Annotated in this window: 54 protein-coding genes and 1 pseudogene (2 of these 55 only partly in view); 22 read left to right on the top strand and 33 right to left on the bottom strand. The window is 63.6% G+C overall.

Annotated features, from left to right (window positions below; all coding sequences use genetic code 11):
• Positions 1-210, top strand: the 3' end of a protein-coding gene (locus tag AAC645_RS00840) for an acetyl-CoA C-acetyltransferase (RefSeq protein ID WP_340313130.1). Its footprint begins 963 nt before the window's first position; only the last 210 of its 1,173 coding nucleotides appear in the window; its start codon lies off the left edge, out of view; the stop codon is at positions 208-210.
• 110 nt (positions 211-320) lie between these two features.
• Positions 321-710, top strand: a complete 390-nt coding sequence (locus AAC645_RS00835; protein WP_340313129.1) for a PilZ domain-containing protein — start codon at positions 321-323, stop codon at positions 708-710.
• Between the two features lie 25 nt (positions 711-735).
• Here AAC645_RS00835 and AAC645_RS00830 read toward each other — a convergent pair whose 3' ends face one another.
• Entirely contained in the window at positions 736-891 is a 156-nt protein-coding gene (locus AAC645_RS00830; RefSeq protein WP_340313327.1) for a YdcH family protein, read from the bottom strand.
• A 220-nt stretch (positions 892-1,111) separates the two neighbouring features.
• Here AAC645_RS00830 and AAC645_RS00825 point away from each other — a divergent pair, with 220 nt between their 5' ends.
• Positions 1,112-1,309, top strand: coding sequence for a YdcH family protein (locus AAC645_RS00825; RefSeq protein WP_340313128.1), 198 nt, complete (start codon positions 1,112-1,114; stop codon positions 1,307-1,309).
• A 182-nt stretch (positions 1,310-1,491) separates the two neighbouring features.
• On the opposite strand, the gene dksA is transcribed toward AAC645_RS00825, so the two are convergent.
• Entirely contained in the window at positions 1,492-1,953 is a 462-nt protein-coding gene (gene dksA / locus AAC645_RS00820; RefSeq protein WP_340313127.1) for an RNA polymerase-binding protein DksA, read from the bottom strand.
• Between the two features lie 143 nt (positions 1,954-2,096).
• Entirely contained in the window at positions 2,097-2,642 is a 546-nt protein-coding gene (locus AAC645_RS00815) for a hypothetical protein (protein WP_340313126.1), read from the bottom strand.
• A 218-nt stretch (positions 2,643-2,860) separates the two neighbouring features.
• On the opposite strand from AAC645_RS00815, the gene serS reads away from it, so the two are divergent.
• Both serS and AAC645_RS00805 read left to right on the top strand, forming a co-directional pair.
• Positions 2,861-4,138, top strand: coding sequence for a serine--tRNA ligase (serS, locus tag AAC645_RS00810; protein ID WP_340313125.1), 1,278 nt, complete (start codon positions 2,861-2,863; stop codon positions 4,136-4,138).
• A 158-nt stretch (positions 4,139-4,296) separates the two neighbouring features.
• A complete protein-coding gene (locus AAC645_RS00805; RefSeq protein WP_340313123.1) occupies positions 4,297-5,430 on the top strand; it encodes a M23 family metallopeptidase in 1,134 nt (377 codons plus the stop codon).
• An 8-nt stretch (positions 5,431-5,438) separates the two neighbouring features.
• Here AAC645_RS00805 and AAC645_RS00800 read toward each other — a convergent pair whose 3' ends face one another.
• On the bottom strand, positions 5,439-7,193 hold the full coding sequence (locus tag AAC645_RS00800) for a SulP family inorganic anion transporter (protein ID WP_340313122.1): 1,755 nt from the start codon (positions 7,191-7,193) through the stop codon (positions 5,439-5,441).
• 10 nt (positions 7,194-7,203) lie between these two features.
• On the bottom strand, positions 7,204-7,476 hold the full coding sequence (locus AAC645_RS00795; protein ID WP_340313120.1) for a helix-turn-helix domain-containing protein: 273 nt from the start codon (positions 7,474-7,476) through the stop codon (positions 7,204-7,206).
• A gap of 176 nt (positions 7,477-7,652) precedes the next feature.
• Here AAC645_RS00795 and rimO point away from each other — a divergent pair, with 176 nt between their 5' ends.
• Positions 7,653-8,987: a 30S ribosomal protein S12 methylthiotransferase RimO gene (rimO, locus tag AAC645_RS00790; RefSeq protein ID WP_340313118.1), complete on the top strand. Its 1,335-nt coding sequence runs from the start codon at positions 7,653-7,655 to the stop codon at positions 8,985-8,987.
• Between the two features lie 15 nt (positions 8,988-9,002).
• Here rimO and paoC read toward each other — a convergent pair whose 3' ends face one another.
• The 6 genes from paoC to AAC645_RS00760 form a co-directional block, all read right to left on the bottom strand.
• The gene (gene paoC, locus AAC645_RS00785) at positions 9,003-11,213 is read right to left on the bottom strand and encodes an aldehyde oxidoreductase molybdenum-binding subunit PaoC (RefSeq protein ID WP_340313325.1); all 2,211 of its coding nucleotides are present in this window, start codon (positions 11,211-11,213) and stop codon (positions 9,003-9,005) included.
• A gap of 2 nt (positions 11,214-11,215) precedes the next feature.
• The gene (locus AAC645_RS00780) at positions 11,216-12,157 is read right to left on the bottom strand and encodes an FAD binding domain-containing protein (protein ID WP_340313116.1); all 942 of its coding nucleotides are present in this window, start codon (positions 12,155-12,157) and stop codon (positions 11,216-11,218) included.
• Positions 12,154-12,768 carry an aldehyde dehydrogenase iron-sulfur subunit PaoA gene (gene paoA, locus AAC645_RS00775; protein WP_340313114.1) on the bottom strand — a complete coding sequence of 205 codons (615 nt, stop codon included), beginning with the start codon at positions 12,766-12,768 and terminating at the stop codon, positions 12,154-12,156. Before paoA ends, AAC645_RS00780 begins: the two co-directional genes overlap by 4 nt.
• A gap of 146 nt (positions 12,769-12,914) precedes the next feature.
• On the bottom strand, positions 12,915-13,898 hold the full coding sequence (gene dgcA / locus AAC645_RS00770; protein ID WP_422785771.1) for an N-acetyl-D-Glu racemase DgcA: 984 nt from the start codon (positions 13,896-13,898) through the stop codon (positions 12,915-12,917).
• Positions 13,898-15,421 carry a hypothetical protein gene (locus AAC645_RS00765; protein ID WP_340313112.1) on the bottom strand — a complete coding sequence of 508 codons (1,524 nt, stop codon included), beginning with the start codon at positions 15,419-15,421 and terminating at the stop codon, positions 13,898-13,900. Before AAC645_RS00765 ends, dgcA begins: the two co-directional genes overlap by 1 nt.
• Positions 15,411-16,631 carry a polyhydroxyalkanoate depolymerase gene (locus AAC645_RS00760; RefSeq protein WP_340313111.1) on the bottom strand — a complete coding sequence of 407 codons (1,221 nt, stop codon included), beginning with the start codon at positions 16,629-16,631 and terminating at the stop codon, positions 15,411-15,413. Before AAC645_RS00760 ends, AAC645_RS00765 begins: the two co-directional genes overlap by 11 nt.
• A 153-nt stretch (positions 16,632-16,784) precedes the next feature.
• Between AAC645_RS00760 and AAC645_RS00755 the strand changes: the two genes are divergently transcribed.
• Entirely contained in the window at positions 16,785-18,563 is a 1,779-nt protein-coding gene (locus tag AAC645_RS00755) for an ABC transporter transmembrane domain-containing protein (protein ID WP_340313109.1), read from the top strand.
• 14 nt (positions 18,564-18,577) lie between these two features.
• Here AAC645_RS00755 and mmsB read toward each other — a convergent pair whose 3' ends face one another.
• From mmsB to AAC645_RS00730, 5 genes are read right to left on the bottom strand one after another with little or no spacing between them, the layout of a single operon-like run.
• Positions 18,578-19,468, bottom strand: coding sequence for a 3-hydroxyisobutyrate dehydrogenase (gene mmsB, locus AAC645_RS00750; protein ID WP_340313108.1), 891 nt, complete (start codon positions 19,466-19,468; stop codon positions 18,578-18,580).
• Between the two features lies 1 nt (position 19,469).
• The gene (locus tag AAC645_RS00745) at positions 19,470-20,243 is read right to left on the bottom strand and encodes an enoyl-CoA hydratase-related protein (RefSeq protein WP_340313107.1); all 774 of its coding nucleotides are present in this window, start codon (positions 20,241-20,243) and stop codon (positions 19,470-19,472) included.
• Positions 20,244-20,254: 11 nt separating this feature from the next.
• Positions 20,255-21,307: an enoyl-CoA hydratase/isomerase family protein gene (locus tag AAC645_RS00740; protein WP_340313105.1), complete on the bottom strand. Its 1,053-nt coding sequence runs from the start codon at positions 21,305-21,307 to the stop codon at positions 20,255-20,257.
• Positions 21,307-22,446, bottom strand: a complete 1,140-nt coding sequence (locus AAC645_RS00735) for an acyl-CoA dehydrogenase family protein (protein ID WP_340313103.1) — start codon at positions 22,444-22,446, stop codon at positions 21,307-21,309. The genes AAC645_RS00740 and AAC645_RS00735 overlap by 1 nt, the downstream gene beginning before the upstream one ends.
• A gap of 60 nt (positions 22,447-22,506) precedes the next feature.
• A complete protein-coding gene (locus AAC645_RS00730) occupies positions 22,507-23,931 on the bottom strand; it encodes an aldehyde dehydrogenase family protein (RefSeq protein WP_340313102.1) in 1,425 nt (474 codons plus the stop codon).
• 144 nt (positions 23,932-24,075) lie between these two features.
• On the opposite strand from AAC645_RS00730, the gene AAC645_RS00725 reads away from it, so the two are divergent.
• From AAC645_RS00725 to AAC645_RS00695, 7 genes are all read left to right on the top strand, one after another.
• A complete protein-coding gene (locus AAC645_RS00725; RefSeq protein ID WP_340313101.1) occupies positions 24,076-24,951 on the top strand; it encodes a LysR family transcriptional regulator in 876 nt (291 codons plus the stop codon).
• 286 nt (positions 24,952-25,237) lie between these two features.
• Positions 25,238-25,981, top strand: a complete 744-nt coding sequence (locus tag AAC645_RS00720; protein WP_340313100.1) for a Crp/Fnr family transcriptional regulator — start codon at positions 25,238-25,240, stop codon at positions 25,979-25,981.
• A 77-nt stretch (positions 25,982-26,058) separates the two neighbouring features.
• Positions 26,059-26,406, top strand: coding sequence for a hypothetical protein (locus AAC645_RS00715; RefSeq protein ID WP_340313099.1), 348 nt, complete (start codon positions 26,059-26,061; stop codon positions 26,404-26,406).
• 83 nt (positions 26,407-26,489) lie between these two features.
• Positions 26,490-27,239 (top strand): response regulator, encoded by a 750-nt coding sequence (locus AAC645_RS00710; protein WP_340313098.1) that lies wholly within the window; start codon positions 26,490-26,492, stop codon positions 27,237-27,239.
• 102 nt (positions 27,240-27,341) lie between these two features.
• Complete coding sequence (locus AAC645_RS00705) at positions 27,342-27,521, top strand: CsbD family protein (protein ID WP_340313096.1); 180 nt, start codon at positions 27,342-27,344, stop codon at positions 27,519-27,521.
• A 194-nt stretch (positions 27,522-27,715) separates the two neighbouring features.
• Positions 27,716-28,195 carry a pyridoxamine 5'-phosphate oxidase family protein gene (locus AAC645_RS00700; protein ID WP_340313095.1) on the top strand — a complete coding sequence of 160 codons (480 nt, stop codon included), beginning with the start codon at positions 27,716-27,718 and terminating at the stop codon, positions 28,193-28,195.
• A gap of 213 nt (positions 28,196-28,408) precedes the next feature.
• Positions 28,409-28,678, top strand: a complete 270-nt coding sequence (locus tag AAC645_RS00695; protein ID WP_340313094.1) for a GlsB/YeaQ/YmgE family stress response membrane protein — start codon at positions 28,409-28,411, stop codon at positions 28,676-28,678.
• Positions 28,679-29,215: 537 nt separating this feature from the next.
• Here AAC645_RS00695 and AAC645_RS00690 read toward each other — a convergent pair.
• The 11 genes and pseudogenes from AAC645_RS00690 to AAC645_RS00640 all read right to left on the bottom strand — a co-directional run bounded on the left by AAC645_RS00690 (position 29,216) and on the right by AAC645_RS00640 (position 39,475).
• Entirely contained in the window at positions 29,216-29,416 is a 201-nt protein-coding gene (locus AAC645_RS00690) for a hypothetical protein (protein ID WP_340313093.1), read from the bottom strand.
• Positions 29,417-29,747: 331 nt separating this feature from the next.
• The gene (locus AAC645_RS00685) at positions 29,748-32,054 is read right to left on the bottom strand and encodes a GumC family protein (RefSeq protein WP_340313092.1); all 2,307 of its coding nucleotides are present in this window, start codon (positions 32,052-32,054) and stop codon (positions 29,748-29,750) included.
• A gap of 59 nt (positions 32,055-32,113) precedes the next feature.
• Positions 32,114-32,782 carry a response regulator transcription factor gene (locus tag AAC645_RS00680; RefSeq protein ID WP_340313091.1) on the bottom strand — a complete coding sequence of 223 codons (669 nt, stop codon included), beginning with the start codon at positions 32,780-32,782 and terminating at the stop codon, positions 32,114-32,116.
• 440 nt (positions 32,783-33,222) lie between these two features.
• On the bottom strand, positions 33,223-33,864 hold the full coding sequence (locus AAC645_RS00675) for an HAD family hydrolase (protein WP_340313090.1): 642 nt from the start codon (positions 33,862-33,864) through the stop codon (positions 33,223-33,225).
• A gap of 38 nt (positions 33,865-33,902) precedes the next feature.
• Positions 33,903-34,529, bottom strand: coding sequence for an ATP-grasp domain-containing protein (locus tag AAC645_RS00670; RefSeq protein ID WP_340313321.1), 627 nt, complete (start codon positions 34,527-34,529; stop codon positions 33,903-33,905).
• A 39-nt stretch (positions 34,530-34,568) separates the two neighbouring features.
• Positions 34,569-34,856: pseudogene (locus AAC645_RS00665) on the bottom strand (ATP-grasp domain-containing protein); the annotation flags it as partial.
• A gap of 91 nt (positions 34,857-34,947) precedes the next feature.
• Positions 34,948-35,631 carry a PIG-L deacetylase family protein gene (locus AAC645_RS00660; RefSeq protein WP_340313089.1) on the bottom strand — a complete coding sequence of 228 codons (684 nt, stop codon included), beginning with the start codon at positions 35,629-35,631 and terminating at the stop codon, positions 34,948-34,950.
• Positions 35,622-36,554, bottom strand: coding sequence for a methionyl-tRNA formyltransferase (locus AAC645_RS00655; RefSeq protein WP_340313087.1), 933 nt, complete (start codon positions 36,552-36,554; stop codon positions 35,622-35,624). Before AAC645_RS00655 ends, AAC645_RS00660 begins: the two co-directional genes overlap by 10 nt.
• The gene (locus AAC645_RS00650; RefSeq protein ID WP_340313086.1) at positions 36,526-37,128 is read right to left on the bottom strand and encodes a sugar transferase; all 603 of its coding nucleotides are present in this window, start codon (positions 37,126-37,128) and stop codon (positions 36,526-36,528) included. The genes AAC645_RS00655 and AAC645_RS00650 overlap by 29 nt, the downstream gene beginning before the upstream one ends.
• Positions 37,125-38,300: a glycosyltransferase family 4 protein gene (locus AAC645_RS00645; RefSeq protein WP_340313085.1), complete on the bottom strand. Its 1,176-nt coding sequence runs from the start codon at positions 38,298-38,300 to the stop codon at positions 37,125-37,127. Before AAC645_RS00645 ends, AAC645_RS00650 begins: the two co-directional genes overlap by 4 nt.
• Positions 38,297-39,475, bottom strand: coding sequence for a glycosyltransferase (locus tag AAC645_RS00640; RefSeq protein WP_340313083.1), 1,179 nt, complete (start codon positions 39,473-39,475; stop codon positions 38,297-38,299). Before AAC645_RS00640 ends, AAC645_RS00645 begins: the two co-directional genes overlap by 4 nt.
• 357 nt (positions 39,476-39,832) lie before the next feature.
• On the opposite strand from AAC645_RS00640, the gene AAC645_RS00635 reads away from it, so the two are divergent.
• From AAC645_RS00635 to AAC645_RS00610, 6 genes are read left to right on the top strand one after another with little or no spacing between them, the layout of a single operon-like run.
• Complete coding sequence (locus AAC645_RS00635; RefSeq protein WP_340313081.1) at positions 39,833-41,842, top strand: polysaccharide biosynthesis protein; 2,010 nt, start codon at positions 39,833-39,835, stop codon at positions 41,840-41,842.
• Between the two features lie 8 nt (positions 41,843-41,850).
• Positions 41,851-43,083 (top strand): DegT/DnrJ/EryC1/StrS family aminotransferase, encoded by a 1,233-nt coding sequence (locus AAC645_RS00630; protein ID WP_340313079.1) that lies wholly within the window; start codon positions 41,851-41,853, stop codon positions 43,081-43,083.
• Positions 43,084-43,085: 2 nt separating this feature from the next.
• Positions 43,086-43,940, top strand: coding sequence for a sulfotransferase family protein (locus AAC645_RS00625; RefSeq protein WP_340313319.1), 855 nt, complete (start codon positions 43,086-43,088; stop codon positions 43,938-43,940).
• A gap of 37 nt (positions 43,941-43,977) precedes the next feature.
• Complete coding sequence (locus tag AAC645_RS00620) at positions 43,978-44,532, top strand: polysaccharide biosynthesis/export family protein (protein ID WP_340313078.1); 555 nt, start codon at positions 43,978-43,980, stop codon at positions 44,530-44,532.
• 48 nt (positions 44,533-44,580) lie between these two features.
• The gene (locus AAC645_RS00615) at positions 44,581-45,795 is read left to right on the top strand and encodes an outer membrane beta-barrel protein (RefSeq protein ID WP_340313077.1); all 1,215 of its coding nucleotides are present in this window, start codon (positions 44,581-44,583) and stop codon (positions 45,793-45,795) included.
• A gap of 7 nt (positions 45,796-45,802) precedes the next feature.
• The gene (locus tag AAC645_RS00610; protein WP_340313075.1) at positions 45,803-47,149 is read left to right on the top strand and encodes a pectate lyase family protein; all 1,347 of its coding nucleotides are present in this window, start codon (positions 45,803-45,805) and stop codon (positions 47,147-47,149) included.
• 17 nt (positions 47,150-47,166) lie between these two features.
• Here the strand turns inward: AAC645_RS00610 and AAC645_RS00605 are convergent, their stop codons facing one another.
• The 4 genes from AAC645_RS00605 to AAC645_RS00590 form a co-directional block, all read right to left on the bottom strand.
• Positions 47,167-48,318, bottom strand: coding sequence for a glycosyltransferase family 4 protein (locus AAC645_RS00605; protein ID WP_340313074.1), 1,152 nt, complete (start codon positions 48,316-48,318; stop codon positions 47,167-47,169).
• Complete coding sequence (locus tag AAC645_RS00600) at positions 48,305-49,618, bottom strand: O-antigen ligase family protein (protein ID WP_340313072.1); 1,314 nt, start codon at positions 49,616-49,618, stop codon at positions 48,305-48,307. Before AAC645_RS00600 ends, AAC645_RS00605 begins: the two co-directional genes overlap by 14 nt.
• Positions 49,618-50,763 carry an acyltransferase family protein gene (locus tag AAC645_RS00595; protein ID WP_340313070.1) on the bottom strand — a complete coding sequence of 382 codons (1,146 nt, stop codon included), beginning with the start codon at positions 50,761-50,763 and terminating at the stop codon, positions 49,618-49,620. The genes AAC645_RS00600 and AAC645_RS00595 overlap by 1 nt, the downstream gene beginning before the upstream one ends.
• A gap of 173 nt (positions 50,764-50,936) precedes the next feature.
• Positions 50,937-52,130 carry a calcium-binding protein gene (locus AAC645_RS00590; RefSeq protein WP_340313068.1) on the bottom strand — a complete coding sequence of 398 codons (1,194 nt, stop codon included), beginning with the start codon at positions 52,128-52,130 and terminating at the stop codon, positions 50,937-50,939.
• Positions 52,131-52,544: 414 nt separating this feature from the next.
• Between AAC645_RS00590 and AAC645_RS00585 the strand changes: the two genes are divergently transcribed.
• Positions 52,545-53,540: an SDR family NAD(P)-dependent oxidoreductase gene (locus tag AAC645_RS00585; protein ID WP_340313066.1), complete on the top strand. Its 996-nt coding sequence runs from the start codon at positions 52,545-52,547 to the stop codon at positions 53,538-53,540.
• Positions 53,541-53,568: 28 nt separating this feature from the next.
• Positions 53,569-54,936, top strand: coding sequence for a UDP-glucose dehydrogenase family protein (locus AAC645_RS00580; protein ID WP_340313065.1), 1,368 nt, complete (start codon positions 53,569-53,571; stop codon positions 54,934-54,936).
• On the opposite strand, the gene AAC645_RS00575 is transcribed toward AAC645_RS00580, so the two are convergent.
• Both AAC645_RS00575 and AAC645_RS00570 read right to left on the bottom strand, forming a co-directional pair.
• Positions 54,933-55,571 carry a response regulator transcription factor gene (locus AAC645_RS00575; protein ID WP_340313064.1) on the bottom strand — a complete coding sequence of 213 codons (639 nt, stop codon included), beginning with the start codon at positions 55,569-55,571 and terminating at the stop codon, positions 54,933-54,935. The genes AAC645_RS00580 and AAC645_RS00575 overlap by 4 nt on opposite strands.
• 1,261 nt (positions 55,572-56,832) lie before the next feature.
• A protein-coding gene (locus tag AAC645_RS00570; RefSeq protein WP_340313063.1) for a hypothetical protein crosses the window boundary here: on the bottom strand, positions 56,833-56,849 show its 3' end. The gene runs 817 nt beyond the window's last position; 17 of the gene's 834 nt are visible here — the last part of the coding sequence; its start codon lies beyond the right edge, outside the window — the gene reads right to left on this strand; its stop codon occupies positions 56,833-56,835.

Raw genomic sequence — 56,849 nt, 5'->3', positions numbered from 1 at the left:
GCGCTCGCCGTCGGCAAGGAACTCGGCTGGGACAGCGACATCGTCAACGTCAATGGCGGAGCGATCGCGATCGGCCATCCGATCGGCGCTTCGGGCGCACGCGTGCTGACGACCCTGCTCTACGAGATGGCGCGGCGGGACGCGAAGAAGGGGCTCGTCACCTTGTGCATCGGCGGCGGCATGGGGATCGCCATGTGCATCGAGCGGTAGGCTGCCCAGCAGCACCAAAGGCGCCATCAAGGAAATCCACGGCCCTTTTTAACCCGGCGTCAACCAATCCGGTGTCTAATCCCGCGGTCTGGTACAACCGAGGGAAATTCATGTCCGACGCCATCGAACAGGACGGCGCACTGCCCGGCAAGCGGACGCGGCAACGCGATTCGCTGTTGCTGATGGGAACGATCAAGGCGGCCGGCGACTATGCGCGCCAGACGCAACCGATTCGCGTGCGTAACCTGTCGTCGACCGGCCTGATGGCGGACGCACAGTTGAGCTACGACCTCGGCGCCAGCGTCGAAGTCGGCCTGCGTGGTATCGGCATCGTCTCGGGAGAGATCGTCTGGGTGCGCGGCGGGCGAATCGGGATTACCTTCGCCGAAGCCATCGACCCGAAAAAAGCGCGCCGGCCGGTCGTCGGCGCCCCGGACGAGCATCTCCGCAAGATCGTCGATATCGGGAAGATCCGCCGGCCTGGATTGAGGATCGACTGACCCTCAATCCCCGAGCTGGCGTTGTTCAGAGGCGGGCCAGCGCCTCTTTAATTCGAAGTTTCTGCTTCTTTAGCTCGCTGATGAGCACGGTATCGGGCGCGGGCCGTTGCGACTCCGCCGCGATACGGGCTTCAATGCCGGCGTGCTTGGCGAGCATTGCGGAAGAATGGGTAGTCAACATCAAGACTGTCTCCTTTCATCTCCGACTGGGCCGTTCAATAAATCACGATTCGAAGCGCCTGTCTCTCCCAAAAAAAAGCCTGATCCGAACTTGAACACGACTGGCCGCGACGCGTCGGAAACATGATTCGCAGCGGCGCTCCTGGCTGTCGACGGGGTTGAGCGCGGCCCTGATATACCGCTAGAATCATTTCGCCTGGTGCCGGTTTGGAGCGAGTCGATTGGACAGTGAAGTCATTGCGCGACGAATCGAAATCCTCAAGCAGGAGCATGGCGACCTCGATGCTGCGATCGAGGCGCTGCTCACCGCCCCCGCCATCGATCAGCTCCAGATCGCTCGCATCAAGAAGCGTAAGCTGCGGCTGAAAGACGAGATTGCTCTGCTCGAAGACATGCTAATTCCGGACATCATCGCATAGCCAGCTGCACGCGCGGGTGTTTTGGGAATCGCCATTGCGCAGCGGCTTCCCGCGCCGGATGTGGTGGGCTCCCGCAAGATCCAGCGGTCGAAAGATTATCGGAAGAGCGATCGGCAGACGGCTGATCGGCTCGCAAATGAGCGGAGGGCATCAGACGTTCGAGGACAAAAAACGCGAGGAGCTTACTCCTCGCGGCTAACCTTCTCGTTGCGCTCGTGGCGTTCCTGGGCCTCGACGGTCATGGTCGCAATAGGGCGGGCTTCGAGACGGCCGAGCGAAATAGGTTCGCCGGTCACTTCGCAATAGCCATATTCGCCCTCTTCGATGCGCCGTAGCGCGGCGTCGATCTTGGAGATGAGCTTGCGCTGGCGATCGCGGGTGCGAAGCTCGATCGACCAATCGGTTTCACTCGATGCGCGATCGGTGAGATCGGGCTCGCGGAGCGAGTCGACCTGGAGCTGCTGGAGCGTGCCTGCCGATTCCTTGAGAATCGACTCCTTCCAGTCGAGCAGCTTCGCCTTGAAATACGCCAATTGGCGATCATTCATGAAACGTTCGTCGGGGGAAGGCCTGTAACCGTCGAAATCTGCAGCCACGTTCACCGGTTCCCGACCATTAAACACGTCACTCAGCGACGATGCCATACGACTCTCCGCCATACCCTTCGGCAACAACCGGACTTGTTAGCCATCGCCATTGCCGCCCGCGGGCCTATAGACAGCGCTACGCCCGCACACAAGCGCGGAGCTGTGCGCGGGCGTCGAATTTCCAGGCCTGTAAGCCGTGGTCAACCCGCCGGAGGCGTCGCTCCCTTTGCCGCAGCTTCGAGCTGCGCCTGGGTCATGCCGATCACCGCGCCGTTCGGGCCGGCGGCGATCGCGCTCTTGGGAAGCTTCGCCTTGGCGTTGGGCGTGGCAACGGTCACCAGATCGCCCTCGACAGCCTCGATCGTGCCGACCGCACCGCCATTCTGATCGGTTACGATTGTGCCGGGCTTCAGCGAAGCCAGGAATTGCTGCTGCTGGCTTGCCGCCGCGCCCTTGGCGGCCGTCTCGAGTTCGGCTTTGGTCATGCCGAGCAGCAAGCCCTTGTCACCCTTGGCAAAGGACGAGGTAGGGACGCTCGCCTTCACTGTGCCGGTGTCGATTACCGCGATATCGCCGTTCACCGATGCGATCGTACCGACCGCACCGCCATTGGCATCCGTTACCGCTGCTCCGGTCGTTACGGTAGCCGCAGCGGCGGGCGCCGAACCCGTTGCCTGCGCCAGGACCGGCGCAGATGCGCTTGCCGCAAGCAATGCCGTAGCCAGAAAAGCAGTTCGCAAAGTCACATCCATACTCCTCATGTGTGGTCGTTCGAGAGACACATATGCAAAGTGACGCAACACGCGACGATAGGTTCCCTGCCGTTTCGATTAAATGCGCCGCGAGCAAGGCGGAGTGCGAGGGCGTTCCTCATAGACGGCGCAACATCGGCCTGCCTTGTCGGTTTGCTCCCCCCAATCCCCTGGTGGTTGCGCCGATATTGCTTCGAGGCCATAGGGCGGCGATGCATGATATCCGCCTGATCCGCGACGCCCCCACCGCATTCGACGCAGCTCTCGCCCGGCGTGGCGCGGCGCCTGCGTCCAGCGCGCTGCTTGCGCTCGACGAGCGACGCCGTGCCATCGCTACTGAATTGCAGGCGGCCCAGGGCCGCCGCAACGAAGCCTCCAAGGCGATCGGCCAGGCCAAGGCACAAAAGGACGAGGCGACCGCGTCGGCGCTGATGGCCGAGGTCGCCCTCCTCAAGGAGAAGATGCCCGTGCTGGAGGCAGAGGGCAGTGAGGTCGATCAGGCGCTCAGCGCTGCGCTGGCGGCCATCCCCAACCTGCCCGCGGATGGCGTTCCGCAAGGCAGCGACGAGGACGGCAATGTCGAGCAGCACCGTTGGGGAACACCGTCCAGCTTCGACTTTCCTGCGCGCGAGCATCCCGACTTCGCCGGGCCGCTTGGACTCGACTTCGAAGCCGCGGCGCTTATCTCTGGCGCGCGCTTCGCCGTCCTGAAGGGTGGCATGGCGAGGCTGCAGCGCGCGCTTGGCGCGTTCATGCTCGATCGTCAGACCGCCCGCGGCTTCACCGAGGTCATCCCCCCGCTATTGGTGCGGGATGAGGCGATGTTTGGCACCGGGCAGCTTCCCAAATTCGCCGAGGACCTGTTCCAGACGACTGACGGCCGCTGGCTAATTCCCACTGCCGAAGTGAGCCTCACCAACATGGTGCGCGACCAGATCCTGGCCGAAGCAGAGCTCCCGTTCAGGTTCACCGCGCTGACGCAGTGCTTCAGGTCCGAAGCCGGCGCGGCCGGACGCGACACGCGCGGACTGATCCGCCAGCACCAGTTCGAGAAGGTCGAACTGGTGGCGATCGCCGCGCCCGAGCAGTCCGAGGCAATCCATGAGGAAATGACCAAGGCAGCCGAGGCCATCCTGGAGGCGCTGGAGCTTCCCTACCGCCGAATGCTGCTCTGCACCGGTGACATGGGCTTTACCGCGCGCAAGACCTTCGATCTGGAGGTCTGGCTGCCCGGGCAGGCGCGTTACCGCGAGATCAGCAGCATCTCGAACTGCGGCGACTTCCAGGCGCGACGAATGAACGCCCGCTATCGGCCCTCGGGTGAAGCGAAGGGGACCCGCTTCGTGCATACGCTCAACGGCTCCGGGCTGGCAGTGGGCCGGACGCTGGTCGCGGTGCTGGAAAACTACCAGCAGGCGGATGGATCGGTGCGGATACCCGAGGCGCTGCTGCCCTATATGGGCGGAGTTACCGAGCTGCGGCCGGTATGAGCCGGATGCTCGTGGCCCAGAGTGATTTCAAGTCAGATGGCATCATCTGACGAACCGGGAATCGCGCAACAAAAACTCGATCCTGATCCCTGGTGTTTTTGTGACGGCAGCAGCGCGGCCGGGGTGGCAAGCCGGGCCAAGACTGCTAACAGATTGGGATGGCGTTGCTGAACCATTGCTCGACCACGTCTGCGCTGATGGCGCTGATGCTCACATCGGCCTGCATTCCAGCTCCTGATCGCCCTGCACCGCGCGCGCCCGCGCCGCCTCCACCGCGCGTCCAGCGCACCGTGCCGCCACCCAGCCCGCCGCCCGCGGCCGCACCGGTCGAGGAGCAACCGGCCCCTGGCCCGCCTCCCCCCGCAGTCTCGGAGAATGCCCCAGTACCGCCGCCGCCCGCCTGGCAGGTCAGAACGGTGACGCCTTCGGCCGTCGAAGTAGCGGCATCGACTTATGTGGTAAAACGGGGAGACACGCTGCGCGCCGTTTCAGATCGGACCGGCGCCGGATCCGAAGCGATCGCGCGGGCCAACGGCATCGCACCGCCGTTCAAGATCATCGTCGGGCAGAAGCTGAAGATCCCCGGCGGCCGCTATCATCGGGTCGGCAAGGGCGAGACCGGAATTGCCATTTCGCGCGGCTATGGCGTGGAATGGACGCGCATCGCCCAGCTCAATCAGCTCGAGGAGCCCTATATCCTCCGCGAGGGCCAGCGGCTGCTGCTGCCAAGCCGAAAAGAAGTCGCGCGCATGACCGCAGACGAGCGGGCGGCCGCGTTCAGGCTCGACATCGAGGACCTGATCACCGGTTCGGAACCGGCGCTCGCCACCCGCGAGACGCCCAAGCCGCCGGTGACGACGCCCAAGGCGGTAGCCCCGACCATCGCCGTCGCCGAGCCGCCGCGCTTCACCGGCCGGTTCGACTGGCCGGTGCGCGGACCGATCCTGCGCAATTTCGGCAGATATTCGGGCGGCCAGCAGAATGACGGCATCAATATCGGCGTCGAGCGCGGCAGCGCGATCACCGCCGCCGCCGATGGCGTGGTTGCCTATGTGGGGCAGGACATCCCGGCCTATGGCACGTTGATCCTGCTGCGCCACGGCGACGGCTGGCTCAGCGCCTATGGCTATGCCGACAGCATCACCGTCAGCCGCGGACAGAAGGTGGTGCGCGGCCAGACCATCGCAAAGAGCGGGGCGAGCCCATATAGCGGCGAGCCCCAGCTTCACTTCGAGATCCGCAACGGCCGCAAGCCGGTCAATCCGATGATTTATCTGCCCTCACGGAGCTGATCCCGCGTTCAGCCGAACGTGCCGGCATCCGGCTCCGGAGTGGCCCCACTGCGCTCCTCGTTCCGGGCGGCCGCCAGAGCATTGGCGATCGTCCCCTTGAAGCGGGCCTGTGGTGGGCGGACGCCATGGGCGAACAATACGCGCCTGATCGGCGCGCGCGTGCCGGTCAGATAGAGAGCGGCGCCTTGGCGATGAGCCTTTGCGGCCAGCGCCTTGATCGTGGCGGCGGCTGTCGAATCGAGAATCGACACGTTCGCAAAGTCGATGACATAGACCTTCGGATGCTCGCCGATCCGATCGAGCGCCGCTCCGACCGCCGCCGCGGCGCCAAAGAAGAAGGCGCCGGAAATCCGATAGACGAGGATGTCGGGATCGGTTGCGAACTCGGAATCATAGCGATTCCGATCACCGCCCGCATCATCGGCCATGTCCTGTTGAACCAATGGCCGCGGATCTTCGACCTCCACCGCCTGCGCCATGCGATGGAGGAACAGCAGCGTCCCGACACCGAAGCCAACCAATATCCCCTCGGTCAGATCGCGGAACACGACCAGCAGGAAGGTCAGCAGCAGCACGATCGCATCGCCGCGCGAGGTGCGCAGCAGTAGAACGAACTCATGCTTCTCGGCCATGTTCCAGCACACCATCGCCAGCACCGCCGCGAGAGCGGCCAGCGGTACATAGCTCGCGAGCGGCGCCGCCAGCAGTATGAACAGCAGCAGAAATACCGAATGCAGAATGCCCGCGACTGGGCCATGCGCGCCCGCCCGCACATTGGTTGCGGTACGGGCGATAGTCCCGGTGACACAGATGCCGCCGAACAGCGCGGACCCTATATTCGCCGCGCCTTGGGCGACCAGCTCGGCGTTGGACCGGTGGCGGCGGCCCGTCATCCCGTCTGCGACTACCGCCGAAAGCAGGCTTTCGATGCTCCCAAGCAGCGCGAAGGACAAGGCCGCCGGCAGCACCAACTGGATCCGGTCCAGCGACAGCACGGGCAGATGCGGCACCGGAAGCGATTGGGGAATGCCGCCAAAGCGGGTTCCGATCGTCTCCACCGGAAGGCTGCACAGTCGGCTCAACAGCGCAGCGAGCACGATGGCGATGACGAAGGCGGGCCAGTGTGGACGGAAATGCCGGACCGCGATGATCACCCCGATCGAGATCAAGGCGACCGCGACGGCGGCGGCATTGACCGTTGGCAGGGCGCTACCCAGTGCCTCAAGCTTGGAAATGATCGCGCCTGGCTCGCGCCCCGCGAGCGTCAGACCAAGCAGATCCTTGACCTGGCTCGCGAAAATCACGACCGCGATGCCGGAGGTGAACCCGACCGTGACGGGATAGGGGATATATTTTATGAAGGTGCCCAGCCTCAAAAAGCCGATGGTAAGCAGCATCAGCCCGGAGAGCATGGTCGCAAGGATCAGTCCGTCGAGACCGTAGCGCCCGACCGTCGCCGCAACGAGTATGATGAACGCCCCGGCCGGGCCGCCGATCTGGAACCGGCTTCCACCAAGTGCCGATACGATGAACCCGCCGACGATCGCCGTATACAGCCCGCGATCCGGCGTGACACCTGACGCGATCGCGATGGCCATCGAAAGTGGCAGGGCGACGATCGCGACGGTAAAGCCCGCGACCGCATCGGCCTTGATATCGGGAAGCCCGTAGCGATCTCGCAAAATGGTGACGAGCTTGGGCGTGAACATCTCGCGAAAGCTGGGCTCCGCCTTGCCGGTTGCGACAGCATGTTTTCCGTTCATGGCCATTGCGTCAGCTCGGCCTGCCGTTCGGATTGTCGGCGCGCTTGAGCCGCACGCCGCGTCCCAGGCCGACGCTTGCCGCGCTGCTGCCGATCAGCTCGACCCCGGCCCTGTCGAACGCTTCGATGATCTTGGTGAGGGTGTCGATGACGCCGCGCACGGTTCCTTCACTCGCCTCCATCCGCTGGATGGTTGGCAACGACACGCCCGACAGTTCGGCGAGCTGCCGTTGGTCGATTCCCAGCAGGGCTCTGGCAGCCCGCATTTGCGCGGCGGTGATCATAAATGAACTCTCAAATTTGGCGTTCAGCATAGCATCATTGATGTTTAAAACATCTCTTTTGATTTAAATCCGATCTTGGCCGTTCACCCGGGCAGCAGCCGGACCGTCGGCCAAGGGACCAGGTTCAGCGCCCCCCCTCGCAATTTGCCGCGAAAGCGCTTATGTGCGCGCGCTCCATGGCAATCAAACTCCCCTCCCCGCCGAAAGTCGGCATGGTGTCGCTCGGCTGTCCGAAGAACCTGGTCGACAGCGAACGCATCCTCACCAAGCTCCGTGCGGACGGCTACGGGCTGTCGCCCGATTATGCCGGTGCCGATGTCGTGCTGGTCAACACCTGCGGCTTCCTGGACAGCGCCAAGGAGGAGAGCCTCGACGCGATCGGCGAAGCCATCGCCGAAAATGGGCGAGTGATCGTCACCGGCTGCATGGGCGACGAAGCAGAGCGCATCCGCGCCCGTTTTCCCAACGTCCTCGCCGTCACCGGCGCGCACCAATATGAAGCGGTGGTCGGCGCGGTGCATGAAGCGGCTCCGGTGACGGCGTCGCCCTATATGGATCTGGTGCCCGACGCCGGCCTCAAGCTGACGCCGCGCCACTACAGCTATCTGAAGATTTCGGAGGGCTGCAATCATCGCTGCAGCTTCTGCATCATCCCGTCGATCCGCGGCGACCTGGTGAGCCGGCGGCCCGACGCGATCCTGCGGGAGGCGGAGAAGCTGGTTGCGGCCGGCACGCGCGAGCTGCTGGTGATCAGCCAGGACACGTCGGCCTATGGGCTCGACCTGAAGCACGCAGATTACCCGCTCAAGGGCGGAAGCGAGGTGCGCGCCCATATGACCGACCTCGCCCGAGAACTCGGCAAGCTCGGCGCATGGGTACGGCTCCACTATGTCTATCCCTATCCGCACGTCGACCATGTCATCCCACTGATGGCCGATGGGCTGGTGCTGCCCTATCTCGATATTCCGTTCCAGCACGCGTCACCCAGGGTGCTGAAGGCGATGAAACGCCCGGCCAACGACGCGAAGGTACTCGAACGGCTCGCCGCGTGGCGCGCGATCTGCCCCGACATCGCGGTGCGCTCGTCCTTCGTGGTCGGCTTTCCCGGTGAGACCGAGGAGGATTTCCAGTATCTGCTCGACTGGCTCGATGAGGCACAGCTCGACCGTGTCGGCGCGTTCCGCTTCGAGCCCGTCGCGGGTGCTGCCGCCAATGCGCTGCCGAACGCCGTGCCCGATGAGATCAAGGAAGAGCGTTACGCGCGGATCATGGAGCGGACCGCCGCAATCTCCGCCGCGAAGCTCGAGGCGAAGATCGGCCGGACTCTGGATGTGATCATCGATCTGGTGGATGGCGAAGGCGGCGCGACCGGCCGCTCGAAGGCCGACGCGCCCGAGATCGATGGCGAAGTTCACCTCCGCGACGCCGGCACTCTGGCGTCGGGCGATATCGTCAGAGTCGAGATCGAGGATGCCGACGAGCACGACCTGTTCGGGGTGCAGGTCGGCTGACCTGCCCTCCGTTGGTCACGCCATCGGCGGCAATTTGTCGATCAGCTTGTCGAGCGTCAGCGGGTACTCTCTGAGCCGGATGCCGGTGGCATTGTAGATCGCGTTGGCGACCGCCGCGCCGGCACCGCAGATGCCGAGCTCGCCCACGCCCTTCGCCTTCATCGGCGAACTCTTGTCATCGAGTTCATCGACAAAGAACACGTCCTGCTCGGGTATGTCGGCATGGACCGGCACATGATATTCGGCGAGATCATGGTTGACGAAGAAGCCGAAACGCTTGTCGACCAGCAATTCCTCCATGAGCGCCGCTCCGACCCCCATCGTCATGGCGCCGATTACCTGGCTGCGCGCCGACTTTGGGTTGAGGATACGGCCGGCTGCGAACGCACCACCCTGCCGGCGGACGCGCACCTCGCCGGTTGCCGCATCGACGCCGGCTTCGCAGAAGTGTGCGCCGAACGTCGCCTGAGCATAGCGTTTCGAAAGATCGCCGAACTCAATCTTGTCCTCGACACTCACGCCCTCGGCTCCCGCCGCGTCGCCAAGGCGCACGCGCCGGTTGCCGCCGACGATATAGCCATCGGCGAAATCAACATCGGCAGCGTTGAAGCCGGCCTTCTGCGCTACCGTCGTGCGCAGCAGCATGCAGGCCGCATAGACGCCTGCGGTCGAGCTGTTTCCGCCCCACTGCCCACCCGAGCCCGACGACGCCGGAAAGCGGCTGTCACCGAGCCGCACAACGACCTTATCGAGCGGCACGCCCATCACTTCGGCGGCAGTCTGGGCGATGATCGTATAGCTGCCCGTGCCGATATCGGTCATATCTGTTTCGATGGTGACGACGCCCCTGCCATCAAGAACGGCGCGCGCACCCGAGGTGGTGGCGAGATTGGCGCGGAACGCCGATGCCATGCCCATGCCCACCAGCCAGCGCCCGTCGCGCACCTGCCCGGGCTTGGGATTCCGCCGCTGCCAGTGGAAACGCTCCGCACCGATCCGCAGGCATTCGACGAGCTTCCGGCTTGAAAAGGGACGAGCCGGGCCCTTTTCCGGATCATATTGGACATCGTTACGAATCCGCAGCTCGACGGGATCGAGGCCCACCTTCTCCGCCAGTTCGTCCATCGCTACTTCGAGCGCCAACATCCCGGCTGCTTCGCCAGGCGCACGCATCGAGTTACCCTCCGGCAAGTCGAGTTCCGCGAGATAATGCGCGGTCATCCTGTTTTTGCCGCCATAAAGGAAGCGGGTCTGTACCGCCGCCGTCTCCGCACCGCCGCCGGGCAGGTCGCCCGACCAGCTTTCGTGAGCGATCGCTTCGATGACACCGTTGCTGTCAGCGCCCAGGCGGACGCGCTGGATCGTTGCCGGGCGATGAACCGTGTTGTTGGGGATCTGCGGCCGCGAGATCGCCACCTTGACCGGCCGTCCCGCCGCCCTTGCGCCGAGGGCCGCCAGCACCGCATCCGCGCGGATCCACAGCTTGGCGCCGAAACCGCCACCGATATAAGGCGAGACGATACGGACGTTCTCCTGGGGCAAGCCGAGCGTTATCGCCATGTCGCGAACGCCCCAGGCCACCATCTGGTTCGATGTCCACAGCGTGAGCCTGTCGCCGTCCCAAGTGGCGATCGAGGCGTGCGGCTCCATCATCATGTGGCTCTGGTCCGGCGTGGTGTAGAGTTCGTCTACTTTCACGGCGGCGCGGGCGAATGCTCCATCGAAGTCGCCCACTTTCGTATCGGCGGGGCCGGCAAAGCTGACCGGCGCTGCGCGGGCATGGCCACGGCTCGCCGCCAGATCGAACGTCCCCTGTCCGGCGGCATAGTCGACCCGCACCAGCTTCGCCGCGTCGCGCGCCTGCTCGAAAGTCTCGGCGACCACCAGCGCCACCGCCTGGTCGAAATGCTCGATCTGCGGCCCCGCGAGCAGCGTCGCCGTATTGGACGGCGAGTTCTTCAGCGGGCCGGCATTGGCCGCCGTAACAATGGTGAGGACACCGGGCGCCGCCTCCGCCTCACGCATGTCGATGGACCTGATCGTCCCCTTGGCGATGGCCGAGCCGACAATCCAGCCATAAGCGGCATTGGGTGCCATGTCGTGCCGCTCATAGGCGTAGGGCGCAGTTCCGGTGACTTTGAGCGGCCCGTCGATGCGGTCATGCGGATGCCCCACCACCCGCTGGCGATCGATTACGTTGTTGGTGGCCGGGGCGTCGAACTTCATGGTCATGCCCCTATCTCCGCCAGCACTGCGCCCAGCGTGCGCCTGACCAGGCTCAGCTTGAAGACGTTGTGTTCTGTGGTACGCGCGCCGAGCGTTACCGATGCGGCTATGGCCTCGGCCCCTTTCAGCTTTTCGGCGGCCTCGACCCGCCAGGGCTTGTGGGCCAGCCCGCCGAAAGCCAAACGCTGGCCGTCGGGGCCCACCACCGCTGCCACCGACACGAGCGCGAAGGCATAGGAGGCGCGGTCGCGGACCTTGCGATAGATTTGCCGTCCGGCAATCGGCGGCGGCAGTACCACGCTGGTGATCATCTCGCCCGGCGCGAGCGCCGTCTCGATATGTGGAGTGTCGCCCGGCAAAAGATGGAAGTCGGCGATCGGGATCGCGCGCGTGGTGCCGTCCAGCCGCACCGTCTCTACCGCCGCATCGAGCACCCGCATCGCCACAGCCATGTCCGACGGATGCGTGGCGATGCAGGCATCGCTCGTTCCCATGATCGCCTGGCCGCGGTTGATACCGCCCAGCGCGGCGCATCCCGATCCCGGCTTGCGCTTATTGCATGGCATGCGAGTGTCGTAAAAATAGGGGCAGCGGGTCCGTTGGAGCAGGTTCCCTGCCGTCGTTGCCTTGTTGCGGAGCTGGCCCGAAGCGCCAGATACCAACGCGCGGGTCAACACCGGATAGTCCCGACGCACCTGCTTGTCGGCGGCGAGATCGGTGTTGCGCACCAACGCGCCGATGCGCAGGCCGCCGTCCTCGATCTTGTCTATCCTGTCGAGACCAAGATGATTGATGTCGATCAGGAGCGGCGGCGTCTCGATCTGCAGTTTCATCAGGTCGAGCAGATTGGTCCCACCCGCGATGAAACGCGCGCCCGGATGCTCCGCGGCAGCTTTCGCGGCGCTGGCGGGATCGGCGGCGCGCTGATAGGCAAAGGGCCTCATGTCGTGCGTGTTCCGCTTACATCGCGGATTGCAGCGATGATGTTGGGATAGGCCGCGCATCGGCAGATGTTGCCGCTCATCCGCTCGCGTACCTCATCGTCCGAGAAGGTGACATCCAGCAGGTCGGCACTGACATGGCTCGGGATGCCTCGCTCGATTTCCGAGAGCATCGCTACCGCCGAGCATATCTGCCCCGGCGTGCAATAGCCGCATTGATAACCGTCATGCTCGATGAAGGCCTTCTGCAGCGGATGAAGATCCTGCCGCGTGCCGAGCCCCTCGATGGTGGTGACTGCATCCCCGTCATGCATCACCGCCAATGTCAGGCAGCTGTTGATCCGCCGCCCTTCGACGATGACGGTGCACGCACCGCATTGCCCATGATCGCAGCCCTTCTTGCTGCCGGTGAGGTGGAGATGCTCGCGTAGCGCGTCGAGCAAGGTCGTACGCGGGTCCAGCGACAGATCATGATCCTTCCCATTGACGTTCAGCCTCACGGGCATCGGCGTGGCGGGGAGCGATTGCGCAGCCGGGCCCGCCCCGATCGCCGGGGTGGCGGCCAAGCCTGCTGCAGTAGTGGCTCCTGCTGCCAGCACGCTTCGTCGTGTCATCCCATCGCTCCCCCGTTCCAAAGGTGAATTCGTCATGTTCATGCACCCCGATCGAGTTCCTGAGGTCGCAACTGGCCGCTGCCTCGATCGTTCCGCAACTCAAGGCCGCGGTTTTGCTCAGCCGGCCTCGCCGGAAGAACGGCAGCTCAACCCCACAGAGCCGCCGGTGCCGGAAACGCGACGCCTCCCTCGAAGTGTACCGGATCGTCGCGATCTTTCGAAAGCAGCAACGGTCCGTCTATGTCGATCCAGCGCGCGCGCTGCGCAAGGAGCATTGCAGGCGCAATGCCAAGCGAAGTGGACAGCATGCAACCGACCATCAGCTCCATCCCGGCAGAGTGCGCTGCGGCGGCGACGGCAAGGGCCTCGGTCAGCCCGCCCGCCTTGTCTAGCTTGATGTTGATCGCTGCATAGCGGCCGATACAGCGCGGAAGATCGGCGCGGTCCTGGCAACTCTCGTCGGCGCATAGCGGAATCGGCGAGACGACACCGTCAAGCAGGTGATCTTCGCCCGCTCTGACGGGCTGCTCGATGAGTTCGACGCCATGTGGCAACAGCGCCGCTGCTTCTGCGGCGACATCCCGGCCGGTCCAGCTTTCGTTGGCATCTACGATCAGCCGTGCGCCCGGCGCGCCGCGGCGAACCGCTGCGACCCGTTCGACATCGCCCTCCCCGGCCAGCTTCAGCTTTAGCAGCGGATAGATCGCTGCCGCCTGCCGCGCGTCCCGCTCCATCCGATCGGCATCGCCAAGCGATATGGTGAAGGCAGATTGCAGCGGCTGAGGCCGGGCCAGGCCGGCCAGCGACCAGACAGGACGCAGCTCGCGCTTCGCCTCGAGATCCCACAGCGCGCAGTCGATGGCATTGCGTGCAGCTCCGCGCGGCATCTGCCGCAGCAAGTCTGCGCGTTCGATGCCGCGAGAGATCGCACTTGCCATGGCCTCGACCTGGGCCAGCACGGTCTCCGCACTCTCGCCATGATAATAGATGGGGGTCGCCTCGCCCCTGCCGGCGTGCACGCCGTCGGCGATCTGCACCACCACCACCTCGACCTGCGTCCTGGCGCCCCGCGCGATGACGAAGCTGCCCGCAACCGGCCATGTCTCGATCCGCGCCGTCAGCTGCGGCATCAGGTCAGCGCCGCTCCATTGGCAGGACGCCGCGGGATCGCCCGTGGCTTGGGATCGGGCCATAGCACGCGAGGCAGGATCCTTCCCTTCCGGTCGAACGCGGCCTTCACCTCCGGACGAGCAAGGAACGAGGTCCACAATGCGCGAAGCCGCGACGGCGTTGGGGCCAACACCGATCCGGCCGGCTGGAACTGCACGAGCAGATCGTTTGCCGCATCGCTGTCGTCGAATGCCTTGATGGTCAGCTGCGAGGCCTCGCTATCGCGTCCCGCGCACAGCAAGGCTTCGATCGTAGCCGAGGGGTTCTGGCTGCTGAGTCTCTTCAGCGCATCCATGGCGCTGGCCGCTTCAGCGGTGCGTCCCAGCGCGGCCAGCGTGCAGACCTCGGTGCGGTCGAGCCAGCGCTTGCCGAGATCGGTCAGCATGTCGCCGCTCTTGGATCGCGCTTCGCGCGTCACCACGAGTGCCTTAGCCGCCCGACCGGCTTCGTCGAGGAACTCTGCGTAGCTTACCAGCGCCGTGGAGGCGGCAGGCGCACTCTGGATGTCGAGCGCCAGGAAGGGCGCCAGCAGCCGGTCGACCTCGTCGTTGCGGCGCAGCGCGGCCAGCGCGCGGGCGCGGTAGAGGACGGTGCGCACCGCTTCGCGGCTCATGCCGTCGACGACGCGGACATCCTGGGTCAGATCGACCACGTCCTGATAACGGCCGAGCAGCAGCATGGCATCGGCCGCGTCGCGCAGCGCCACCTCCGAGCCTGGAGAGTCGCCATAGGCCGACAACTTGGCGCGCGCGAACCGCTCGACCGACGTTGCGCTGGCAGGACCCAGGCGAGTCTCCAAAGCCGGCCACAGCTTCGCAAAATGGCGATCAACCGCCATCGCGGAGAGCTGCTCGGGCTGCTCAATCCGTTCGAGCAGGCCCTCAGCCTCGGCCGGCTCTCCCTGGTCGATCAACGCCTCGATCGCGCCTTCGGCAAAACCGACGCGAAGCTCGGGGATATCTGCCGGCTCCCAGTCGGCACGAGCCAGGGCGATCAGCATCCGGCCGCGCACATCGCGGGCGTGATCCTCCGCGAGCCGCATCGAAATCGCCCGCACCGCCGCGCCACTCAGCACGTTGAGCGCGCGCGGCGAGGTCTCGGCCAGGGTAGCGATCTGGTCGGCGGCGTCGGCGAAGCGATTTTCATCGGCGGCGATGAGCACTCCGAACGCCTTGACCACGCCGTCGCGCGGCATGCTCGCAGCCAACTCGCGCTGTACGAGGGGAAGGTCCGCGAGCCGGCCCTGCTCGCTGAGGCATACAAGTCGCATCCTCTGGATGACGTTGCGCTGCGGTCCCGCGGCAAGTCCCTCGACCACCGGATCGAGGGCCCCAAGCACGCCTGCGCAATCCTCGCGCCCTGCAGCCTGCTGCGCCTTGCCGATAGCCAACTCGACGTCGGGCTCCGCGATCTCCGCCCGAAGCGGCGCGCCAGCAATGAGCGTCAGCGCAATGAGGGATGCCAATGCCGCCCTAGCGGGCATGCGTCGCAATCCATGCATCGACCACTGGCGCGATTTCTTCACGCCAGCGGCGTCCGTTGAAGATGCCGTAATGGCCCACATGTTCGGCCATCAGATATTTTTTGTGAGAATCGGGCAGCTTTTTCGCCAAGGTGAGTCCAGCTCTGGTCTGCCCCAGCCCCGAGATGTCGTCGCGCTCACCCTCGATCGCGAGAAGGCCGACATCGGTGATGGCAGCGGGATCAACCTTGCGGCCGCGATGCATGAGCTCTCCCTTGGGCAACAGGTGCCGCTGGAACACCACGTCGATCGTCTCGAGGTAGAACTCCGCGGTCATATCGCAGACGGAGCGATATTCCTCGTAGAACGCCTTGGTCGCATCCGCGCTCTCTTCGTCGCCATCGACGAGATGCTTGAACATGCTCCAGTGGCTGACGAGATGGTTGCCCAAATTCATCGCCATGAAGCCGGTGAGCTGCAGAAAGCCCGGATATACTTTGCGCCCCGAACCGGGATAATAGACCGGCACCGTATGGATCACATTGTGCTCGAACCAGGTCAGCGGACGCTGGGTGGCGACGGTGTTCACCGCGGTCGGCGCCTCGCGGGTATCGACCGGCCCGCCCATCATCGTCAGCGTGACGGGGCGGCAGGGATTCTGGTCCGCGCACATCAGCGCGGTGGCCGCATAGGCCGGTACCGAGGGCTGGCACACCGCGAGCATGTGGGCGCCGGGGCCCATCTTCTCCAGGAATGCGATCAGATAATCGATATAATCGTCAAGATCGAAACCGCCCTCTTCGACCGGGACGAGCTTCGCGTCACGCCAATCGGTGATGTAGACATCGTGATCTATCATCATCCGTTCGACGGTGCCGCGCAGCAACGTCGCATAATGGCCCGACATGGGCGCGACGATCAGCAGCTTGGGCTGGCCCGTCACGCCCCGGCGGCGGAACCGCTTGAGCTGGCCGAACGGCTTGCGGAGAATGATCTCCTCCGTGACCGCAACCTTCTTACCCTCGATCTCGACCTCGGCGAAGCCAAAGTCGGGCTTGCCGCGCGAGGCGGAAGCGTGGGCGAAGACGTCAAGCCCCGAAGCCATCATGGGCGCCATGTTGCTGTAGGACATGGGATTAAGGGGGTTTTTGAGCCACTGACCGCTCAGGTCTGCCCAGGCGCTCGCCGCCGACATCAGCGAACGCTGAAATTCATACGCATCGTACAGCATTAACGTCTCCCACCGGCTACCGCCGCCTTACGTTTATTATGGTGCATCGCGCAATGCCGCGGTTCAGAAACGATGTGGGGATAGCATGATCAAATTGCCAGATCATGAAGCCCGCGATTGAGCCTGCGCCGAAGGGTTGCTAGGGCCGCCCCCATGGCGAAACGCAACGGTCCTCCCGAAAGCTCCCCCCGCAAGCTCGGCGAGCTCGCCATGATCTGGCGTTTCGCGCTCGCCTATCCCGGCCGCATTGTCGGCGCGGTGCTGGCGCTGATCGTCGCTGCGACGGCGACGCTGGCGATCCCGGGTGGGTTCCGCCTGGTCATCGACAAGGGGTTCATTGCCTCGGGCGGCGATGTCGGCCCTTATTTCCGCTACCTGCTGATCATCGTGCTGGTGCTCGCACTTGCCACAGCCTCCCGATATTATTTTGTTTCCTGGCTGGGCGAGCGCGTCGTTGCCGACATCCGGATCGCGGTTCAGGCCAACCTGCTGCGCCTGGCACCGAGCTTCTTCGAGGAGAACCGGCCGTCGGAGATCGCATCGCGGCTGACGGCCGATACTTCGGTCATCGAGCAGGTCGTCGGCACCACCGTGTCCGTGGCGTTGCGCAACTTCGTGCTCGCGATCGGCGGCATCATCTATCTGTTCGCGATCGCGCCCAAGCTTGCCGCGTTGCTGCTGCTCGGTATCCCGCTCGTCCTGCTCCCCGTCATCGTGATGGGCCGGCGGCTGCGCAGGCTGTCGCAGAGTACCCAGGACCGTATCGCCGACGTCGGCGCGACGGTTTCCGAAACGCTGCGGGCAATGAAGATCGTCCAGGCCTTCGGCCAGGAGGCGCGCGAGGCGCAACGGTTCGAAGCGGTCGTCGGCGCAGGCTTCGCCACCGCAAAGCGGCGCATCCGCATGCGCGCGGTGATGACGGCGATCGTGATCGCCTTGATCTTCGGCTCGATCACGCTGGTGATGTGGCAAGGCGCAGTGGATGTCGCTTCAGGCAAGCTGTCGGGCGGTTCCATCGCCGCCTTCATCCTGACCGGCGGCATCGTCGCCGGTGCATTCGGTGCGCTCGCCGAGGTCTATGGGGACATCGTGCGGGCAGCGGGTGCGGCGGCGCGGCTTTCCGAGCTGCTGGGCGCGGAGCCCGACATCCGGGCGCCCGCCCGGCCCGTCGCACTGCCCTCACCAGCGCGTGGCCGGCTTGAATTCGAGCATGTCGCCTTCCGCTATCCCACCCGCCTGGAGGTACTCGCGCTCGACGACATAAGCCTGGTCGTCGAACCCGGCGAAATGGTGGCGGTGGTCGGCCCGTCGGGCGCGGGCAAATCGACGATCCTGCAACTGGCGCAGCGTTTCTACGATCCTGAAGCCGGCGCGATCCGCCTCGATGGCGTGGCTCTGCGCGATGCCGATCCGGCCGACATCCGCGCCCGGCTCGCCGTAGTGCCACAGGAGACGGTAATCTTCGGCGCCTCGGCGCGTGATAACCTGCGCTATGGCCGGTGGGATGCCGACGACAGCGCAATCTGGGCAGCGGCCGAGGCGGCCAACGCCGCGACCTTCCTGCGGACTCTGCCGGAGGGCCTCGACACATTTCTCGGAGAAGCCGGCGCGCGGCTGTCGGGCGGCCAGCGCCAGCGACTGGCGATCGCACGCGCACTGCTGCGCGATGCGCCGCTGTTGCTGCTCGACGAGGCCACTTCGGCGCTCGACGCGGAATCGGAAAAGCTCATCCAGGATGCGCTTGATCGGCTGATGCGGGGCCGCACCACGATCGTCATAGCCCACCGCCTCGCCACCGTCCGCGCGGCCGACCGGATCATCGTCATGGATCATGGCCGGGTGGTCGAACAGGGAACGCACCAGAGCCTCAGCGCGCAGGAAGGATTGTACGCACGGCTCGCCAGGCTGCAGTTCAACGACGTGCCAGCCTGACCCTGCCGCGCAGATTATTTCGTAAAGCTGCCATCCAGCAGCTTGATTATGGCCGAAAAATCCTTGCCGCCGCCGCCAAGGTTGGTGAAAGCCTGGTACAGGCTCTCGGCATGGCCACCCATCGGCACACTGGCGCCGACGCCCTGTGCCGCCTCCACGGCCAGCTTGAGGTCCTTGAGCATCAAGGCGCTAGCAAAGCCCCCCTCATAATCGCTGTCGGCTGGACTGGTCGGCCCGACGCCCGGGACCGGGCAATAGCTGGTCATCGACCAGCTCTGTCCGGTGGCCTTCGACGATATGTCGTAGAAGGTCTGAAGGTCGAGGCCGAGCTTCTGTGCGAGCGCAAACGCCTCGCATGTCGCCACCATGGTGGCGCCCAAAATCATGTTATTGACGATCTTCGCGACCTGGCCCGCTCCAGTAGCGCCGGCGTGGATCACCGCCTTGCCCATCAACGCGAGCACCGGTTCCGCACGGCCGAAATGCTCCACGCTGCCGCCCACCATGAACGTCAACGTGCCGGCATTGGCGCCGCCGATGCCGCCCGAGACCGGTGCGTCGACCATCGCCAGCCCCTTGGCGGCGGCTGCCGCGCCGACGGCGCGCGCAGTCGCGACATCGATCGTCGAGCAGTCGATGAGCAGGGCCGTCGCCGGAACTGCAGAAAATATCTCGCCTTCATAGACTGAGCGGACGTGCTGGCCCGCTGGCAGCATCGACACGACGAACTCTGCGCCTGCGACAGCTTCCGCGGCCGAGCCGACAGCTACGCAGCCTGCAGCAACCGCCTTGTCGAGCGCCTCCTTCGACAAATCGAAGGCGCGAACGTCATGGCCCTTCTTCGCCAGATTGGCGGCCATTCCGCCGCCCATATTGCCAAGCCCGATAAATCCGATCGTTGCCATCTTACTGCCCCGTCCAATTGCCCGGTCGTTTCTCGACGAACGCGGTCATGCCCTCGGCCTTGTCCGCCGTCGCGCACAGACCATTGAAAAGACGCCGCTCGAACAGGAGTCCGGTGGAAAGGCCGGATTCGAACGCGACGTTGACCATCTCCTTGTTGGCGATCGCCGCCAGTGGCGGCATTCCCGCGATCGTCTGCGCCATCTTGAGCGCCTCATCCATCAGGTTGGCGAGCGGCACGACCTTGCTGCACAGATTAGCCCTCTCGGCCTCGACCGCATCCATCATCCGGCCGGTCAGGCACATGTCCATCGCCTTCGACTTGCCCACGGCGCGGGTCAGCCGCTGCGAACCGCCCATGCCGGGCGCGACGCCGAGTTTGATCTCCGGCTGGCCGAACTTGGCATTGTCGGCGACGATCATGATGTCGGACATCATCGCCAGTTCGCAGCCACCGCCCAGCGCAAAGCCGGATACCGCAGCGATCCATGGCTTGCGCGTCGCGGTGACCCGCTCGAAGCCGGCGAAGAAATTCTCGCCGAACATCGCCGAGAAGCTCTTCGACTGCATCTGCTTGATGTCGGCCCCGGCGGCGAATGCCTTCTCGCTACCCGTGAGCACTGCGCAACGCTGGCTCGGATCGGCGTCGAACTTGCCGAAGGCATCGATCAGATCGGCCAGCACCTGCGTGTTCAGCGCGTTCAGCGCCTCCGGACGATTCAGCCGGATCACCGTCACAGCGCCTTGCTGCTCGACGAGAATGGTTTCGTAAGACATCTATGAGCCTTTCAAGCGTTGGGCAGGGGCGTCCAGGCCTCGGTGGACGGCAGCGGTGCGAAGATTGCGTCGACCTCGGCCTCGCTGACGCCCGCCGCCGTCGGCGGGTTCCAGCGCGGCGCATTGTCCTTGTCGATGATCAGCGCACGGACACCTTCCACGAAATCCGGGCGAGCGATGATATGCACAGCGACGGCATATTCCATCCTCATTTCCGCCGCGAAGTCTTCGATCTTGGCCGCCTCGACGAGCAGCCGCAGCACGACCTTGCAGGTTCGCGGCGACTTGGTCTCGAGCGTCTTGAGCGTCGCCAGCGCCCAGTCTCCACCGTCCTCGGCCAGCGCCGCCAGGACATCCTCGAAACGGTCGGAAGCGAACAGCCGGTCGATATCGGCCCGGTGGTCGAGGATCGGTGCGGGCGGCACCATAGCGCCGGCGCTGCGGAGCGCCCCGTCGATCGCCTGAGGATTGCCGAGAATAGCCGCTTTCAGGGCCTCCACATCATCGCTCGCGATATAGTGGCTGCCGATGCCGAGCGCCAAGCATTCAGCGCCGCTGAGCCGCGCGCCGGTCAGCCCCACATATTGCCCCGTGCGCCCTGGCATGCGCGAGAGATATCGACCGCCGCCGACATCGGTAAACAGGCCGATCCCGGTTTCTGGCATGGCATAGATCGTGCGATCGGTGACGACGCGGATCGTGCATGGCTGCGAGATGCCGACGCCGCCGCCCATGGTGATTCCATCGAGGAATGCGACGGTCGGCTTGGCATAGGTGAACAGCAGATGGTTGAGGCGATATTCCTCATGGAAGAAGGCGCGCCCGGCAACGCCATCACCCGCTGCGCTGTCGGCAATAACCCGAATGTCACCGCCAGCGCAGAAACCCCGGCCCTCGGTGTGATCGATCATTACCAGATCGACGGTATCATCGCCGGCCCAGGCGGTCAGCGCCGCGATGATGGCCGTGCACATCTCATGGGTCAGCGCGTGGATCGCCTTCGGGCGATTGAGCCGTATCCGGCCGGTGCGGCCTTCGACGAAGGTGAGGACGTCCTGGCTCATTATCGGAGCATATCCCGGCTGACGATCATCCGCATCACCTCGTTGGTACCTTCGAGGATGCGATGCACGCGAAGATCGCGAAACAGTCGCTCGATCGGATAATCCTGCAAATAGCCATATCCCCCGTGCAATTGCAGCGCACGATCCACCACTGACGACCCGGTGTCAGTCGCCAGTCGCTTGGCCATAGCGGCGAAACGCGTCTTGTCGGCCGTGCCGGCCGTCACCTTTACTGCGGCGGCGTATAACAGCATCCGGGCCGCCTGCAATTCGGTCTCCATGTCGGCCAGCGTGAACTGCGTCGCCTGGAACTCGGCAATCGCCTTGCCAAACTGTCGCCGCTCCTTGGTGTAGGTCACAGCTTCATCGAGAGCGCGCTGCGCACCGCCAAGCGAACAGGCGCCGATGTTGAGCCGCCCGCCATCAAGCCCGGACATGGCGATGCCGAAACCGGCCCCCTCGTCGCCCAGGCGGTTGGCGACCGGTACCCGCACGCCGTCGAAGTTGACCTGTGCCGTGGGCTGGGACCGCCAGCCCAGCTTCTTCTCCTGCGCGCCGAAGCTCACGCCCGGCATGTCCTTCTCGATGACGAGGCATGAGATGCCCTTGGGGCCTTCCTCGCCGGTCCTGACCATCGTTATATAAAGTTCATTTTCGCCGCCGCCGGAGATGAACGCCTTCGATCCGGTGACGATATAATCGTCGCCGTCGCGAACTGCTCTGGTGCGGAGGCTCGCCGCGTCGGACCCGGCGCTCGCCTCCGTCAGGCAGTAGCTGCCGATCTTGTCGCAGGACACGAGTTCGGCGAGGTGCTTCGCCTTGACCTCGGCACCGCCGAAGCGGTCGACCATCCACGCGGCCATGTTGTGGATCGAGATGAAGGCCGACGTGGAGGGGCAGCCATAGGCCATGGCTTCCATGATCAGCGCCGCCTCGAGCCGGCCGAGGCCGATTCCGCCCCCCTGCTCGGAGACATAGATGCCGCCGAACCCCAAGTCGGCGGCGGCCTTTACCACGTCGCGGGGAAAAATATGATGTTCGTCCCACTCCGCGGCGAATGGCGTGATGGCATCGGCGGTGAACTTCTGCGCCATGTCTTGGATGGCACGCTGGTCATCGGTCAAATCAAACTGGTTCATGGCTAAAGGCACTGCCCCCCTGCGCTCACAACGTCAAACTCCAACCGGCCGACCGCCGGATTATTGGAGTTCGTCGATGACGGACGCGAACAGCACCTCATCCGGTGGCAGGATCTTCGTCTGGGCAAGCGGCTTCGAAACCCAGGTTTCGTTGATCAGATCGCGCCAGGTGATGTTGTTGTTGGTCGAATTGCCACCCCACGAACCACAGCCCAGGGAAAAGGTCTGCCGCATGCCATTCCACAGATTGCCGCTGTTCGACGCGGCCTGCGGCTGGTTGACCATCACGCGCGAGGTCTTCGTAGCGTTGGCCAGCTTCATGATGTTTTCATCGCTGTTCGAATAGATGCCGCAGCTATGTCCCTGGCCCTGATAGGCCTGGATGCCGTTGGTCAGGCGGATGGCCTCGTCGATGTCCTTGGCGCGATACAGCGCCATAGTGACGGTCATCTTCTCGCCCGAGAAGGGGTGATCAGGCCCGAAACCGGTTTCCGGCACGATAAAGAACTGCGTGCCCTCCGGCATCTCGAAGCCTGCATAGTCGGCAATGAACTTCGGGTTCTGTGCGACGACCGTCGCGTTGATATGCCCGTCGACCCAGATCGCGGCCTGCAACTTCGCCTTGGCGGCGTCGTCGAGGATATAGCCGCCATTTTCCTGCAGCTTGGCGAGCATCTTGTCGTAGATCGCATCCACGAGAATGACACTGTTGTCCGACGAGCAGCTTGCCGCGAGATCGAGGGTCTTGGAGATCCGGATCTTTTCCGCGGCATCGTCGAGATCGGCCGTTTCGTCGACCGTGACGACCGCGTTGCCCGCACCGACGCCAAGCGCCGGCGTGCCGCTGGAATAGGCGGCCGTGACCATCGCCGCGCCACCGGTGGCGAGGATGCGATCGCACTGCTTCATCAGCTCATTGGTCTTCTCGAGCGACGGCGTATCGATACCGATCACCAGGTCGGCAGGGGCGCCCATCTTGACGATCGCCTCGCGCATCAGATCGCAGATCATCTTGTTGGTGAGCTTGGCGCGCGGATGCGGCGCTACGATGATCGCATTGCGACCCTTGACCGCCGAAATCGCCTTGATGACCGGCGTCGCCTCCGGGTTGGTGGTCGGCGCAAGGGCGCCGATCACGCCCACCGGCTTCGCGATCTTGACGATGTTGCGGACCGGATCCTCCTCGAGAATGCCGACCGACTTATCGCTGATGATGTCGTACAGAGTCGCGCGGGTCTTGCGGAAGATCTTGAGGAACTTGCCCTCGTAATTGCCGAGCTGGGTTTCATCGACCGTGAATCGGGCGATCTTCTCGGCCACGCCCGGCTTGGCAACCGCCCACACCATCGCGGTGATCAGCTTGTCGACCTGCTCCTGGGTATAATGTTCGATCTGCGCCTGCGCGACGCGCGCCCTAGCGACCAGGTCCGCAATTTCGACGGCGGCCGGATCGGAATCAACCAAGGCGAGAATAGCGTGGGCCATCGATCCACTCCTGCAAAAGCGTCGAGGCAGCCATCACGATCCCGGCGGAATGCCTCTTTCGCGGGCTAAATGAACCTGTGAGTTCTCGCAGGCAAGCTGGTATATTTGCATGTTAATTATGCATTTTTGCAGTATGTGTCGAGAATGTTGGATTGGGACGACCTGCGGATTTTCCTGGTGCTTGCCCGTATGCGCAAGGCGGCGCCGGCGGCGCGGGCATTGGGAATAGACGTGACGACGCTGAGCCGGCGGATCGCTCGCCTTCAGACCAGCCTGAACGCCAGCCTGTTTGAGACGATCGGGGGCGAGCGGCGGCTGACCGAGCGTGGCGAGGCGCTGTTCGCCCACGCCGAGGAAATGGAAAGCGCGACCCTGGCGGCGATCGGCGATGTGACAGGCGACTCATCCAGCCTGTCCGGCCAGGTGCGGCTGAGCGTCGCTGAAGGCTTCGCGACCTGGGTGCTCGCGCCAGCCCTTCCTGCCTTCCAGCGCGATCACCCTGACATCCGGCTCGATCTCGTCACCGCCTCTGGCTTCCTCAATCCCTCCAAACGCGAGGCGGATATGGCGGTCATGCTCGCACGCCCGCGCACGGGCCGGCTCGTAGCGGTGAAGCTCGGCAACTACAGCCTGCGACTGTACGGCGCAGTCGACTATCTGACCGCCATGAGCAAACCCAAGCGTATCGAGGATTTGAGGCAGCACCCGCTGGTCGGGTATGTCCCCGAGTTCATCTATTCGCCCGAACTCGACTATCTCAGCGAAGTCGGCGCCGGCCTGTCGGCGGTCACGCGCAGCACCAGCATCAACGTGCAGCACAGGCTGATCGCCAGCGCCGCGGGCATCGGCATCTTGCCAGCCTTCATCGGCGACCGCGACCCTTCACTCATGCCGCTGCTCCCCGAACTGGTGGAGATCCGCCGCAGCTTCTGGCTAGTCACTCATAGCGACCTGCGCCGCCTCGCCAGGATCGAGGCCGTAGCCCGCTGGCTGAAAACCAGTGTCGCGGGGATGACATAGTTATTCTGCCGCCATCCCGAACAGATCGGTACCATCCACATTGGCTAGGGTTTGTCCGCAAGCCCGTCGATCGTGCCGCGATCATACGCGCCATCGCATTGGGTCAGGACGACGCAGCGGCCTGAGCGCGTCACTCGACGGGCGCAACATAGATCGAGCCATCACGACTAATACCCGAAGGAATAATGACTTTCATCTCTCGTCATAATTTTTTTCGTTTTTCCTGTGTGTCCCGATGAACATGTACGGGGGGGCAACGTTTGGAACTCAGCTGTTGGAGTTGAGTATGATCGATACACATACTGCCTTACAAAATCGCTTGCTCGCGGCGCTTAAACCTGACGACCTGATGCTGCTGCTGCCGTCGCTCACGGTCGTGGATTGTCCTACCGGAAAGATATTGCAGGAGGCTGGCAGCGAAGTCCGTTACGCTTGGTTCCCGCTCGATGCCGCGGCAGCCTCGTTCGTGGTCGCTGCCGATGCCAACCATATGGTCGATGCCGCGCTGGTGGGTTGCGAGGGCGCCGTGGGCGGCATCATCTCTACGGGGAGCTATCCCGCCTATGCGCGGGCTCATGTCCAGTTCGCGGGCAAGTTCCTGCGCCTGCCGCTCAGTGCACTGAATCAGGCCAAGGCGCAGTCGCCGGCCATCACCAACTGGGTCGCCCGTTATTCCGATTGTCTCGTGGCTCAGCTGTTTCAGTCCGCCGCATGCAACGCTTCGCACACCATTGCGCAGCGCCTCGCCCGCTGGCTGATCGCGACCCGCGACCGCATCGGCCGCAACGAGATCATCATAACACAGGAACAGCTCGGTGAGATGCTGGGCGTCGGCCGCAGCTTCATCAACCGTTCCCTGCGCCAGCTCGGCATGATGGGCATACTCGGATCGCGTCGACGGCGGATCGTGATCCTCGATGTGGACCGGCTGGAGGCGATTGCCTGCGACTGCAATCACCGCGTGCGTGACCATTTCGACATGGTCCTGGCCGGTGTCTATCCGCGCGAGCCCGAGTCCGTCGCCGCGTAACCGCACAGGATCGATAGCGGGCGCCGCACGTTGCCACCTCCGAGACGGACGAGTGACCAAGTTAGCTGGAGGGTGAATTGAACAGGATATGTGAAGCGGCCGCGATGATGGCCCTCGGCCTGGCGTTCGCCCCGGCATCGGCTCAGATCGCAGGAAGCGTGGATGCGTCCGCCCGCGGAAATACACCGGCCGCCAGTCGGGCGGTAGCCACGACCGAGACCAGCTCAGCCCGCGCCGATGTCGCTGCAGCACCTGGAAACGACGCGGTTGCCGACACGACGCGAAGTGCCGTTGGCGACGTCAAGCGCGCGGTCCGCAAGTCCCGGCGTGACGCTGCGGTCGCCGCCAATAGCGCTGCGTCTATCGAGGACGGCAGCACCGTCAAGTCGAGCAGCAAGCCACTGGCACCACGCAGCGGCAACTGAGTCCGTCAGCCCGATCGGATGGTGTCGGTGCGGCCACGGCACCGGCGCCACGATCTTTATTCGCCTTTGCAGGAGTATCGACAGTGCCGCTTGGCCGTGAACTTGCCCCCCATCTGCCCTTTCTGCGGCGCTATGCGCGGGCGCTCACCGGTTCGCAGCTGGAGGGCGACCGTTTTGTCCGTCAAGCCTTGCAGGCTATCGTGGCTGCGCCGGACAGCTTTCCCCGTGACGTCGATCCTCGGCTCGCGCTGTATGGCGCACTAATCGATCAATGGGAGGCGGCCGGCACCGCCGAAGCACGGTTCGGCAGGATCACTCCGCGAACGCGCCAGGCGTTGCTGCTCACCGCAATGGAGGGCTTTACGCCGGAAGATGCCGCTTATCTGATGCGGTGCGACCGGTCCGAAGTGGAGGCACTTGCCGCCGAGGCGTTGGCCGAGATCGAGCGGCAGGCCCGGACTGACGTGCTGATCATCGAGGATGAGCCGATCATCGCGATGGATATCGAAGGCGTCGTGCGCGACCTGGGCCACGGCATATCTGGGATTGCGGTCACCCACGCCGAAGCGGTGGCCAGTGCGCGGATGCACCGGCCGGGGCTGGTTCTCGCCGACGTCCAGCTCGCTGACGACAGTTCCGGCATCGACGCCGTGCAGGAGATCCTAGCAGATTTTTCCGTACCGGTGATCTTCATAACGGCATTTCCGGAACGGCTGTTAACCGGAGAGCGCCCCGAGCCCGCTTTCCTCGTAACCAAGCCCTTCCAGCGCTCCACCATCAGGACTGCGATAAGCCAGGCGCTTTTCTTCCATCGCGCGACCATGCCCGCATAACAGCGCTCGTTCCGGGACCAAAGCAATCCATATCAATGATATAGGAACATCGACTTACTGCGGAACGTTGGTGCAGCGTCTGTATAGTTGAGGAGATTCCCGATGGGCGAAATGCTCGACAAAACCAAAGGCTATGCCAATGAAGCCACCGGCAAGGCCAAGCGCGCGGTCGGCGACGCACTCGATCGGCCCGATATCCGCGCCGATGGCGACGCCCTGGAAGCCAAAGGCGATCTTCAAAAGGCGAAGGGTAAGGTGAAGGGCGTGGTTAACCGCATCTGACTTTCCAGCCATATCATTGGGGAGCAGGTCGGCCATGCCGCCCTGCTCCTATGTGTTTCCGCCCCTCATGATAGGCTCGGTCTGCGCGTCCCCATAACCTGTCGAACCGCGACCTCCACCGGGGCCATCCCGCTTCCTGACGGAAACCTTTGTAAAGTACTTCGTTCTGCGATCTTCACGAAAAGGAGACGGAGATGTCGGACGCAGCCAAACTCAAGGAACATCTTTGGGCCAAACTGAGCCACGGCCCGTTCATGATGGTCGGCCTTTCGGAACCGCGCACCCATGCGGAGCCGCTGACGGTGCAACTCGACAAGGACCAGGTTGATCGGATCTACTTCTTTATCGGCAAGGATAACCGCATCGCGCCCGGCGGACCGGCAATGGCGCAGTTCGTCTCCAAGGGTCAGGACTTCTTCGCGTGCCTGTCCGGCCGCATCACCGTCGACAACGACCCTGCCATGATCGGCAAGCTCTGGTCGAACCAGGCGGAGGCATGGTTCCCCGGTGGAAAATCCGATCCGAACCTGGCGCTGGCGCGCTTCGACATCGATGAGGCCGAGCTATGGGAATCGGATATATCGTTGAGCGGAAGGCTGAAGATGCTGTTCGGCGGCAAGATCCGCGCCGATGAAGAAGGCAGCCACGCCAGGGTTTCCAGCACGGCAGTCTGAGATGCGAACTATGGGCGAGCGGCGTGACCCGACCGGAAGCGGTGGGCCGCTGGCGTTCAATCCTCCTTTTCTCTCGCGCGTCCCACCCGGACTCGGACGGCACAATGTTGTCGTGACGGCTATGGGACGAATTGAGGCGAGGTGGGGAACGGTAAAGATCAAGCAACGTTATATTGGCTGAGCCACTTCCGGCTCGTACCGAGGAGTAGATCGATGGGTCTTCTTATTCTTCTTGTAGTCGGGGGTGTCATTGGTTGGATCGCCAGCATGATAATGCGCACCGATGCTCAACAGGGCATCGTGCTCAATATCGTGGTCGGAATCATCGGGTCTTTCCTGGCCGCATTCTTGCTGTCGCCGCTGCTCGGCGTCCCGCCGATTACCAGCGGTGCGATCACCGCTTCCACCCTCATCATCTCGCTGCTGGGTGCGATCGTGCTGCTCGCGATCGTCAACCTCGTTCGCCGCGGCACCGTCCGCTAGGCTGCACGATCATTGCGCCGGGCCTCAAGGAGTCCACCTGCCGGCCCGGCACAAGGAGCCCGTCGATCCCCGGATCGGCGGGCTTTTTTCGAAAAACGCACCCGCTCGCGACATCATCGAGAATATCCCTTCTCTTATCAATATTGCCCACCATATTCGGTCCATCGTCAACAGATGAAAGGAGGTGATCGAATGTCTCATTGTCCAACGCCCTATGCGGCTCGCCTTGCGGGTTCGATCTGCTCCACAGGAGTATATTCGGCCTGACGGCGCGCAGCCGCCGACCCGCCCGACGGGTCCGCCGCGGCCGGGCCATATGCCCGCGGCCGCATGGGACCGACAATGGAAGGGCCGCGCCACGGGTGGCGCGGCCCTTCGACGTTGGGGATCTTGGTCGATGATCAGCTGTCATTGAATATTCGCGCGGCAACTGCCGAATTCGGCCTTCAGGTCGGCTGCAATCTTGCCCCCTCTTCATCAAGGTCGCCAATGGCGTCATGCTAGGTGCCTCCAGTCGTAGCCCGGTGTCGTAATGCGCTACGCGCCTTGCGCACACCCGCTGGCTCCAAAAGCAAGATCGAGCGGCGAAGGCGCCTTCGCAATGCATTCACCATAGGCACGATCGAGATAGAGACAGGCGAGGACATAATGCGCTTTGACGGCTGCAAAATGGGTTGCGGATTGCGCCAGCGCCAACTCTGCTTCGGCGCGACGCAGATCATATTCCGTGTCGGTCATGTTCAATCTTCATCCCGAAATCGCTGTTACAAACGCTCATCAGCTGGATTGCGCGCGTCTTGCCCAAGGTGGATGTCGCCAGCGCACCTGCCGTTGTTGTCATGCACAAGTCTCCCTCACCGCCGCAGCGAGTGCGCCTCGCCACGAGCGGCGGATGCAGACAAAAAACGCGCCGAAGCCGATCCGGTCGACCAATCGCCAGCTTCGTAACAGCCGGCACGGCGCACAGAATTACTTGTCAATGAAGAGCATAGCAGAACATGATTCGGACGAAATCACATGCATCAACCTATGGCCGTACTTGCGGCAGGCCGCGCCTGCCATTGGCCCGTTAGGTCAGGTGCAGGGTCTCGGACAGCCGACCGGCCAGGCCGTGAACCCATCGACGGGCTCTGAAGCGCGACCCCGCCCGCTCCGGCTCCGCTTCATAATAAGCGGTCGAACGGGAGACGTGGTGTATGGCATCGCCATAGCGACGGCCCGCATGTGCCTCATAATCGACCCGGTTGATGACTGCGCCGGTGATTTGTCCACCAAATATCTCCATCGCCGCCATCGCCGCCTCGGGGCTGGTCCTGCCCCAGCGCAACACCAGCAGCGTCGCATCGGCCTGATCGGCGAGCGTCTTGGCGTCGCGCACCGGCAGGATCGGCGGGCCGTTGAGGATCACCAGCTCGAATCTCTCGCGCAGCTCCGAGATCAGCCGGGGCAGCTGGGGCGACCCGATCAGCGCGCCCGGATCCCGCGCGGTTTCGCCGACGCCGATCACGGCGAAATGTCCCTCCTCCTCGACCGTGACAAGGTCGTCGACCAGCGCGCGCTTCGCCAGGAAGGCCACGACGCCGGCGCTTTTCCGCTCGTTGTTGCCCTCGTTCATCGCCGGGTCGGGCCGGCGAAGATCGAAATCGACAACAACCGCACGCCGGCCTAGCACAGCCGCCGCCGCCGCCAGGCTCACTGCCACGGTGTTCTTGCCCTCTCCTTCGATCGGCGACGTGATCACGACCACGCGGCCGCGGTCGGCTACGATGCGGACTTCGAGCTCGATCAGCAGGTTGCGCATCGCCTCCGCAAAGCGGGACCGCGGCCGTCCGGCTACTGCCGCGTGAACCTTGCCTTCCTCGGCATCCATCTCGGGCACCATCGCCAGGGTCGGAATGCCCAACAGGCGGCGCACCTGTTCACCGGTGCGCAATTTGGTGTCCATCGTGTCGATGATGAACGCCAGCAGGATGCCGATAGCCAAGGCCGCGAGCAGCGCAATGGTCAGCACGCGCTTGGGCATCGGATAGGCCGGCGTGTCGGGCACCGGGGCGCGTGAAACACGGGATATGTCCGGATTATTGTCGAGCTGTGCGCCAAGCTTGGCGTTGAGCTCGTTCAAAAGCGCCGAATATTGTGCGTTCAGGGCTTCGACGTTTCGCTCGAGCGCCCGCAACGGCACGGCAGCCTGCCCATCCCCGAACGACCTGTTCCTCAGACCCGATATCGCCGCTGTGACCACCGCGCTCCTGGCCTCGCTGGCAGCCGCCTGCGCGTGGAGGTCAGCCTGGATCCGCCCAGTCTCCTGCCTTATGCGGGTTCGCAACGCCGTCAGCTCGGCTCTAGCCTGAACTAGCGGCGGATAGCCCGCGCCATAGAAGGTGGTCAGCTCCGCGACCTTTCGCGACAGCATCGTTTCCTGCTGCAGCAAATCCGTCAGCAGCGGAGACGTCGCCACCGGAGCGCCACCCGGCAAGACAGCCGCCGCCCGGCGTCCGTCGTTCGCGCTGTCCGACATCGCCTGGACGCGCAGCCCGGACAGCTGGCTCGCCTGGGCATTGGCAGTGCCTTCCGGTTGAGAACTCAGCAGGCCATGCTGGCGCCGATAGGCCGCAGCCGCGAGATCGGCGCGCTCGAGATAGGCGCGGACCTCCGCAACACGCTTGGACAGCGCCTTGATCTGCTGCCGGTGGCTGTCGTTCGCCTCGTCGATCTGGTTGTGGATATAGGTTTCGACCAAGCGGTTGGCGATCAGCGCGGCCTTGGCCGGATCCATCGACGAGGCGGTGATGGCGATGACGTTGGAGCGCCCGATGCGCGCGACGCTGAGATGGTCTATCAGGCGATCGGTGACTGCTTCGCTGCGGGCGCGCTCGGCCATCTCCGCCAGGTCGCGCGGATCACGCGGTGCGGGAGCATCGGGCGTAAGGAAAGCAAAGAGGCTATCAGTCCACGACCGCTCCTCCACCGGTGGGGAAAACTCCTTGTCATCCGCGAGCCGGAGGGACTGCGCCGCCTGCTTCATCAGCGCGCGGGATTGCAACAGCTCGACCTTTGTCTGGATGGCTGCGTCGTCGGTTGCAGTGGGCACCACGTTCGGCACCGAGGACGATGCGCTCTGGTCGGGGGGCAAGACCATTACAGTCGTGGTCGCTTTGAACACCGGCGGCGTCGTCGCCAGGAACAGCAAGGTGGCGACAAAGGCGAGCGCGACCACCAGCAGGATCACGCCGCTGCGGCGACGAATGACGCGGAGCGCGTCTGCCAGGCCGATATAGCCGGTTTTCGTTCCGGGTTGTCCGTGGATTGCGGATATCGTGAGATCCGGGTTGATGCGTCCCTGCTCCGGGATGCTCAGCGCCTGTGCGTTCGGCATGTGCGTACCTCGCTACTGGAAGCGGCCCCTCCGGCCGCCGAACATGTTCGGCGAGCGGCTTATTGGTGGAGGCAGGCGCTGCCGTTGAGGAGCGCTGCGCTGACCATCGGAATCGATGCCGTTGGGATGGGCTCGGGAAGGTTCACAAGGCCCCTGCTCATCCCCCAGATCGCAGCCTGGGTCCGGTTCATCACCCCGACCTTGCGAAGGATGGACTTTACATGAACCTTGACCGTTGCCTCGGTAATCGCCAGCCGGCGCGATATGACCTTGTTCGGTTCGCCGCGGATGAGCCCCTGCAATATCTCGAGCTCGCGATCGGAAAGATTGGCTTCGCCGAGCGAAACCCTCATCTCGCCAGACATGTTTTCCGACTTGAGCAATGCCAGGTCGAACAGCACCTGGGAGGGGATCATCTTCTCGCCGAGGGCGACGAGCTTGAGCATTTCACCCAGGCTTTCGCAGGATGTATGCTTGCCGACATAGCCATCGATACCGACCTGGAAGGCGTCCGCAACTCTCTGGCTTTGGCAGTTGGCCGCGAAGATGACGACCTTGCAGTCCGGCCAGTTCGCATTGAGGAAGCGGCAGGTTTCGAGGCTTTCCTCCTCCGTCACCGCATCGACTATCACGATCGGTACGACATCGGGTCGCATCATGAACGGCTCCAGATCGAGGCTATGGTGATCGCGGTGGACACCGATGATCTCGAACGATTGTTCGATCAAGATTCGGCGAAGACCTTCGCGCTCTATCTCGTTCTGGCTAACGATGGCGATGTGAAGCTGTTTGTACACAGAAGACCCCCATTATAAAGTTGAAGTCCGTGATACGATTGACAGTTTCCGACTCTCTCCCTCTCCAGTCCAGAGACTGCAGCTCTACAGAAGCGTCCGAATATCTATCGACTCTTTTGGATGAGGCAGCGCATCCCACCTGCATCGCTCGTCAGTTGTCTTCCAAAAGCATCTGACCACTTGTATGTGTAACATGAACCAAGGTTACGGCAACGTCGATATCGGATAGCTCACTTTGTCCAAAACATATCCAAAATAGGTAAGATAAACAGTGATATATGTCACAACTTCGTGCAACCTATGTTAGTGTGCATCTAGGCTAGCCCAGCCTGATGTAGCAGCACTATGATAGGTTAATTATCTGTCGATTTTTAAAGATCGTCGAAGGTTTCTATTTCGAGACAAACCTTCGGCGCGGGGCAAGGTCGTTTCTGGCACAAGCGTCCTAAACGCTTGATGTGGACTGAAGTCCAACCTAGCTGATTAGGAACAACGAAGTCTTTTTCCTCGTTGTCAGCGACATAAGTGCAGCGATCAGCCGGCATCCCAAAGAAAGACTGAACATGCTCGAACGCCCGCGGCGCCGGTTTCCAGTGCGCTCGACCCCAACGATCGGTGCAGACTGCGAGATCGACCTGACCGGTCGTGAGGCCTAGCGCGCGCAGCTTTCGCTTCTGCGCGTCGAGAAAACCGTCGGTGATGATGGCGAATCCGGTTCGCGGAGGACGACGGGCCAGAAATCGGGAGACATCGGCCGGTAGTGCTATTTTGGGACGGTGCTGGCGGTAGACGCAGAGCATGCGCGAAATCAGTTCGGGTGGATGACGTTCACCGGCCTCCGCCAGAGCTTCATCGAAGATGTGGCCGCGGGATCCCGCCCTGAACAGCCGAAGCATGCGACTCGAGAGGTCCGTAATCCCTAGCTGCCGTTCCGCCCATGAGCCGACGGCCTGGAGACCGCTCTCCACATAATCGCGCTCCAGATACATGGTGTCGTCGAGATCGAAGACCATCACGGCGTCGTAGCCGTCCGATCTCCGACCCGAACGCGTCATACGAATACTGCGTCGTCAAATCGAAGCATGACGACGTCCGCCTGCCAATTATCACTCATCGTGCGAGGCAGGTTGAGTCGTTGCTCGATCAACCAGCGGGTGAAGGTGGCACCGGCCCGATGCGCCAGCGGATAACCGCCACCGAAGCGCGCATTGATCTCGAACATCGACGCTCTTCCGTCGTCGTTCACGATTGCCTGGAAGCACAGCGCACCACATGGACGAGTATCCAACGCCCTGGCGAGATTTTTCGCCAGCCCGCACAAGGCCGGTTCGCGCGTGGTCACACCTTTTTCGACTTCCCCGGCACGAACCTTCAACCGCTGATGCGGCACGGCGCATCGCAACTCACCGAATTCGTCGAAAAAGAGGTTCACGGTGAACTCGCGGCCGCGAAGCAGTTCCTGGACGATATAGGGTTCGTCGCATGCGATGTTCTCCACCGCGCGCCGGTCGTGGACGATGTGGATGCCGCGGCTGGAACTGCCATGGCGCGGCTTGGCGATCATCGGCCAAGTGCGTGGTCCGTCGGTCGAAAGGAAGTCCTCGATGCTCTGCGTGACTGGTGACGGGATATTGTTTTCGGCGAGGAATATCGCGGTCGCCAATTTGTCGCGCGCCATTTCCACGAGACTGGGGCTTCCGACTGCGACTTGCGTACCGATCATCGCAAATCTGTCGCGGGCCTGCGCGAAACATAGCAGTTCGGTATCGATCGTCGGCACGACTAATCCGATTGCATGCCGCTCGCAAAAGCCAAGCACCGTCTTTATGAAATTGTCGCTTTTCGCCGGCGGCACTGCGAAGGCGTAATCCGCCTCCATGCAGGCGGAACTCCATTCCGGCTGCACGTCGCAGGCGAACACTTCGAGATCGACTCCGAGCGCCCCCGCCGACGATCGAAATGCGCGCAGCAATCCCACCCGGCGCCCAGCCGAGCTCAACAACATCCGTAGCTTGGGCCTTTTGCCTCTACCAATGCGCGGTCTGCGAGGGATGCCCGCGCCTACGAAAATATCCGATGTTACCGGGATGCCCATATCAACCAACCTCTCTAATGAGCATGAAGGCCTCCGCCGCCATACGCGTGACAGTGGAGCCCCGCACGAGTCCCAATGCCCGCAGCGTCTCGAGCGAACGCTCGTCGGGAAAGGGGCGTAGCTGCGACGCAAAGCAAGCGAAGGCATCGAGCTTCGCCTGAAGGTGATCCGAGATGTCGATGAAGACGTTCGGCTGGAAAGACTGTGATAGCATCGGCGCCGACCAGTTGGTTTCCGACACCGTTTCATAGGCAAGAATCCGCACCGGATAGTCGTTGCCGCGCGGCCTTGCCGCAACCATGGCCGCCTCGAACACGAGCCGATGATCGAAGTGGAGATCGCCCACGAAAGGTACGAAGAGGGTGTCGGGGCGAACGTCGAAAACGACTTCGGCGATCGCATGGTTGAGGTCTGCGAGCGGCATCTGGTCGAGAGCCGCGGCGGGAAGGTCGAGGAATCGAGTGCTCGTCACGCCCAGCAGGCTATGCGCCTGCTCCGCTTCCAGCCGCACCTGATCGGCCTGGGCGCTGTCGAAGTGCGGCGGCTGGCCGCGTGTGACGATCGCGACCGTCACACTGCCATGCCCGCCGGCGATCCTCGAAATCGTCCCGCCGCAGCCGAGTATCTCGTCATCTGGATGCGGCGCCAGCACCAGCGCGCGCGATATGCGCGATATTATCGACATCCGCAGCCCCCCGCGCGCACGGCCAGCTTCGAATGCAGCGGCGGCGGCCCAGGCCGGCTCCATTGCCAGTCGTGAACCAGCAGACCGTTCCCGTCACCGCACCGTACGGTGAAGCCCTTGTTCCCACGCTCCACGACCTGCCCCACGATGCCGGCGCGATGCCCGGCCAGACTGACGATCTGCGCATGCTTGATGACGATGGGTTCGTCGCGATATGTCGCCCGCGCACCCGGGTAAGGATCGCCGCAGGCGCGCACCTGCCGCCAGGCCGCTTCGGCGCTGCCGCTCCAGTCGATCTCACCGTCCTCGGGGCGGCGGCGCGCCGCCCAAGTGGCAAGCCGCGGATCCTGCGGCACAGCCGCGGCGGTACCGTCGGCCAGATCGGAAAGGACGCGCGGGAGTATCTCAGCGAGCGCCGCCATATGCTTCGCGTACAGCGTGGCGGCGGTCTCGTCCGGTGCGACATGGAAGAAGCGTTGCGCGAGGATCGGACCGGTATCGGTGCCGCCGTCGATCAGGAAGATCGTACTTGCGGTGATCGGTTCGTCGAGGAGGATCGTCCAGGGGATCACGCCGCGACCACGCAAGCGGGGAAGCGGTGCCGGATGAAACCCGACCACGCGCCCCGGCGCCAGGTCCATAAGACGCTCGCCGCAAAGTTGCGACCAGCCGATGACGAAGAGAAAGTCGGGCGCCAGCGCCGCAATCTGCGCAATCGCTTCTTCGGAATTGGCGTTCTCGACGCAGATTAGCGGGCATCCGGCCCGTTCAGCGGTCGGCGCAAGATCGACGAAGTCCGAATGACGGCGTGCAAGTTCGGTAGGCAGCGAGACAATTCCCGCAATATCCCATCCCGGCGCCTCGCTCAGGCGCTCCGCCGCTATGCGACTACTCTCAACCGCCCCGATGATCACTGCGCGCATGCGCTTTTCCTATTGCTGTGGAGTTGAGGCGCTCGCCGAAGAAGACGACGGCCAATGTCCGCCCGAGGATCTGAAGGTCCAGCGCAGTCGATCGGTTTGCGACATACCAGCCATCGAGCGCGATCTTGTCCTGATCGCTCAGCAACGTGTTGCCGTTGACCTGAGCCCATCCGGTCAAGCCGGGCCGCACCGAGTTCCTCCGCGATCCCGCCCGCGCCGCTTCGGCGACAGTGGCCGGCAGCAGCGGCCGTGGCCCGACGAGGCTCATGTCCCCGATCAGCACGTTCCAGAGCTGCGGCAACTCGTCGAGCCTGGTCGCGCGCAGGAAGCGCCCGCTCCTGGTGATGCGCTGTGCGTCGGGCAGCAATACTCCCGCGTCGTCGCGCGCGTCGTTCATGGTCCGAAACTTGAACAGCACGAAGTTCCGGCCGTGCAGTCCGCCGCGGATCTGCAGGAAGAACAACGGGCGCCCTTCCACCGCGACGATCGAGGCCGCGACGATCGCCAGCAGCGGCGCAAGGAAGCACAGACCGAAAGCGGCCACGACAATATCGCGGAGGCGCGCGAGTCTCATGCCGCCATATGCGGCGCGTGGCCGTTCAACTTTGGCGGCAGCGGCACACCGCCGGCCGGCGCGAACAACTGCATCGTCGACAGCAGCATCTCGTTGACGCGCTGTACGGAGAAGCGGCCGATCGCGGTGCGCCGTGCGCTCGCGCCCATCGTGGCGGCGAGGCCGGGCTGCCGCACGAACCGCATGATCGCTGCTTCCAGCATATCCACATTGCGCGGGGCGACCAACAGGCCGTTGTAACCCTCCTCGATGGGCTCGCGGCAGCCGGGCATATCGGTGGTGATCACCGGCCGCCCCATCGCCATCGCCTCGAGGATCGTCCGGGGCAGTCCCTCGCGATACCAGCTCGGCAGGACGAAGACGCTCGCCGCCGCAAGGCTGGGCCGCACATCCCGCACTTCGCCGAGATATTCTATCACCCCCTCCGCCGCCCACGCCTCGATCTGCACCATGCCGACCCCGGCGGGATTGGGATCCGGGGGGCCGAGCAGCCGAAAACGGACATGAGGGTGGCGTTTGCGGACGCGGCGAGCCGCCTCGACATATTCGGACAGCCCCTTGCTGCTGAGCAGTCGGCTGATCATCAGGAAGCGCGGCGGACCGGGGGGCACCGGCACTGCCGTATAATATTGGAGATCTACCCCCGTCCCAGGCACCTGTACGACCAACGTGTCGGGCCGGATCATATGGTGCCGCAGCATCTCGCCGCGATCGTCGGCGTTGAATACGAAAACGCCCTCCGCCCGCTTCAGCGCCACCCGATATAGCGCGGCGACCAGCCAGCGCAGCCAATGCGCGCCCTGATCCGCGAAGGCGTGGCCCAGCCCGCTGCACATGGCGAAGTAGCGGATGCCGCCGACGATACGGCTGGCGATGCCGGCATAGACGATCGGCTTCTGGGTATAAGCGAGCACGAGATCAGGACGCTGGCTGCGAAACAGGCTGACGAGCCAGGCCAGCGTTCGGAGGTCCGCGAGGGGATTGAGGCCGGCACGCGCCATTGGCATGACCCGGAAGCCTATGCCCATTGCGGCCAGTTGCGCCGCAACGACGCGATCGTCGTCAGGGGCGCAGGCCAATACCTCGTGACCGTTGGCAACCATGTCCTTGAGCAGGCGCCCTCGGAAATTCACAAGCGAGAAAGCGAGGCTCGCCACCACGATGATCTTCATCGGACATCTGCCTCTGCTGCGGCACCGCGCATTGCGGGCGCCGGCCACGATGGCCGGGCGTGCTTCCTGAACAGGGCCGCGTAATCCCGCACGACGGCAGGCAGGGCGAAATGGCGGTCGACCCTGCCCTGCGCCGCCCGGCCGAGCGCCCGCCGCCCATCCTCGCCAAGCTCCGCCAGCTCTATCAGCGCCGTGGCGAGCGCCTGGGCGTCGCGTGGCGGAACGACGATACCGGTCGAGCCGATCACCCAGCCCGTGTCGCCCACGTCGGTGCCAACGCACGGGACACCGCAAGCCATCGCTTCGCCCACGATATTCGGAAAGCCCTCGCCCCATGCGGACGGCAGCGCCAGGATATCGAGGCCGGCGAGCCAGTCGGACACATCGCTACGGTGGTCCGCCAGCGTCCAGCTCGCCGGAGGCAGCGTCGCCAATATCCGTTCGGCAGCCGGCGATGGCCGATCCATCGCGTCGCCCACCACCAGCAGGTGAGCGTCGTTCCGCACCCGGCGGAGCTCGGCGAAGGCGGCAAGTAGGTTGGGTACGTCCTTCATAGGGTGGTTGCGCGCGATGGCGCCGATCACAAGTGCACCGGCGGGCACCCGCAATCGCGAGCGAAGTGCGCTCCTGCCCTCGGCCCGCGCTGCGAAACCATTGCTGTCGAACCCGTTCGGGATCACCATGGCGCGACGCGCACTATATCCGAACGCGGTATATTGCTGTGATGCAATGCGCGAGTTGTACACGATCGCAGCAGGTTTGCGCGATAACCACGCACCCACTCGCAGCAGTGCCCGGGTCATTGGCTTTTCTTCGTCATACCCGCTCAGCGAGTGTCGGACGTTCCACAGCATCGGCGCCTTCGAGACCGTAGCGGCCACGGTCGCGGCGATCTGGCCGTGATGCATCCAGCCGATGATGAGGTCCGGCGCTATACTTTGGGTGAGCTTCACAAGGCGCATGGCCGCGGCCAGCGACGGCACTCCGCCGCGCATGCCGAGGCTATGGATCGGCGTTCCCGTTAGAGCGATGCGTCCGCCGACCTGTCCTGGTGCGATCAACGAGATGACCTCCGGAAGGATGTCCGGCGACTGATCACGATGCTCGAGCAAGCGGGCAAGCATAGTCTCGGCACCCCCGACATTGAGGCCAGTGATGATGTGGAGGACTTTCATCTTATAGTTGTCGTCTTCGATTGCGCATGACCAGCAATCCCCCGCCGCGGCATCCAACGAGCGCGAGACTAGCCAAAAGTGCCGCACTATTCAGATCGATTCTGGTGACTATCCCAACGATCCCGAGCGCCACTTGGCAGGACTAGGGAGCACTCCATTTGAGCCAAAATATCCTCAACGCAGTTAGCGCCCCTCCCAATGGAAGCGGCGCTACTACTCCGCGACTCCTCCCGATGCTCGCCTTCCCGCCCCGCGCTGCAGGACTATCGTTAGCGGACAGGCAGGGGTGCCTCGTTCGCGTCCTGATCGGACATAGCGAAAACAGTTCGTCGACCCATCAAACGGGGGAAGACTCCGATGACGACCATGGTTGTTCCCGCAGTACAGCGCAGGAAATGGCGCAAGCTGACCTTCATGCTGTACGACGCGAGTGCAATCTGCGCGGCGCTGGCGGTCGCGCTCATGCTGCGACTTAACGGCCATATCCCGCCGGCGATGCTGCACGGAATGGCGATCAACCTGCCAGTCTTTCTGGTGAGCGGACTGGTCGTCTTCCAGGTGTGCGGAGTTTATGACCGAATGTGGCGGCTCGGATCGCTGAACGATCTCGTCGCGCTGGGCGAGGCTGCCACGATCTCGATCATCATCCCGGTGTTCGTGCTGGTGATTACATCGAGGGCGGGCTGGCTGCCCTCTTCGGTACCGATCATCCAATGGCTCGTGCTGATGCCCATCCTGGCGGGCGGTAGGCTCTGGCGCAGGATCTTCAGCGAGCGGTTGCGCGATCTTGGTTTTCCGCTCCGGCAGCATGAGGACGTCCATGCGCCGAAAAACCCGGCACGCACTCTGATCGCGGGACTTCCCGAGCATGTCGAGATCGTTCTGCGGCAGTTGGAGTCGGCCCCCGGTCTCGAACATGTTGCGGTCGGAATACTTGACGCGGGCAATCAGGACATCGCGATGAAGCTGCGCCGCGTGCCCATTCTGGGCGGTATCGAGGCCATCGAGCATGTTGTCGGCAAGCTTGCCGCGCAAAACCAGCGGCCGACCTGCCTGATCATCGCGGAAGGCCCCAAGCCGCTCCAGGGATCGAGCAAGCTGAGGCTGGTGACCGCCGCAGAAACGCTCGGTCTGTCGGTGCTGCGGGCGCCACCGCCTACCGCCATCGGCAAGTCGCTCGACCTGGAGGTCGTCAACCTCGCGGATCTGCTGGATCGGCCGCAGGCGGCGCTGGACGAGGCCGTGGTGTCCCGCCTGCTGGTCGGCAGCCGCGTGCTGGTGACCGGCGCCGGCGGCACCATCGGCCAGGAACTGGTCCGGCAGATCGCCGCAATCGGCCCGGCCGAGCTGATCCTGATCGATGCCGGCGAGTTCAACCTCTATTCGATCGAGCTCGAACTTCGCGAGCATTTCCCGAACGTGCGCTGCGTAGCGACGCTGTGCTCGATCCGGCAGCGACAGCACGTCATGGCGGCATTTGCGCGGCACCGGCCCGAGTTCGTGTTCCATGCGGCCGCGCTCAAGCATGTGCCGCTCGTGGAAACCAACATCTGCTCGGGCATCCAGACCAACGTGCTCGGCACCCGCAACGTCGCCGATGCCGCCCACCGCTACGGCGCGCGGGCCATGGTGCAGGTCTCCACCGACAAGGCGGTTAACCCGGTCGGGGTAATGGGCGCCACCAAACGCCTGGGCGAGCTTTATTGCCAGGCCCTGGACCTCGAGGGCGCCGGCGACCCGTCGGCGCCGCGGTTCATGACCGTGCGGTTCGGCAATGTGCTCGGATCGAGCGGATCGCTGATCCCGCTGTTCCAGCGCCAGCTCAAGCGGCGGGTGCCGCTCACCGTCACCCATGCCGATATCACCCGCTATTTCATGACGGTCCACGAAGCGGTGCAGCTGATCCTGCACAGCACGGCCTGTGCGATGGAGCATGACGTCCAGCGCGGACGGATCGTCGTCCTCGACATGGGCGAACCGGTCAAGATCATCGACATCGCCCGCCGCATGATCCGCCTGTCGGGGCTGGAACCCGACCGCGACGTGCCGATCGACATCGTCGGTCTGCGGCCCGGCGAAAAGCTTTACGAGGAACTGTTCGACGAGCGCGAGAAGCGCCTGCCATCGAAGCTTCCCGGCGTGTTCGAGGCGGCGCCTACCCCCGTGGCGATGCACACGCTGCGGCACGGGATCAACGACCTCGCCGAAGCGGTCCGCAACCACAACGAGGAAAAGGCCAGAAAGCTGCTTTTCCGGCTGCTTGAGCCGGCCCGCCCCGCTGCGCCCAGCGTCGCGCAACAGGTGAGCATGAACGTCGCCGCGACACAATCATGGCCCGGCGAGCCGACCGACTCCCAGCAGGTGTAAGGATAGCAATGAGCACTTCTCCGATCATGCGCATGCCGCAAGACTTGCTTAACGCCACCGAAGAGGCGCCGAGGATCGTGTCGCGCTGGCCGGTCTACGCCGAAGACGAGATCGCTGCCGTGACCGACGTTCTTCGCACGGGGCGGGTAAATTCACTTCACCATGGCGAACGCTGCAGGCGGCTGGAGCAGCAATTCGCCGCGATGTGCGGCCTGCCCCATGGCGTTGCCATCGCGAACGGAACGCTGGCGCTGGAGGTCGCGCTTCGCGCCTTGGGGATCGGGCCCGGCGACGAAGTCATTGTACCCGCGCGCAGTTTCGTAGCCTCGGCGAGTTGTGTCGTGGCGTGCGGCGCCAAGCCGGTATTCGCGGACATCGATCCCACCACGCAGGGACTCAACGCCAATCTCGTTGCCGCGCGGCTGACCCCGCGCACGCGCGCCGTGATCGTCGTGCATCTGGGCGGATATCCTTGCGACGTCGCCGAGATCGCCGTGCTGGCCAATCATTATGGCATCAAGCTGATCGAGGATTGCGCGCAGGCGCATGGAGCAACCCTCCACGGCCAGCCGGTCGGCGGCTTTGGCGATGCTGCCGCATTCTCCTTCTGCACGGACAAGATCATGTCGACCGGCGGCGAAGGCGGCATGATGGTCTTCCGCGACGAGGCGGTGGCGCTGCGCGCCTGGTCGATCAAGGACCATGGCAAGGATCGGGACACCACCCATACGCCCAATGCCGCGCGGGGCTTCCGCTGGCTGCACAGTGGTTTCGGCAGCAATTATCGCCTCACCGAAATGCAGGCCGCGATCGGGCTGGTACAGCTCACGAAGCTGAACGAGTGGCTGGCGACGCGGCGGCGCAACGCGGCGATATTGCTCGATGAACTCGGGGGCTGCCGCGCGCTTCGCCTGGTCGAGCCGCACAGTGGAATCGGACACGCTTATTACAAATTCTATGCGTTCGTCCGGCCTGAAGAGTTGCGGCCCGGCTGGCACCGCAATCGCATCGTCGAGGAAGCCTGGACGAGCGGCATACCCTGCCAGACCGGCATCTGCCCCGAAATCTATCGCGAGCGCGCGTTCACCGCTGCCGGCATAGGCCCATCGCAGTCGCTGCCGGTTGCGCATGAGCTGGGCAAGACGAGCATCATGCTGCCGGTTGATCCGACGCTGAGCGAAGCGAGCTGCATCGCGATGGGACGCGTGCTGCGGTCTATCCTCGATGAGGCGAGTCGTTGAGCATGGCCGCGGACCGGCTCCCCTCCTTCCTCCTCATCGGGGCGGTCAAGGCCGCGACGACGTGGATCTCACATCAGCTGCGGCATCATCCGCGCCTGTGGCTGCCCAAGGCCGAGCCGCACTTCTTCAGCGCCGAATATGACCGGGGCCTCGACTGGTATCGGTCGCTCTTCGCCGAGGCGCCTGCCAACCGGATAGTGGGCGAAAAATCCGCGGACTATCTCGCCCACCCCGATGCCGCGGCACGGATCGCAGCGACCCTTCCCGGCGTGCCGATGATCATCCAGCTGCGCGATCCGGTAGACCGGGCCTATTCGGACTATTGCATGTGGTACCGTCGTGGACTGGTCGGCGAGGACCCGCGCCACTACCTCGACAGCAGGCGCACGATCCAGGCCCGCTTCCTCGACGGGGGGCTTTATGCCCGCCATATCCACAGGTTGTTGGCACACATCCCGATGGAGCGGGTCAAGATCTTCCTCTACGATGACGTAGTCGCCACGCCCGACGCGGTGATCGCGCAGACGTGCGCGCATATCGGCGTCGAGCCTCATATCTCGCCGCTCGCCATGGAGGATCGCCGCAACGACAGCCGGGCACCGATGCTGCCCCTGTCGATCCGGCGCCTGTTGCGTCCGGCCCGGCCGCTGCTGGATCCGCTACGGTCCAACCCCATACTGTCGCGCATCCGAGCGGCGGTCGCCCGTCCGGTGCGCTATCCGACGCTGACCAGCGAGCTACGATCGATGCTCGAGGAATATTATCGCGAGGATGTTCGCGAACTCGGCCGGCTCTTGGGCCGGAACCTCGCAAACTGGTCCTGTGCTTCACCGGCAAGCGAGCCGGTCAACGGATGATGTGGCATCCAACATGTCCTCGGGAGGGAGTTAGACGATGACTCAGCGCACGAAATTGATCGCCAGCCTGGCGATGTCGCTCATCATGGCGAGCTGTTCGAGTTCCGACGGGGGGCTTCCGCGGCTGGAGCTGGCAGCACCGGGTGCCTACCGGCTAGGCCCGGGCGACGAGCTTCGCGTCAGCGTCTTCGGCCTCGATGCGATGACGAACAGCTATGCGGTCGACGATACCGGTGCCGTCGCGTTGCCGATCATCGGCGCCGTCCCGGTCGCCGGCAAGACCCTGCGCGAGGCCGAATCGCTGATCGCCGACAGGGTCCTCGCGCGCAACCTCGTGATCGATCCGAGGGTCACTGCCCAGGTCCAGACCTATCGGCCCTTCTTCATCTCCGGGGAGGTACAGAAGCCGGGCCAATATCCTTATGTCCCAGGCATGTCGCTGATGACGGCAGTATCGATTGCGGGCGGCTATACGTTCCGCGCGGACACGAAGCAGGCGACGATCACGCGCACCGCCCGGCGGGGGGTCGCTACCCAGGATACGCCGATATTGCCGGGGGACGCGATTATCGTCAGGGAAGGCTGGTTCTGATTAGTGGAACAGGCAACCATGTCTTGCCGGCGGCGCTCCCCGCGCGCGATGCGGTACCTCTTGCTCGCGAGCGTGCTCGGTCTTGGCGTACCCTCCGTCGCCGACAGCGCCGACCGCGATCCCGGCGTCGCCAATCTGCCGCGCTCCGGCTATGAACCGCGGACGATCATCATCGGCTCCGTCGTCATCCGGCCGACCATCGATCTGTACGCCACCTATGACGACAATATCTTCGCGACGCGGACGGCCAAGGTCGACGACACGATTGCCTCGATCAGCCCGCGAGTTGAGGTCCAGCGGCCGGGATCAGCTTTTGATTTCACCGCAAATGCCCATGGCGATATCATCCGCTACAAGGACAACAGCCGGGAGAATGTGAACCTGTTCGGCGGTGGCATCGACGCAAGCACGAGCCTGACCCGGCGACAAGCTCTGTCAGCCAGCCTAAGCTTCGACCGCGGCTTCGAACGGCGCAGCGATCCCGAGGCGACAACGGACCGCTCCCGGCCACCGGCATTGACGAACATTGCATCCGGAGAGCTCCGCTACCGCTTGCAAGGCAGCAGATTTGGCGCGGTCGTCGATCTGCAGGCCACAAAGATCGACTATCTGCCATTGCGCGATGCCGATCGCGATCTGCTGACCTACCGCGTCGCCGTCCGAGGCCTGGTCAAGGTGACCCACCGCATTTCCGTATTTGCCGAGCCCTATGTGAACCGCCGCGATGCGCGACTTCGCGTCGACCGCAGCGGCATCAACCGCGATGCCACCACCACCGGTCTATTAGCCGGCGTCTCCTTCGACCTTGCCGACAAGTTGCAGGGTGACGCCGGCATCGGCGTCTTCAAGTCCAATCCGAGATCGCCGGTGCTGCGCTCGTTTCGCGGGGTCGCCGCCAACGCGCGCCTCGTCTGGCGCCCGCAGCGGCGAACGTCGGTGTCCATCGATGGCTTCCGCGGCGATGTCGCCACCATTCGGGCCGGCGCGATCGGCCGGGTGGATACGCGCTTCACTCTGACCGTCGAACAGGAGGTGCGCCACAATCTGCTGCTGCACGCGTCGGCCGGCCTGCGCGACGTCCACTATCGCGGATCGATTGGCCGGGACCAGCGTTACAAAAACGGCGAACTGGAGCTGCGCTATCTGCTGGACCGCCACTTCGCCTTGTCGCTGGGCGCGAGTCATTCGCGGCGATCGGCAGATGATCCCGAGGAGCGGTTTGCTCGCTGGCGCACCACGCTGGGCCTGCACATGGTCTATTGAGAGGCACTTGTTGAAACCCTTCATATCCGTTGCCGTCTCGATGATGGGCTGCGTGCTGGCTGCGTGCGGTCCGGCGACGCCCGCGTCCCCGCCCTTCGCCGTGGTCAAGACACCCCTGAAAGACTCCTTTCCCGGCGCCGAAGGCTATGGCCGGACCAGCGTCGGCGGGCGAGGAGGCCGCGTCGTCGCGGTCACGACGCTGGACGATTCCGGACCGGGTTCGCTACGCGCCTGCATCGACATGACAGGTCCAAGGATCTGCGTTTTCAGGGTCTCGGGCGTAATCCGCTACACCACCGAGCGCCCCATCATCCACAACCCTTACATCACGATCGCCGGTCAGACGGCGCCAGGCGGCGGCATCCTCCTTACACACGCGGGCGGCCCCGATGGCTATACGCCGCTGGTGATCAAGAACACGCACGACGTCATCGTGCAGCATATCCGGGTGCGGCCCGATCTGCGCGGCGAGGAGCGCGAAGCGAACAGCGCGATCATCATCGAGGGAAGCCGCCGTGTGATGATCGATCATGTCAGCACGTCCTGGTCGCTCGATGAGAATATCGGCGGCTACGCCGCGAATGACGAGGTGACGATCTCCAACTCGATCTTCGCCGAAGGCATTCCCCGGCATGACAAATGCGCGTTGCTGGCCAGCGATCCGGTCGGTCCCCAGAAGGTCAGTTTCATCCGCAACCTCTGCGCGCACAATGGCGACCGCAATCCCGACATCAACTTCCCGCCCGGGTCTTGCGTGGAGGTCGTCAACAACGTCCTGTACGATGGCATGTTCGAGTTTGCGGAGATATGGGAAAGCTACGGTGGCACCCCGGTCAGCGTGGTCGGAAATTATTTCCGCGCCGGCCCGAGCACAGTGGCCGGCCAGGCGCATGGCCTTGTCTCTCAGTCAGTCGGCTCGAAAGGTCCTGCGCAGCTCTATGAGGACGGCAATCTCTTCGACGGGCTTGCCAAGGAGAATGAGCGGGTCGCCTCGATCCGCGTCTCAACCCCACCCTGCCCGCTGACGGTTAAGCCGAGCAGCGCGCAGGAGGCCTATGCCGCAGTTCTGGCCGGATCCGGCGCGATGCCCCGCGACAGCCTGGACCGCCGCATCATCGCCGATGTCGCCGCGCGCACCGGCCATATCGTCAAAGCCGCTGGCCAGCTGCCCGTGCTGGACCCAGGCACACCCTATCCCGATGCAGATGGAGACGGTATGGCCGATGACTGGGAAAGTGCCAACGGTCTAGATCCGCGCCGATTCGATGCCTGGGGCGACAGGGACGGCGATGGCTGGACTAACCTCGATGAATTCCTCGATATCCGCAGCAAAGCGTTGATCGCGCGGCGCTGAGGCGCCGGTTCAGCCCTTCAAGCCACCCCGAGCTCCGCCAGCATCCGGTCCCATTCGCCGATGATGACCCTCGGCCTGAAGCGTTTAGCGGTCGTCGCTGCAGCCTTGCCAAGACGGACGCGCAATTCTTCGTCGCTCAACAGGCGATCCAGCGCTGCCGCCAGGCCGGGGACGTTGTTTGGACGAACCAGCAGCCCGTCATGTTCGTCATCGATCATATCTGACGGTCCATAGTCGCAATCGAAGGACACCACCGGCAGGCCCGCCGCCATCGCTTCACCCAAGGCGTTGCCGAAACCTTCATATCGCGACGACATCACGAAGGCGTCCGATTGCCCCACCCAGTCTCCGGGCGATCGGCTGTTGCCGCGCAACTGGACCCGCTCCGAGAGACGATAGCTCTCGATCTGGCGCTTGAGCGCGTCTCGGGCCTCGCCCTCTCCCCAGATCGCCAGCGTCCATTGCGGATGCCGATCGGCAATGGTCGCAAAGGCGTCGATCAGCATATCGAACCCCTTCTGCCACGTCAGCCGGCCGGTCGCCGAGAGAGTAAACGACGCCCGCGCAGCGCCGATCGTCGGATCGATATCGATCGGATTGGGGATCACGCAGGCTCGCGCCCGGGCCTTCGCGCCGAGGCATTCGCAGCTCTTGCGTGTCTGCATGATGATCGCATCGGCGCGCCAATGGAGCCGCGCAAGCAGCGTTGTCCATAAACAGCTGGCGTGCTGAAGACGGGGATTGTTGCGCTCCGATACTATCACGCGGCGATCGGTGCCGAGGCATGCCAGCAAGGTCAGCACGTTGATCTTCGTCAGGAAGGATATGATGATGTCCGGCTCCAGTGCACCGAGCGCCTGCTTCAGCGCTCGATAACGCTTGGCAACCGTCCACAGCCCTTTCAACGGGTTCGGGCCACCTGCGGAGATACCGAGCCGCACGACCCGCACGGCGGGATGCAAACGGTGGAATATCGGAGCATCGGGAGAATCGAAGGCGACGATAGTCACGACTCGACCTCTCGCCGCCCATTCGCCGCTGAGTAGGCTGATTACCCGTTCGGCGCCGCCCGCACCGAGACCCGCCACCACCAGAACGATATGCGGAGGCTTGCTGGTGATCGCGGCGGGCTCGACCGCATCAACGTCCGAACGGCTAGTTTCCAACATGGCTTCGTTCAAGCCGTGCAACCGGCTGGGCGGATGCACGGCGCCGTCGTGCCCGCGCAGGGGAGGCCGCCAGTTCGAGGGAAACGGCGACGGCAAGCAGGACGGGAACCGCCCAGAGCCGGGCGTACATGTGCGGGCTGGCCATCGATGCGATGATGAAATTGCACGTCACCGACAGCGCCAGCGCCGTCGCGAGCCTGTCGCGCCGATAAGCGTTGACTGCCGCGGCGAGCAGCACTGCCAGCAGCACCATCCATCCGACCAGGGAGATCAGTCCGCCCTCGACCCAGAGCAGCAGGTACATGTTATGCACGGGGGCGCCTAACGCGCTGATGACGCGATATTGATCCGCGCCGACGCCTACCAGCATATGATGCTCGACGAGGCCCCAGGCTTCCCGCATCAGCTGCATCCTGCCTTCATAGGTGCCGGCTTCGGATATGTCGCCCCTGTTAATGGCGTTGCCCACGCGGGCGACGAAGGTTGCAGGCAGGCTGAGGCCGAGGTCGACCAACACCCCGATTGCCAACAGGCCGCCGGCCCCGGCCACGGCGATCGATCGCGGGCTTGGCCAGATGTTGCCGACCGCCATGAAGATCGCGAGAGCCGCCACGCAGCTGACGAAGGCGGTGAACGAGGCGCTGAGCATCACGCCCAGGAGGAGCACCGCGAGCCATAATGCGGTCGCGAGATTTCCGACATGGCCCTTGGCGCGCAGGAAGATAACGAACGGAACCGTCATCGCGAGCACCGCGCCGTTCCAGTTGGCGTCGCCGGTAAATGCGCCGAGCCGGCGGCCGCCGGACAGGAAATCCTGCCCGAACAGGTTCTGCGCGTCCTCGAAGGTTCCGGTATAAGTGAAATAGACCAGCGCGCCGAACAGGTTAACGGCAAAGACGCCCCATATCAGCGACTTGATCATCGCGACATTCTGCTCGGACGATCGCCGCAGAAGGATCATGGGGAGAACCACCCAGGCGAAGAGATACTGGCACGAGACGATCAGCCATCGCGATGGCGCCGGCCCGTTGATCGAACCGATGAGCAGGCCGGAAACCAGCATCACGAACCCGGCCTGCCAGATGGTGGTCAGGAACCTGAACGGCTCGAGGGGGATGCCGTCGCGGTAGGCCAGCCGCACGAACCCCAGCAGAAACAGCGCGTCGCTGAGAGTGAACATGATCTCATGGGAGGGACGCCATGTCAGATAACTGGACAGGAAGATTGCAGCGATCACGGAATGCGGCATCGGATCGTCGCCGACCGTGGTTCGCCAGACGATGGGCGCGTTCGAGGGCATCAGCGCGCCACCGCCGCGGCGGATGTCGCCGGCTTTTCCCGATAGACCGCTTGGTGGAACACCCGCTGATAGGGCCAGCGCTCGAACAGCGCATGGGCGAAATGGGTCAGCAGGAAGGACGCTGCGAACACTGCGGTCGCGAAGAGCGCCATGGACAGCGCGATATTGTCGGTGAACAGGCCAGAGCGCACGAATATCGCGCGAAGCGCGAAATAGGCGAAGGGGTGGACCAGGTAGAGGCTGTAGCTAACCGTTCCGATATAGCGGAAAACCGCCCTGTCCAGCGCCCCGGCGGTGAGGCTGCCCTGCCGCAGGGCAAGGTAGAAATAGCAACCGAGCGAAACGACGATCGGCAGCACCACCGGATCCTGGAACTGCGACCATGCCGTATAGTCAAAATGGGCGCGGCTGGCGAACCAGATGACCAGCGCGAGGCTTGCCGCCTCGGCGACCCGAGAGGTCGCCGTCGCTTTTTGCTCGGCCCTGAAGGTAAGGCGCAGTACCAGCCCGATGATGAAATAACAGGTGATCGGAAAGGCGATGAGGAAAGCCAGTGCGGTGCCGATGGCGAGAGCACCCGCTACCGCACTGCGGCGCTTGACCGCACATGTCACCACAAGCGCCGTCAGCGCATAGAAGCATATTTCGAAACTGAGGCTCCATGCATTGGGCGTCAGCTGCTCGGTGCCGGTGAAGAGGTTCACGAACAGGAAGCCGGCGATGACAGTGGGCAGATCATTCAGCTTTGGATAGGCGTCCGTCACGGCGTTGAGCGCCACGAAAACGAGCGAGAGCATGAAGAACAGCGGGTAGATGCGCACGAACCGGCGTAGCGCGAATTCCCCGAGATTGTATTTCATGACGCTTGGCAGGATCACGAACCCGCTGATCACGAAGAATATCTCGACGCCGAACGTGCCAAGATACCAGGGATGCTCGACCAGCGATACATAGTCCGCGTCGGCGGCGTAGATGTGGCGGGCGGTGCCGCCGGCAATGTGAGCCGCGAGGACAAGTACCGAGGCTACGCCGCGCAGCCCGTGGGCGGCGACATTGAACTCGGCCGAGCCGGTCCGCGCCTCCAGCTTCGCCAGGCTGTCGGCGACGGTGCTCGTCGATATGCTATGCTCGGCATTTGTTGCCACGATGGCGATGCTCCCCCAACACGTCCGCCCAGGACGGTTGAGGGGTCACCATATCGCGCAGTTTTTCGGCAAAACATCACTCTTCCGAGATCATTCGCGCCTCGGAGGGGGCATCGCTGCCGCTCGAAAGGCGTGCTTGGCGTCACCTTGCCGAAAAACTACGCGATGGTGGCTTAGGCGAAGATGAAATCCGCAGCTGAGAAGCTCGAAGCATTCAGGGTTGCGGTGGGATCCTCGACGACAATGCTCATCTTGATGCCGGTCGATGTAACGACGTCGAGCCCTACAGCCCCACTCGCCAGGTCATGGGCATAGACCGTGCCTGCACCACCACCCGCCCGATAGCTCCCGACGCCGAGCTTCTCGAGGACGATATGATCCAGGCCGTTCTGGAAGTCCTCGATATGGTCGCCGCCATCGAGAGCACCCGCCCCCTTGAAGACGAACCAGTCGGCGTCGGCTCCGCCCCAGAGCCGGTCGCTGCCGAGTTCGCCGAACAATTTGTCGAAGCCGCCATCGCCATGGATCTGGTCGTCACCCGCCCCCCCGAGCAACAGGTCGTCCCCGGCGCCGCCATAGATGATGTCGTTACCTGCCTCGCCATTTGCCGAGTCATTGCCGTCGCCGGCGTCGAGCCGGTCATCGCCGGCGCCGGCCTGAAGATTGTCGTTGCCGGCGTCGCCGGACAGGGTGTCCATGCCATATTCGGACGAGAGGGTGTCGTTGCCTTCTCCTCCGGTCATCAGGTTGTTGCCGTCGCCGCCATCCACCCGGTCGGCGCCGAGGCCACCATGGACATGGTCATCGCCAGCCTGCCCCTTCAGGCTATCGTTGCCTGCTTCACCGAAGATCGTGTCGTTGCCGGCGCCCCCGCCGACCGCCTGGGTCGTGAGCTTCCCGGTTGCCGGATTGATCTCGTTGAAAAAGCCGTCGTCTCCGTCCCCCGCATAGATGAGGTCATTGCCATAGCCGCCGTCGAGATAATCGCGATCCCCGCCGCCGCTGAGCGTATCGTCGCCGGCATCCCCCAGGATTTGATCGTAACCGTTGCCGCCTTCCAGCAGATCGGCATCGTCACCCCCCGAAAGCACGTCGTTCCCCAGGCCACCGACAAGGTGGTCCCGTCCCAGCGCTCCGTCGAGGGAATCGTTGCCGTCTCCTCCATCGACCAGATCGGCGCCGACGCTACCCTTGATGAAATCATTGCCTGCCTCGCCGTAGAGGCTGTCATTGCCGTCGCCGCCATTGATGGAATCGTTGCCTGCTCCGGCGCGAACCACATCATTGCCCGCCATACCGTTGATGGTGTCGATCCCGATGGTTCCGATAATCGAATCGTTGCTCGCAGTACCGTTGTACAGTGCCATGCCCTGCCCCTTCCCGTGGATAGTGCCGTCCTGCAGCGGACGACAGCCATGTCTGGGGAGGATTGGCCTAACCCAAGCTAGGACTTTGAGCCGGCGCGACAGCTTTGCTGCGGCCGAACGCTGTGGAAACTACCATAAGTTAAAAATATAGATCAGTCTTGTTTGCTGCTGTGCGCCGTTAGAAGGCTGACACACGACCTCGTGCGAGCCGCGCAAGATGCTTCTCTCGGGCAGGTAACGCAGAAGCACTACTCCTCCACGGCTGCGCACCTGCGCCAATGGGCAGGCTGGAATCGGCCGTTTCTGCGCTACAGCATCAACCAGCCGATGCGCCTTGTGGTGCTGGAAGACATCGGGCTTCCCAAACATCGCGAGCTGCGCACCGATCGAGCATTCGCACAAGATGGGGTGTCAATGGCGGTTTTAGTGACAGGCGCGGCGGGGTTCATCGGCATGCACTGCGCGCTTCGCCTGCTCGAACGGGGCGAACGGGTCATCGCTATCGATAATCTCAACGATTATTACAGCGTCGGCCTGAAGCATGACCGGCTTCGAACAATCGAGGCGACGAGCGGAGAGTTCCGCTTTTCGGCTTGCGACTTTGCCGACCACACGGCCCTCGACGCAGCGCTGGCCGGCGAGGACTTCGACCGTATCGTCCACCTCGGCGCGCAGGCGGGCGTCCGCTTCTCCCTCGAAAATCCACGCGCTTATGCGCAGAGCAACCTGATCGGCCACCTTAACATCCTCGAACTGGCGCGCAGCCGGAAAACCCGCCAGCTCGTCTATGCCTCGTCGTCCTCGGTCTATGGCGGCAACGCCACCCTTCCGTTCCGCGTTGAACATCAGGTCAACCATCCGCTCTCCCTCTATGCGGCGACCAAGCGCGCCGACGAACTGATGAGCGAGACCTATGCGCACCTCTACCGGTTGCCACAAACGGGGCTGCGCTTCTTCACTGTCTATGGACCGTGGGGCCGTCCCGACATGGCGCCCTGGCTGTTCACCGACGCCATTCTGCGCGGGAGACCCATTTCGGTTTTCAACAACGGCGATATGGGCCGCGACTTCACCTTTATCGACGATATCGTCAGCGGCGTGATCGCCGCGCTCGATAGCGCGCCGGCGGACGACGGGCTCGAGAAGGCCGGGGGTAGCCGTACGCCTCATGCGATCTACAATATCGGCAACAGCCGGCCCGAACGCTTGGACCACTTCATCGACGTGCTGGAGCAATGTTGCGAACGCCCCGCCATCCGCGAGATGCGGCCGATGCAGGCGGGCGACATGAAGAATACTTTTTCCGACATCAGCGCCATCGAACGCGATCTCGGGTTCAGGCCTGCCACTACGCTCGCCCAAGGCGCGCCGAAGTTCGTGTCGTGGTTCCGCGAATATCACCAAATCTGAACCACATGACCAGCCAAGGGATTACCTTATGCGCATCGCGATGATCGGAACTGGTTATGTTGGCCTCGTTTCAGGCGCCTGCCTGGCGGACTTTGGCCATATAGTCGTTTGCGTCGACAAGGCTGTCGACAAGATCGAAGCCCTGAAGAACGGCGTCATGCCGATCTACGAACCAGGCCTCGCCACGCTCGTCGCCAGCAATGTCGAGGCCGGCAGGCTTTCCTTCGCCACCGAGATCGCGCCGGCCGTCGCCCAGGCGGATGCGGTGTTCATCGCGGTCGGAACGCCGTCGAGGCGCGGCGATGGCCATGCCGACCTGAGCTATGTTTTCGCCGCCGCCACCGAAATAGCACGCGCGCTGGTCGGCCGGACCGTGATCGTCACCAAGTCCACTGTGCCGGTCGGGACCGGTGACGACGTCGAACGCATAATCCGGCAGGAAGCGCCATCGGCAGCAGCATGGGTCGTATCCAATCCCGAGTTCCTGCGGGAAGGCGCCGCCATAGAGGACTTCAAGCGCCCGGACAGGATTGTTGTGGGCACGGACGACCCGGAGGCCCGCCAGGTCATGCAGGAGATCTATCGGCCACTGCACATCAACCAGTCGCCACTGATGTTCACCGGCCGGAGAACCGCCGAGTTGATCAAATATGCGGCGAATGCCTTCCTCGCCACCAAGATCACCTTCATCAACGAGATGGCCGACCTCAGCGAGGCGGTTGGCGCGGACGTCCAGGACGTTGCGCGCGGTATCGGCCTGGACAACCGCATCGGCACCAAATTTCTGCACGCCGGCCCCGGCTATGGCGGATCCTGCTTTCCGAAGGATACGCTGGCGCTGCTGAAGACGTCGGAGGACTTCGGCTCGCCGCTTCGGATCGTGGAATCGGTGGTGAAGGTGAACGACGTCCGCAAGCGGGCGATGGGGCGCAAGGTGATCCGCGCGATGGGCGGCGATGTGCGCGGCAAGCTGGTCGGGATCCTCGGGCTTACCTTCAAGCCCAATACCGACGACATGCGCGATGCTCCGTCGATCGCGCTGATCCAGGCGCTTCAGGACGCCGGGGCTATAGTGCGAGCCTATGATCCGGAGGGCGCCGAACAGGCGCGGCCGCTCATGAAAGACGTGTCGTTCCTGTCCGATCCCTATGCCGTCGCCGAGGGTGCGGACGCTGTAGTGATCGTCACCGAATGGGACGAGTTCCGCGCGCTCGACCTACGGCGCATCGCGTCCTTGATGAACGACCCGGTTCTCGTCGATCTGCGCAATATCTATCCGGATCATGAAGCGCGCCGCGCCGGCCTGAGCTATACCGGCGTCGGGCGAGCTTCGGCGGAGGCATTCGATCGCAAGCCAACGGTGCCCAGGCTGCGCGTGGCTGCCCGTGACGCCTAGCCGCTCGGTGAAATGCTGTGACGGCCGTCAACCCCGCTCGTCGCGACATTCTTGGCCGCCCAGATCGCAGCCTGCGTGCGGTTGAGGATGTTCAGCTTGCGCAGGATCGTCCGCACCTGAACACGCACCGTGGCGAGGCCGATGCTGAGGCGGTCTGCGATCACCCTGTTGGAAGCTCCGTCGGCCAGGCATCGCAAGATATCGAGCTGCTGGGGTGAAAGCCCGGCGTGGCTGGCCACCAGCGATTGTCCGCCGCGTGTTCCCAGCATAGCTGCTAGTGAACCCACCAGCGGCGAAGGTATGAATTTCTCGCCGCCGGCGAGCAGCGGGATCATCAAGACCAGCGCGCCCGGCTTGACGCTCCACAGAATCACTGCGTCGGCGCCGGCGGCGAAGGCGTTCTGCAACCCGGTCGGCTCGCAATGGTCGCTCAACAGAGCTATCCTCGCGCCGGGCTCACGCATGCGAAGGTCCGCAACAAAGGCGAGGCCGAACTCATCGGCCAGACTGTCGATCAGGATGACATGTTCGGCCTTGCCGCTCCGCGCAGCATCTTGTGCTCCTTGGGTCAGCGCATCCGTCTCTACCGAGAAGCCGTTGGCGCTGAGCATCTGAGCCAGACTGGCCCTCCGCATTTCGGAATTACTCAGTACGGATACGGCAATCTGCACGGCAAGCGGGTCCGGTGAGGTCGATGAACCTTCCCGTATGGCAGACACCCCCGAGCCTAGTCGCATCCCTGCTGCGGCTGTGTATCGACCCAAAGCAATACCCCAATTAGACAGCTATGCTTACAACTTACCTTTGCGGCTATTAGCATGGCCGACTGGATCGACAAATACGTTTTTACCACTAATATATGTTAAGTTAACTTTTTAGTTCATCATTTCACCATCTGTAATCAATAACATTAGTTCGCCCGAGTTCTCAGCGCATATTTCCCTCTACCTTTGCCAAATCGCATACAATAATTCTTGCCACAACCAACCGATTTGGATGAACTTCCTCTTTGTTGAGAGTCCGTGTCAGAACCGGGTTTTCCTCCTCCGACTAGCGATTGACCAGCATTACGGACATGTAACTACCACAAGGGCGGAGGCCGAAAAGTAACGGATGCGACTGATCTTTCGCAGTTTACCCGATCTGACGCATCAGCCTTCGCGGATAGCATAGGGCCGAGCCCATCGGCGCGGGGACAGCTATGCCCCGGGCTGGCGCTGCTCCAAGGATGTGTGACAGGCCGCACGGGTCAAAGGGGGGGCGTGCGGCCTGTCAGCACGATGCGGCCGGAGCTTTTCGGCCGCATGGCAGGGCAATGCCGTAATCTGGATACATCATTCGCTGCAACGGCGGGCATCCGCATCGGGAGTAATACTTGTGTCACAACGCAAGGGCTGCCGAACGGAAGCCTGTATTCCCGCCTATTGTGTCGCCCGCGAAGAGTGCGCCCTAATAGGGTCCAGCAGATGCCGCATATCAGCGCAGCGCCGGCTTTGGGCTACAGCGAGGACTGCAGGCCGCGCGAAGAAGAAACCCACGCGGGCGGCGCTGTCTTGCGCAAAGCGTTCCACGACCGCTCGCGCTGCAGCTGGACCGGGCGTCCATACTCCCCGATATCCGATCGACACCTGACCGGTGCTGGCACCTTCCATTTCAAACAAGGTTCCCAACTCACGCGCGCGATCACCGTTCCGGATCAACAGGCGGCATGGGCCACGCGTAGCGGCGACGGCTGGGCCAGGTGCGAAGTGCTCCATCTTGACCTCGAAGCCTCTCGCCCGAAATGTTGCGGCGACGTCCCCACTGAGATGACGCTCGTCGACATGCGTCGATCTCTGCTGGAGCCACAGCTTTGGGCCGACCGTCGCGATCAGCAACGCAATGATCGCGGCCGGGTTAACGACGGCGGGTGG

Origin of the sequence: Rhizorhabdus argentea (assembly GCF_037861105.1) — a bacterium.
In the GTDB taxonomy this organism is placed as follows: Bacteria; Pseudomonadota; Alphaproteobacteria; order Sphingomonadales; family Sphingomonadaceae; genus Rhizorhabdus; species Rhizorhabdus argentea.
This window is presented reverse-complemented; position numbering and strand designations above follow the sequence as displayed.

Bases quoted from the DNA above. Each gene is read 5' to 3' on its own strand.
- dgcA (WP_422785771.1), bottom strand. From the start codon at position 13,898: ATGCCGCAGCTGACGGCGCGGATCGAGACATGGCCGGTTGCGGGCAGC.
- AAC645_RS00600 (WP_340313072.1), bottom strand. From the start codon at position 49,618: ATGCCCTCGAACGCGCCCATCGTCTGGCGAACCACGGTCGGCGACGAT.
- AAC645_RS00745 (WP_340313107.1), bottom strand. From the start codon at position 20,243: ATGTCTTACGAAACCATTCTCGTCGAGCAGCAAGGCGCTGTGACGGTG.
- AAC645_RS00620 (WP_340313078.1), top strand. From the start codon at position 43,978: ATGACTCAGCGCACGAAATTGATCGCCAGCCTGGCGATGTCGCTCATC.
- AAC645_RS00675 (WP_340313090.1), bottom strand. From the start codon at position 33,864: ATGGTCTTCGATCTCGACGACACCATGTATCTGGAGCGCGATTATGTG.
- AAC645_RS00730 (WP_340313102.1), bottom strand. From the start codon at position 23,931: ATGGCCCACGCTATTCTCGCCTTGGTTGATTCCGATCCGGCCGCCGTC.
- AAC645_RS00805 (WP_340313123.1), top strand. From the start codon at position 4,297: ATGGCGTTGCTGAACCATTGCTCGACCACGTCTGCGCTGATGGCGCTG.
- AAC645_RS00725 (WP_340313101.1), top strand. From the start codon at position 24,076: ATGTTGGATTGGGACGACCTGCGGATTTTCCTGGTGCTTGCCCGTATG.
- AAC645_RS00615 (WP_340313077.1), top strand. From the start codon at position 44,581: ATGCGGTACCTCTTGCTCGCGAGCGTGCTCGGTCTTGGCGTACCCTCC.
- AAC645_RS00660 (WP_340313089.1), bottom strand. From the start codon at position 35,631: ATGTCGATAATATCGCGCATATCGCGCGCGCTGGTGCTGGCGCCGCAT.
- AAC645_RS00795 (WP_340313120.1), bottom strand. From the start codon at position 7,476: ATGATCACCGCCGCGCAAATGCGGGCTGCCAGAGCCCTGCTGGGAATC.
- AAC645_RS00670 (WP_340313321.1), bottom strand. From the start codon at position 34,529: ATGGCGCGCGACAAATTGGCGACCGCGATATTCCTCGCCGAAAACAAT.
- AAC645_RS00625 (WP_340313319.1), top strand. From the start codon at position 43,086: ATGGCCGCGGACCGGCTCCCCTCCTTCCTCCTCATCGGGGCGGTCAAG.
- AAC645_RS00835 (WP_340313129.1), top strand. From the start codon at position 321: ATGTCCGACGCCATCGAACAGGACGGCGCACTGCCCGGCAAGCGGACG.
- AAC645_RS00590 (WP_340313068.1), bottom strand. From the start codon at position 52,130: ATGGCACTGTACAACGGTACTGCGAGCAACGATTCGATTATCGGAACC.
- AAC645_RS00780 (WP_340313116.1), bottom strand. From the start codon at position 12,157: ATGAGGCCCTTTGCCTATCAGCGCGCCGCCGATCCCGCCAGCGCCGCG.
- AAC645_RS00755 (WP_340313109.1), top strand. From the start codon at position 16,785: ATGGCGAAACGCAACGGTCCTCCCGAAAGCTCCCCCCGCAAGCTCGGC.
- AAC645_RS00605 (WP_340313074.1), bottom strand. From the start codon at position 48,318: ATGTTGGAAACTAGCCGTTCGGACGTTGATGCGGTCGAGCCCGCCGCG.
- AAC645_RS00800 (WP_340313122.1), bottom strand. From the start codon at position 7,193: ATGAACGGAAAACATGCTGTCGCAACCGGCAAGGCGGAGCCCAGCTTT.
- AAC645_RS00580 (WP_340313065.1), top strand. From the start codon at position 53,569: ATGCGCATCGCGATGATCGGAACTGGTTATGTTGGCCTCGTTTCAGGC.
- rimO (WP_340313118.1), top strand. From the start codon at position 7,653: ATGGCAATCAAACTCCCCTCCCCGCCGAAAGTCGGCATGGTGTCGCTC.
- AAC645_RS00735 (WP_340313103.1), bottom strand. From the start codon at position 22,446: ATGAACCAGTTTGATTTGACCGATGACCAGCGTGCCATCCAAGACATG.
- AAC645_RS00685 (WP_340313092.1), bottom strand. From the start codon at position 32,054: ATGCCGAACGCACAGGCGCTGAGCATCCCGGAGCAGGGACGCATCAAC.
- AAC645_RS00635 (WP_340313081.1), top strand. From the start codon at position 39,833: ATGACGACCATGGTTGTTCCCGCAGTACAGCGCAGGAAATGGCGCAAG.
- AAC645_RS00640 (WP_340313083.1), bottom strand. From the start codon at position 39,475: ATGAAAGTCCTCCACATCATCACTGGCCTCAATGTCGGGGGTGCCGAG.
- AAC645_RS00655 (WP_340313087.1), bottom strand. From the start codon at position 36,554: ATGCGCGCAGTGATCATCGGGGCGGTTGAGAGTAGTCGCATAGCGGCG.
- mmsB (WP_340313108.1), bottom strand. From the start codon at position 19,468: ATGGCAACGATCGGATTTATCGGGCTTGGCAATATGGGCGGCGGAATG.
- AAC645_RS00740 (WP_340313105.1), bottom strand. From the start codon at position 21,307: ATGAGCCAGGACGTCCTCACCTTCGTCGAAGGCCGCACCGGCCGGATA.
- AAC645_RS00695 (WP_340313094.1), top strand. From the start codon at position 28,409: ATGGGTCTTCTTATTCTTCTTGTAGTCGGGGGTGTCATTGGTTGGATC.
- AAC645_RS00830 (WP_340313327.1), bottom strand. From the start codon at position 891: ATGTTGACTACCCATTCTTCCGCAATGCTCGCCAAGCACGCCGGCATT.
- AAC645_RS00760 (WP_340313111.1), bottom strand. From the start codon at position 16,631: ATGCTGTACGATGCGTATGAATTTCAGCGTTCGCTGATGTCGGCGGCG.
- serS (WP_340313125.1), top strand. From the start codon at position 2,861: ATGCATGATATCCGCCTGATCCGCGACGCCCCCACCGCATTCGACGCA.
- dksA (WP_340313127.1), bottom strand. From the start codon at position 1,953: ATGGCATCGTCGCTGAGTGACGTGTTTAATGGTCGGGAACCGGTGAAC.
- paoA (WP_340313114.1), bottom strand. From the start codon at position 12,768: ATGACACGACGAAGCGTGCTGGCAGCAGGAGCCACTACTGCAGCAGGC.
- AAC645_RS00720 (WP_340313100.1), top strand. From the start codon at position 25,238: ATGATCGATACACATACTGCCTTACAAAATCGCTTGCTCGCGGCGCTT.
- AAC645_RS00630 (WP_340313079.1), top strand. From the start codon at position 41,851: ATGAGCACTTCTCCGATCATGCGCATGCCGCAAGACTTGCTTAACGCC.
- AAC645_RS00690 (WP_340313093.1), bottom strand. From the start codon at position 29,416: ATGACCGACACGGAATATGATCTGCGTCGCGCCGAAGCAGAGTTGGCG.
- paoC (WP_340313325.1), bottom strand. From the start codon at position 11,213: ATGAAGTTCGACGCCCCGGCCACCAACAACGTAATCGATCGCCAGCGG.
- AAC645_RS00575 (WP_340313064.1), bottom strand. From the start codon at position 55,571: ATGCGGAGGGCCAGTCTGGCTCAGATGCTCAGCGCCAACGGCTTCTCG.
- AAC645_RS00645 (WP_340313085.1), bottom strand. From the start codon at position 38,300: ATGAAGATCATCGTGGTGGCGAGCCTCGCTTTCTCGCTTGTGAATTTC.
- AAC645_RS00705 (WP_340313096.1), top strand. From the start codon at position 27,342: ATGGGCGAAATGCTCGACAAAACCAAAGGCTATGCCAATGAAGCCACC.
- AAC645_RS00765 (WP_340313112.1), bottom strand. From the start codon at position 15,421: ATGCCCGCTAGGGCGGCATTGGCATCCCTCATTGCGCTGACGCTCATT.
- AAC645_RS00585 (WP_340313066.1), top strand. From the start codon at position 52,545: ATGGCGGTTTTAGTGACAGGCGCGGCGGGGTTCATCGGCATGCACTGC.
- AAC645_RS00700 (WP_340313095.1), top strand. From the start codon at position 27,716: ATGTCGGACGCAGCCAAACTCAAGGAACATCTTTGGGCCAAACTGAGC.
- AAC645_RS00650 (WP_340313086.1), bottom strand. From the start codon at position 37,128: ATGAGACTCGCGCGCCTCCGCGATATTGTCGTGGCCGCTTTCGGTCTG.